The 55,946-nt window shown below is 63.6% G+C and carries 54 protein-coding genes and 2 pseudogenes (2 of these 56 cut by a window edge); 24 read left to right on the forward strand and 32 right to left on the reverse strand.

The window, feature by feature from the left end; genetic code table 11:
- On the forward strand, positions 1-849 hold the 3' portion of the coding sequence (locus HB778_RS03595; protein WP_183461533.1) for an adenylate/guanylate cyclase domain-containing protein. The gene continues 597 nt to the left of window position 1, outside the view; the window shows 849 of its 1,446 coding nt (coding positions 598-1,446); the start codon falls outside the window, past its left edge; its stop codon occupies positions 847-849.
- A 1,478-nt stretch (positions 850-2,327) separates the two neighbouring features.
- Here HB778_RS03595 and HB778_RS03600 read toward each other — a convergent pair.
- The gene (locus HB778_RS03600) at positions 2,328-2,609 is read right to left on the reverse strand and encodes a hypothetical protein (protein WP_244661796.1); all 282 of its coding nucleotides are present in this window, start codon (positions 2,607-2,609) and stop codon (positions 2,328-2,330) included.
- A gap of 361 nt (positions 2,610-2,970) precedes the next feature.
- Between HB778_RS03600 and HB778_RS03605 the strand changes: the two genes are divergently transcribed.
- Positions 2,971-3,834, forward strand: coding sequence for a hypothetical protein (locus HB778_RS03605; protein ID WP_244661797.1), 864 nt, complete (start codon positions 2,971-2,973; stop codon positions 3,832-3,834).
- Positions 3,835-3,996: 162 nt separating this feature from the next.
- The gene (gene htpG / locus HB778_RS03610; protein WP_183461539.1) at positions 3,997-5,883 is read left to right on the forward strand and encodes a molecular chaperone HtpG; all 1,887 of its coding nucleotides are present in this window, start codon (positions 3,997-3,999) and stop codon (positions 5,881-5,883) included.
- 21 nt (positions 5,884-5,904) lie between these two features.
- Here htpG and HB778_RS03615 read toward each other — a convergent pair whose 3' ends face one another.
- Together HB778_RS03615 and HB778_RS03620 are read right to left on the reverse strand one after the other, a co-directional pair.
- Positions 5,905-6,882 (reverse strand): GlxA family transcriptional regulator, encoded by a 978-nt coding sequence (locus tag HB778_RS03615; protein WP_183461541.1) that lies wholly within the window; start codon positions 6,880-6,882, stop codon positions 5,905-5,907.
- A 1,099-nt stretch (positions 6,883-7,981) separates the two neighbouring features.
- Positions 7,982-8,683: an alpha/beta hydrolase gene (locus tag HB778_RS03620; RefSeq protein ID WP_183461543.1), complete on the reverse strand. Its 702-nt coding sequence runs from the start codon at positions 8,681-8,683 to the stop codon at positions 7,982-7,984.
- A gap of 186 nt (positions 8,684-8,869) precedes the next feature.
- On the opposite strand from HB778_RS03620, the gene HB778_RS03625 reads away from it, so the two are divergent.
- The 4 genes from HB778_RS03625 to HB778_RS03640 all read left to right on the forward strand — a co-directional run bounded on the left by HB778_RS03625 (position 8,870) and on the right by HB778_RS03640 (position 16,306).
- The gene (locus tag HB778_RS03625; RefSeq protein ID WP_183461544.1) at positions 8,870-10,420 is read left to right on the forward strand and encodes a winged helix-turn-helix domain-containing tetratricopeptide repeat protein; all 1,551 of its coding nucleotides are present in this window, start codon (positions 8,870-8,872) and stop codon (positions 10,418-10,420) included.
- 275 nt (positions 10,421-10,695) lie between these two features.
- On the forward strand, positions 10,696-13,329 hold the full coding sequence (locus HB778_RS03630; protein ID WP_183461547.1) for an EAL domain-containing protein: 2,634 nt from the start codon (positions 10,696-10,698) through the stop codon (positions 13,327-13,329).
- Between the two features lie 263 nt (positions 13,330-13,592).
- Entirely contained in the window at positions 13,593-15,128 is a 1,536-nt protein-coding gene (locus HB778_RS03635) for an FAD-dependent monooxygenase (RefSeq protein ID WP_183461549.1), read from the forward strand.
- A gap of 536 nt (positions 15,129-15,664) precedes the next feature.
- Positions 15,665-16,306: a glutathione S-transferase family protein gene (locus HB778_RS03640; RefSeq protein ID WP_183464984.1), complete on the forward strand. Its 642-nt coding sequence runs from the start codon at positions 15,665-15,667 to the stop codon at positions 16,304-16,306.
- Positions 16,307-16,364: 58 nt separating this feature from the next.
- Here HB778_RS03640 and fusA read toward each other — a convergent pair.
- Both fusA and HB778_RS03650 read right to left on the reverse strand, forming a co-directional pair.
- Positions 16,365-17,263: pseudogene (fusA, locus tag HB778_RS03645) on the reverse strand (elongation factor G); the annotation flags it as partial.
- 79 nt (positions 17,264-17,342) lie between these two features.
- Complete coding sequence (locus HB778_RS03650) at positions 17,343-17,693, reverse strand: hypothetical protein (RefSeq protein WP_183461551.1); 351 nt, start codon at positions 17,691-17,693, stop codon at positions 17,343-17,345.
- A gap of 251 nt (positions 17,694-17,944) precedes the next feature.
- Between HB778_RS03650 and HB778_RS03655 the strand changes: the two genes are divergently transcribed.
- Positions 17,945-18,385 (forward strand): hypothetical protein, encoded by a 441-nt coding sequence (locus tag HB778_RS03655; RefSeq protein WP_096448255.1) that lies wholly within the window; start codon positions 17,945-17,947, stop codon positions 18,383-18,385.
- A 71-nt stretch (positions 18,386-18,456) separates the two neighbouring features.
- Here the strand turns inward: HB778_RS03655 and HB778_RS03660 are convergent, their stop codons facing one another.
- The gene (locus HB778_RS03660; protein WP_027052319.1) at positions 18,457-20,079 is read right to left on the reverse strand and encodes an ABC-F family ATP-binding cassette domain-containing protein; all 1,623 of its coding nucleotides are present in this window, start codon (positions 20,077-20,079) and stop codon (positions 18,457-18,459) included.
- Positions 20,080-20,444: 365 nt separating this feature from the next.
- Here HB778_RS03660 and HB778_RS03665 point away from each other — a divergent pair, with 365 nt between their 5' ends.
- Together HB778_RS03665 and HB778_RS03670 are read left to right on the forward strand one after the other, a co-directional pair.
- Entirely contained in the window at positions 20,445-20,732 is a 288-nt protein-coding gene (locus HB778_RS03665; RefSeq protein WP_244661799.1) for a hypothetical protein, read from the forward strand.
- 26 nt (positions 20,733-20,758) lie between these two features.
- Positions 20,759-21,109 carry a hypothetical protein gene (locus tag HB778_RS03670; protein ID WP_183461554.1) on the forward strand — a complete coding sequence of 117 codons (351 nt, stop codon included), beginning with the start codon at positions 20,759-20,761 and terminating at the stop codon, positions 21,107-21,109.
- Between the two features lie 155 nt (positions 21,110-21,264).
- On the opposite strand, the gene HB778_RS03675 is transcribed toward HB778_RS03670, so the two are convergent.
- Together HB778_RS03675 and HB778_RS03680 are read right to left on the reverse strand one after the other, a co-directional pair.
- Positions 21,265-21,897, reverse strand: coding sequence for an NADPH-dependent F420 reductase (locus tag HB778_RS03675; protein ID WP_183461556.1), 633 nt, complete (start codon positions 21,895-21,897; stop codon positions 21,265-21,267).
- A 26-nt stretch (positions 21,898-21,923) separates the two neighbouring features.
- Complete coding sequence (locus tag HB778_RS03680) at positions 21,924-22,622, reverse strand: SDR family NAD(P)-dependent oxidoreductase (protein ID WP_183461558.1); 699 nt, start codon at positions 22,620-22,622, stop codon at positions 21,924-21,926.
- A 172-nt stretch (positions 22,623-22,794) separates the two neighbouring features.
- On the opposite strand from HB778_RS03680, the gene HB778_RS03685 reads away from it, so the two are divergent.
- A complete protein-coding gene (locus tag HB778_RS03685; protein ID WP_183461561.1) occupies positions 22,795-23,424 on the forward strand; it encodes a glutathione S-transferase family protein in 630 nt (209 codons plus the stop codon).
- A 100-nt stretch (positions 23,425-23,524) separates the two neighbouring features.
- Positions 23,525-24,013 (forward strand): RrF2 family transcriptional regulator, encoded by a 489-nt coding sequence (locus HB778_RS03690; protein WP_095200625.1) that lies wholly within the window; start codon positions 23,525-23,527, stop codon positions 24,011-24,013.
- A gap of 107 nt (positions 24,014-24,120) precedes the next feature.
- Here HB778_RS03690 and HB778_RS03695 read toward each other — a convergent pair whose 3' ends face one another.
- The 3 genes from HB778_RS03695 to HB778_RS03705 are packed head-to-tail and all read right to left on the reverse strand — an operon-like array spanning position 24,121 to position 25,876.
- A complete protein-coding gene (locus HB778_RS03695; protein ID WP_183461563.1) occupies positions 24,121-24,549 on the reverse strand; it encodes a cupin domain-containing protein in 429 nt (142 codons plus the stop codon).
- 41 nt (positions 24,550-24,590) lie between these two features.
- Positions 24,591-25,343, reverse strand: coding sequence for an SDR family oxidoreductase (locus tag HB778_RS03700; protein WP_183461565.1), 753 nt, complete (start codon positions 25,341-25,343; stop codon positions 24,591-24,593).
- A 53-nt stretch (positions 25,344-25,396) separates the two neighbouring features.
- Positions 25,397-25,876: a carboxymuconolactone decarboxylase family protein gene (locus tag HB778_RS03705; RefSeq protein ID WP_183461567.1), complete on the reverse strand. Its 480-nt coding sequence runs from the start codon at positions 25,874-25,876 to the stop codon at positions 25,397-25,399.
- A gap of 127 nt (positions 25,877-26,003) precedes the next feature.
- Here HB778_RS03705 and HB778_RS03710 point away from each other — a divergent pair, with 127 nt between their 5' ends.
- The gene (locus tag HB778_RS03710) at positions 26,004-26,975 is read left to right on the forward strand and encodes a LysR family transcriptional regulator (RefSeq protein WP_183461569.1); all 972 of its coding nucleotides are present in this window, start codon (positions 26,004-26,006) and stop codon (positions 26,973-26,975) included.
- Here the strand turns inward: HB778_RS03710 and HB778_RS03715 are convergent.
- On the reverse strand, positions 26,954-27,553 hold the full coding sequence (locus HB778_RS03715; protein WP_183461570.1) for a YdeI/OmpD-associated family protein: 600 nt from the start codon (positions 27,551-27,553) through the stop codon (positions 26,954-26,956). The two genes, HB778_RS03710 and HB778_RS03715, sit on opposite strands and share 22 nt — an antisense overlap.
- 195 nt (positions 27,554-27,748) lie before the next feature.
- Between HB778_RS03715 and HB778_RS03720 the strand changes: the two genes are divergently transcribed.
- Both HB778_RS03720 and HB778_RS03725 read left to right on the forward strand, forming a co-directional pair.
- A complete protein-coding gene (locus HB778_RS03720; protein ID WP_183461572.1) occupies positions 27,749-28,093 on the forward strand; it encodes a VOC family protein in 345 nt (114 codons plus the stop codon).
- Positions 28,094-28,187: 94 nt separating this feature from the next.
- On the forward strand, positions 28,188-28,799 hold the full coding sequence (locus HB778_RS03725) for a hypothetical protein (RefSeq protein WP_183461574.1): 612 nt from the start codon (positions 28,188-28,190) through the stop codon (positions 28,797-28,799).
- 26 nt (positions 28,800-28,825) lie between these two features.
- Here the strand turns inward: HB778_RS03725 and HB778_RS03730 are convergent, their stop codons facing one another.
- Positions 28,826-29,299, reverse strand: a complete 474-nt coding sequence (locus HB778_RS03730) for a cupin domain-containing protein (protein ID WP_183461576.1) — start codon at positions 29,297-29,299, stop codon at positions 28,826-28,828.
- A 65-nt stretch (positions 29,300-29,364) separates the two neighbouring features.
- Here HB778_RS03730 and HB778_RS03735 point away from each other — a divergent pair, with 65 nt between their 5' ends.
- Positions 29,365-29,820 carry a MarR family winged helix-turn-helix transcriptional regulator gene (locus HB778_RS03735; protein ID WP_183461577.1) on the forward strand — a complete coding sequence of 152 codons (456 nt, stop codon included), beginning with the start codon at positions 29,365-29,367 and terminating at the stop codon, positions 29,818-29,820.
- A 126-nt stretch (positions 29,821-29,946) separates the two neighbouring features.
- Positions 29,947-30,675 (forward strand): SDR family oxidoreductase, encoded by a 729-nt coding sequence (locus HB778_RS03740; RefSeq protein WP_183461579.1) that lies wholly within the window; start codon positions 29,947-29,949, stop codon positions 30,673-30,675.
- Here the strand turns inward: HB778_RS03740 and HB778_RS03745 are convergent.
- The gene (locus HB778_RS03745; RefSeq protein ID WP_183461581.1) at positions 30,672-31,658 is read right to left on the reverse strand and encodes a LysR family transcriptional regulator; all 987 of its coding nucleotides are present in this window, start codon (positions 31,656-31,658) and stop codon (positions 30,672-30,674) included. The two genes, HB778_RS03740 and HB778_RS03745, sit on opposite strands and share 4 nt — an antisense overlap.
- Positions 31,659-31,676: 18 nt before the next feature.
- A complete protein-coding gene (locus HB778_RS03750) occupies positions 31,677-32,582 on the reverse strand; it encodes a S1C family serine protease (RefSeq protein WP_095200613.1) in 906 nt (301 codons plus the stop codon).
- A gap of 422 nt (positions 32,583-33,004) precedes the next feature.
- Between HB778_RS03750 and yghU the strand changes: the two genes are divergently transcribed.
- The gene (yghU, locus tag HB778_RS03755) at positions 33,005-33,871 is read left to right on the forward strand and encodes a glutathione-dependent disulfide-bond oxidoreductase (protein ID WP_183461583.1); all 867 of its coding nucleotides are present in this window, start codon (positions 33,005-33,007) and stop codon (positions 33,869-33,871) included.
- 97 nt (positions 33,872-33,968) lie between these two features.
- Here yghU and HB778_RS03760 read toward each other — a convergent pair whose 3' ends face one another.
- Positions 33,969-34,268, reverse strand: a complete 300-nt coding sequence (locus HB778_RS03760; protein WP_095200610.1) for a DUF1236 domain-containing protein — start codon at positions 34,266-34,268, stop codon at positions 33,969-33,971.
- A gap of 961 nt (positions 34,269-35,229) precedes the next feature.
- Between HB778_RS03760 and HB778_RS03765 the strand changes: the two genes are divergently transcribed.
- The 4 genes from HB778_RS03765 to HB778_RS03780 all read left to right on the forward strand — a co-directional run bounded on the left by HB778_RS03765 (position 35,230) and on the right by HB778_RS03780 (position 37,489).
- On the forward strand, positions 35,230-36,201 hold the full coding sequence (locus HB778_RS03765) for a DUF535 family protein (RefSeq protein WP_183461585.1): 972 nt from the start codon (positions 35,230-35,232) through the stop codon (positions 36,199-36,201).
- Positions 36,202-36,502: 301 nt separating this feature from the next.
- Entirely contained in the window at positions 36,503-36,709 is a 207-nt protein-coding gene (locus tag HB778_RS03770) for a hypothetical protein (protein WP_183461587.1), read from the forward strand.
- A 222-nt stretch (positions 36,710-36,931) separates the two neighbouring features.
- Positions 36,932-37,159 (forward strand): hypothetical protein, encoded by a 228-nt coding sequence (locus HB778_RS03775; RefSeq protein WP_183461588.1) that lies wholly within the window; start codon positions 36,932-36,934, stop codon positions 37,157-37,159.
- 117 nt (positions 37,160-37,276) lie between these two features.
- A complete protein-coding gene (locus HB778_RS03780) occupies positions 37,277-37,489 on the forward strand; it encodes a hypothetical protein (RefSeq protein ID WP_183461590.1) in 213 nt (70 codons plus the stop codon).
- Between the two features lie 52 nt (positions 37,490-37,541).
- On the opposite strand, the gene HB778_RS03785 is transcribed toward HB778_RS03780, so the two are convergent.
- From HB778_RS03785 to HB778_RS03805, 5 genes are all read right to left on the reverse strand, one after another.
- On the reverse strand, positions 37,542-38,786 hold the full coding sequence (locus HB778_RS03785) for an amidohydrolase family protein (RefSeq protein ID WP_183461592.1): 1,245 nt from the start codon (positions 38,784-38,786) through the stop codon (positions 37,542-37,544).
- 326 nt (positions 38,787-39,112) lie between these two features.
- On the reverse strand, positions 39,113-39,664 hold the full coding sequence (locus HB778_RS03790; RefSeq protein ID WP_183461594.1) for an isochorismatase family protein: 552 nt from the start codon (positions 39,662-39,664) through the stop codon (positions 39,113-39,115).
- A 62-nt stretch (positions 39,665-39,726) separates the two neighbouring features.
- Positions 39,727-40,338, reverse strand: coding sequence for a mobile mystery protein B (locus HB778_RS03795; RefSeq protein ID WP_183461596.1), 612 nt, complete (start codon positions 40,336-40,338; stop codon positions 39,727-39,729).
- Positions 40,335-40,793 carry a mobile mystery protein A gene (locus HB778_RS03800; protein ID WP_183461598.1) on the reverse strand — a complete coding sequence of 153 codons (459 nt, stop codon included), beginning with the start codon at positions 40,791-40,793 and terminating at the stop codon, positions 40,335-40,337. Before HB778_RS03800 ends, HB778_RS03795 begins: the two co-directional genes overlap by 4 nt.
- A 101-nt stretch (positions 40,794-40,894) precedes the next feature.
- A complete protein-coding gene (locus HB778_RS03805; RefSeq protein WP_183461600.1) occupies positions 40,895-42,523 on the reverse strand; it encodes a WD40 repeat domain-containing protein in 1,629 nt (542 codons plus the stop codon).
- 322 nt (positions 42,524-42,845) lie between these two features.
- Here HB778_RS03805 and HB778_RS41030 point away from each other — a divergent pair, with 322 nt between their 5' ends.
- On the forward strand, positions 42,846-42,956 hold the full coding sequence (locus tag HB778_RS41030) for a putative RiPP precursor (RefSeq protein ID WP_192021935.1): 111 nt from the start codon (positions 42,846-42,848) through the stop codon (positions 42,954-42,956).
- Between the two features lies 1 nt (position 42,957).
- On the opposite strand, the gene HB778_RS03810 is transcribed toward HB778_RS41030, so the two are convergent.
- The 8 genes and pseudogenes from HB778_RS03810 to HB778_RS03845 form a co-directional block, all read right to left on the reverse strand.
- The gene (locus tag HB778_RS03810) at positions 42,958-44,151 is read right to left on the reverse strand and encodes a hypothetical protein (protein ID WP_183461602.1); all 1,194 of its coding nucleotides are present in this window, start codon (positions 44,149-44,151) and stop codon (positions 42,958-42,960) included.
- Between the two features lie 237 nt (positions 44,152-44,388).
- Positions 44,389-46,083 carry a peroxidase family protein gene (locus HB778_RS03815; protein WP_183461604.1) on the reverse strand — a complete coding sequence of 565 codons (1,695 nt, stop codon included), beginning with the start codon at positions 46,081-46,083 and terminating at the stop codon, positions 44,389-44,391.
- A 517-nt stretch (positions 46,084-46,600) separates the two neighbouring features.
- Entirely contained in the window at positions 46,601-47,371 is a 771-nt protein-coding gene (locus HB778_RS03820) for an exodeoxyribonuclease III (protein WP_183461606.1), read from the reverse strand.
- Positions 47,372-47,411: 40 nt separating this feature from the next.
- Entirely contained in the window at positions 47,412-48,050 is a 639-nt protein-coding gene (locus HB778_RS03825; protein ID WP_183461607.1) for an alpha/beta hydrolase family protein, read from the reverse strand.
- A gap of 216 nt (positions 48,051-48,266) precedes the next feature.
- Positions 48,267-49,391: a tetratricopeptide repeat protein gene (locus HB778_RS03830; protein WP_183461609.1), complete on the reverse strand. Its 1,125-nt coding sequence runs from the start codon at positions 49,389-49,391 to the stop codon at positions 48,267-48,269.
- A complete protein-coding gene (locus HB778_RS03835) occupies positions 49,388-50,296 on the reverse strand; it encodes a Ku protein (protein WP_183461611.1) in 909 nt (302 codons plus the stop codon). The genes HB778_RS03830 and HB778_RS03835 overlap by 4 nt, the downstream gene beginning before the upstream one ends.
- A gap of 406 nt (positions 50,297-50,702) precedes the next feature.
- Positions 50,703-53,212 (reverse strand): annotated as a pseudogene (gene ligD / locus HB778_RS03840) (DNA ligase D).
- A 58-nt stretch (positions 53,213-53,270) separates the two neighbouring features.
- Positions 53,271-53,597 (reverse strand): hypothetical protein, encoded by a 327-nt coding sequence (locus tag HB778_RS03845; RefSeq protein ID WP_244661800.1) that lies wholly within the window; start codon positions 53,595-53,597, stop codon positions 53,271-53,273.
- Between the two features lie 99 nt (positions 53,598-53,696).
- Between HB778_RS03845 and HB778_RS03850 the strand changes: the two genes are divergently transcribed.
- Positions 53,697-54,008, forward strand: coding sequence for an EthD family reductase (locus HB778_RS03850; protein ID WP_183461613.1), 312 nt, complete (start codon positions 53,697-53,699; stop codon positions 54,006-54,008).
- A gap of 299 nt (positions 54,009-54,307) precedes the next feature.
- On the opposite strand, the gene HB778_RS03855 is transcribed toward HB778_RS03850, so the two are convergent.
- From HB778_RS03855 to HB778_RS03865, 3 genes are all read right to left on the reverse strand, one after another.
- Positions 54,308-54,616 carry an EthD family reductase gene (locus HB778_RS03855; RefSeq protein WP_183461615.1) on the reverse strand — a complete coding sequence of 103 codons (309 nt, stop codon included), beginning with the start codon at positions 54,614-54,616 and terminating at the stop codon, positions 54,308-54,310.
- Between the two features lie 77 nt (positions 54,617-54,693).
- A complete protein-coding gene (locus HB778_RS03860; protein WP_244661801.1) occupies positions 54,694-55,917 on the reverse strand; it encodes a GNAT family N-acetyltransferase in 1,224 nt (407 codons plus the stop codon).
- 27 nt (positions 55,918-55,944) lie between these two features.
- Positions 55,945-55,946, reverse strand: partial view of a GNAT family N-acetyltransferase gene (locus HB778_RS03865; protein WP_183461617.1) — a 2-nt sliver only. 1,231 nt of this gene lie beyond the right edge of the window; a 2-nt sliver of its 1,233-nt coding sequence is all that appears in the window; its start codon lies off the right edge, out of view — the gene reads right to left on this strand; its stop codon straddles the right edge of the window (only 2 of its three bases are visible, at positions 55,945-55,946).

The raw sequence follows: 55,946 nt of genomic DNA on the forward strand, positions 1-55,946 counted from the left end.
GTGCAGACGCAGGCCGCATTCGCTGTGCCGATATCAGGCGATCCGGTGTCGGCTCCGACACGTCTGAAGATCGACTATGACGGCAAACGCTTCTTGCCGGCGTTGCCCGCCGTGCCACCTGGTCCGATTGTCATCGAGGTCGCGAATAGGGGGACAGTGCGAGGTTCGTTGCTTGTCATCAACTGGCCGCCCGAGCTTGTCGCTCTGACCACCAAGCCGGCGCTCGATTTCGACCCTTATGTCTCCGGTGGAGCGCTGCTTGCGCGGCAGACCTTCCGCCAGCTGTTCCGGTCCGAACGTGTCGACGAGAAGGAGGGGCTCGGCATCCGGCAGATCACCTTCCTGTTCACGGACCTCAAAGGTTCGACCGCCCTGTATGAGCGCCTGGGTGACCTCAACGCCTATGCTTTGGTCCGCGAGCATTTCGCTTTGGTCAACGTGGCGGTTCAGCAGCATTCCGGAGCGGTGGTCAAGACGATTGGGGACGCGGTGATGGCGGTATTCTCGCAGCCGTCGGATGCGATTTCGGCCGCACTCCACATCTTTGAAGAAATCGATCGCTTCAACGGCGACCATGACGGGCCGGGGATCATCCTCAAGATCGGCGCCCACTGTGGACCGTCGATTGCCGTGACGCTCAACGACAACCTCGATTATTTCGGCCAGACCGTGAATGTCGCCGCGCGCGTGCAGTCCTTGGCGGAAGCCGGACAGGTCTGCATTTCCGAGGCGCTCTATTCCGCGCCCGGGGTTCGCGAAATGCTCGCCGGCCATCGTGTCGTGGCTTTTGACGCGCCTCTTCGAGGTGTGCAGGGTGACGCTACTGTCTATCGAATTGTGCGGGGATAGACACGATTGCGTGCCCATTCCCTTTCGCACGGCGCTGTGAACGACCGCTTTGCGGCGCACTGCAGCCATTGGCAAATCGGTTAATTAGAACTCGATCAGCTCAGTTGGCCGAGATCAGTGCGCCACGCCATCCGAAGCGTGCAGCAGCCTCCACGTTCGCACACTACAGGGCCGTTGCGCCTGTCACAGCACATTCATTGTTGACGGTTATTTTTGTTGGGACGTCGTTTTCGGCTGCGATGCAGGAAGCACCATGCTTGTTCATCCTCAGTATGATGGCGATTGCCCCAAAACCTCCGTGGAGCTGTCGGAGGGTTTTGGTGGTTGGTTTGTCCGCATATGCGAGAACGACCAGGGAACTTTCCACCAATTTAGGCGTGAGCGCGATGCGATTGCCTTCGCGGACAGACAACGCATACGCCTTGGGCTGCCCTGTCCGCCGTTGGAGCGGACAGCATCTGACGGCCATAAGGCGATCAGAAAGATCAGCCAAATAGCAGATGCATTAAGAGCCAGGGGGCTCGGTCGGTTCCTCCAGCAGGCGGGCACTCAAATAAGCAGATGGAAATAGCGTCTGCCATCGGAATGTACTTCGTCTTCGACGCTTCTCGACGCCCGCCCGCCTGACGCGGAACAGGGTTCAGTGATTGATCAACTCATCATCGGCGCCGGAATCTAAGTATGGAACGGAGCATAGACATCGGCGATGAGGTGGCACTGACGGCGACTATCTTGATGGTTCGTCGGAGTGGCCGAGCGTGCGTGAGCATTCCGAGCCACAGCCTCCCATTTGCCATTGAGCCTCCGCGGAAAGCGAAGCCCGGCGACAAGGTGCCAATAACGGGGCACGTAACGCGCGTCGATGATGAGGCCGGTAAGATAACTGTCAAGATCAGCGCTCGAGTGATCGTCGAGATCGACACCGTAACGGCCCACCGAAACTTGTACCCATCCGAACGACAGAAGCCGTTTCGCGAGAGATGGTGATGAACCCCTCAAAAGCCGGAGGCCGCGCGGATCGTGCCCTATTCTTGGCATCGGATGTCACAAGACATCATTTTTCCGACGATCCTATAATCGCCGACGATATCGCTGACAGGGTTTCAAAGGCGGCCGAGAGCAATACGATTCAGCGATTTCATGGGTGGGACAGATCGCCACGGATTGCTGAAAGCAGATGTCAAATCGGAACGGTTCCCATCTCAACCTATCGAAACCGTGACCGACCTGGACGGCGACGCATTTTCCGCCCTTCTGCTCCTTGGATTTTATGCGCTCGCTATGAAACGTTGAGCAGGCCTCCACACGGGGTCCTCACGACGCTGATAGGGCGCGCCAGGCGTCCGCAACTTGCCTTGGGATTTTCATATTTCCTGAAACGGCTTCTCTCACGCAGCCGGCGGGAGCCGACTTGATTAATCAGTCCGCCATTGGCAACACGGACAATCAGCGCTCGATCGAGGCCCGTCTGGCCGAGGTCAGTGCGCCACGCCATCTGAGGCGTGCAGCAGTCTCCAAGTCAAACCAACCCGCCCATCGAACTGTGCCGCAAAATGCTCGGCGGCGACATCCTCCAGGCCGTCATCGACCAGCGCCTCGATGCTTCGCCGCATCAGGGCAAACTGCATTCGCCGGGCGTGTTCCCGGTCTGCCTCCCGCATGATTGCCGTCACGTGGTAGGCGATGACGGGATGGCCGAGGCACGACAGCAGTGCGCTGGCCTCGGCTGTTACAGCAGTAACCGCGTCTTCGATCTTCATTCTGGCGATCCTCATCAAGAATGATGCTGACGCCTCCCCGCAAGGCGACGGTGGTCCGTCGCTCTTTTTAAAGTTCAAGCTGCCGCGCGCTCCCGAAAGCCGCGCGCTAGTCTAGAAATTACTGTCTTCTCCGGGTCCCTCGATCAGCCTCGTTTGGCCAAAAACAGTATCCGTCAAATTTGAGTCAAAGGCGACCGGATAGTTAATCGATGGTTAATGGCGGCGCTTGCTATCCCTCGCCGATCAGGATGTTTCGCCTCGACGTTTCCTGCCGCGCAATAGCCGCAAAGCTGCCCGATGGCTGCCTTGCCTGTTGATCGCCACGAAGAAAGGTTCTGTCATGCGGTTGGTCTGGACGGTCATGTTTGCACTTGCGGGCAGTGCGGCTTTCGCCGCCGCACCCGAGGATGATTACATCGCCGCACGCGACAAGGCGATTGCCGAGATCGCGGCGATGGACAGCGCGAACACCCCCATCGAAACGCTTGACGCGGCCAATGAAAAGGCCCGCGCCGATCTCGAAAAGCGTCTCAGCGCCCTGCTTGGCCCCTTCACGGTCAAGGATTTTCCGGCGGCCGGCACGATCAATATCGAAAGCCTCAGTTCCTCCGATGTCGGCTTCGGCATGCTGGACGGGCTGCGCCACGGCACCGAGGATGGTCCGAGCATCGTGGCCTCGACACGCGGGCTGGTCGAGCGCTGGCTCAAGTCGCGCGCCGCCGAGACGGATGCCGATCTCAAACTGCCCACCAGCTTCGACGCGGCGCTGAAGCTCGATGCCTTCTACACCCAGGCCATCGGCAGCGACGCCGCCTTCACCAGCACGCTCGACTTTGCGTTGAAGAAGCCTGACGGCGCCGACATGGCGATCGCCCGCCTCGGCGGCTGGGCGCAGGATGTCGGGCCGAACTACGACCAGGAAGTCGTCGTCACGCTCGTCAAGGGCAACAGCGTCCTCATCGCCGAAGCGCCCGCGACACCGCCCATCCCGAAGATCGCAGCCTGCGACGCCGTGTGGACCGCCGCCGACGCCGCCGCCCAGAAACTCGCCAAGCAGGCCACCGACGACAGCGACGAAAACACATCCGACGCCGCCAACGCCGCCTGGACGAAAGGCGACAGCGACTTCCGCGCCTGCCTGGGCAAGAGTTTGCCGACGGATGCGGCTTTCCCCGCGCTACAGGCGCAGGCGCAGGCGCTGGCGGATCGGATGGCGGGGAAGTAGGCGCGGCGCCCATTCCTCACCCCTTGTCGCCTTCGCATCGCGCTACGATATTGTCGGTCGCGCTGGGACCTGCCGAGTTGCCGGCGCAATTGAAAATGGTTGAAGGATGAGCCCGGAACGTGCATGGCGCGGCGGGCGGATGAACAGCGTGGGAAAATCTGAATGACGACGGATACGAAAGCGACGGAAACCAGGGCGTTCGAGGCGGATGTCTCGCGGTTGCTGCACATGATGGTGCATTCGGTCTATTCCGATAAGGACGTCTTCCTGCGCGAGCTGATTTCCAATGCCGCCGACGCTTGCGAGAAGCTGCGCTTCGAGGCCGTCAGCCGTCCGGAATTGCTGGGCGAGGATCCCAAGCCGCGCATCTCGATTTCGGCCGATCCGGACAACAAGCAGATCACCGTCGAGGACAACGGCATCGGCATGAGCCGCGACGACATGGCCGAGGCGCTGGGCACGATCGCCCGCTCCGGCACGCGCGCCTTCATCGAGCGTGTCGGCTCAGGCAGCGAGGACACGCAACTCATCGGCCAGTTCGGCGTCGGCTTCTATTCCGCCTTCATGGTCGCCGACCGGGTCGACGTCATCAGCCGCCTGGCGGGAAGTGAAGAGGCCTGGCGCTGGTCCTCCGACGGCAAGGGTTCCTACGACATCGCCCCCGCCCCGATCGAAGCAGCCCCCAAACGCGGCACCCGCGTCGTGCTGCATCTGATGGACGACGCCGTCTCCTACACCGGCTCCTACCGGCTCGAGCAGCTGGCCAAGTCGCAGTCGGGCCATGTGCCGGTGCCGATCACGCTCGTCGAAAAACCCGGCGCCGAGGCGCGCGACATAGCCGACGGCACCGCCCTCTGGGTCCGCCCCAAGAGTGAGATCAAGCCCGAGGAATACACCGACTTCTACCGCAGCGTCGCCGGCCAGTATGACGAGCCGGCCGCCACCATCCATTTCCGCGCCGAGGGAAGGCAGGAATACTCCGTGCTCGCCTTCGTGCCGGGATCGCGTCCGTTCGATCTGTTCGACCAGGACCGCAAGGGCCGCATGAAGCTCTATGTGCGCCGCGTCTTCATCACCGACGACGCCGACCTTCTGCCGCGCTATCTGCGCTTCGTGCGCGGGCTGGTCGATTCCGCCGACCTGCCGCTCAACGTCTCGCGCGAGATGATCCAGGAAAGCCCGCTGTTGGCCTCGATCCGCAAGGGCCTGACCAACCGCGTGCTCGGCGACCTCGTCAAGCTGGCCGAGAACGAGGCCGAGGCCTATGCGAAGATCTGGGACAATTTCGGCGTCGTCCTGAAGGAAGGGCTCTACGAGGATTACGAACGGCGCGAGCAATTGCTGAAGCTCGCCCGCTTCCATTCGAGTGCCTCGGGCGAAGGCTGGCGTGGCCTTGCCGACTATGTCGGCGCGATGAAGGAAGGCCAGAAGGCGATCTTCTTCATGGCCGGCGACGACCGCGCCCGGCTCGAAGCCTCGCCGCAGCTCGAAGGATTCAAGGCGCGCGGCATCGAGGTGCTGCTGCTCACCGACCCCGTCGACAGTTTCTGGGTGACGATGGCGCCGGACTTCGATGGCAAGCCGTTCAAGTCGGTCACGCAGGGCGTGGCCGAACTGTCCGACATCCCGCTGCTCGACGAGGCCAAGAAGCCGGATGCGGCCGCAACACCCGAGGTCGACGGCTTCCTGGCTTTCGTTAAGTCCGCGCTCGGCGATGCCGTCTCGGACGTCAAGGCTTCCGACCGTCTGACCGAAAGCGCCGTTTGCCTGGTCGCGCCCGAACATGGCCCCGACCGGCAGTTCGAGCGGCTGATGAACGCCGCCGGCCGCCTCGACAAGACGGCCAAGCCCATCCTCGAAATCAACCCAAGGCATGAGCGCGTGCTGGCGCTGGCCAGCCTCGGCGAAGAGGACCAGGCCTTCAAGGACGACGCCGCCCACCTTCTCTACGACGAGGCGCGCGTGCTCGATGGCGACAAGCCGGCGGACGCCAGGGCATTTTCGGCGCGTCTGGCCCGGTTGATAGAGCGTGGCATTTCGAAGGGCTGAGACAGCGCTTCGCGGCCGGCTTCAGTGCGCCGCGGCGGCGGGCATGCGGTTGGGATGCCTGAGATGGGTTGGCGTGATGCCGGTCTGCTGGCGGAACACGCGGCTGAAATGGCCGGCATTGGTGAAGCCGCAGCGATAGGCGATATCGCCGATCTGCAGGTCGCTGCCTTCGAGCAGTGACTTGGCATGATGGACTCTCAGCGCCAGATAGGCCGCCATCGGGCCGATGCCGAGCTCGGTGCCGAAAAGCCGCTCGAGCTGGCGCCGTGAACAATTCAGCCGGCCCGCGATCTCGCCGACCGTCAGCGTCTCCTGCAGGTTGCTCTCCATCAAGAGAAGCGCGCGCTTCACCGCACGGCTCGATGCCGCCGGAAACAGGTCGCCGACGGGCTGCACGTCGCGGCTGCTCCTGATCCGGTCGAGCACCAGGATCTTGGCGGCCTTTTCCGCCGCCTTCTGGCCGATGAACTGGGACACGAAATAGCCGGCGAGGTCGGCGGCACCCGTGCCGCCGGCGCAGGTCGAGCGGCCACGGTCGACGGAAAACAGGCTGTCGGCATGGGCGTTGACATCGGGGAACTGGCTGCGGAAATCCTTGATGTGGAACCAGCTGACGGCGGCGCTATAGCCGTCGAGCAGGCCATAGCGCGCCAGCACGAAGCTTCCCGTGCACAGCGCCGTCAGCGGCACACCCTTCTCGGCGGCCCGCAACAGGAACGCCTCCTTGTCGGAACTCAGGCTGCGGTTGGTGTCGAGCAGGCCGCCGACCACCACGACATTGTCGAAATCCTCCGGATTGCCGATCCCTTTGGTCGGCAGCAATTCGACGCCGCAGCTTGCCCGGATCGGCAGGCCGCGTTCGCCGACGATCTCCCAGTCGAACTCGATCCTGCGGCTGCGGTCGCCCTCATCGCCCGCCAGCCGCAGCGTGTCGATGAACAGCGACAGCGGCGACAGCGTGAAGTCGCGAACCAGGAGAAACGCAAACCGCCTTGCCATTTGTTTCCGGAACCGCCTGTCTTAAGCTTATTCAGCCAGCACATTATCCTGGAACACCGGACGATGTGTTTGCCAAAAGCGGCATCGGACTTCTTGCTTGTTGCCGGCCACGCAGTCCATAGCGCCTTCCCTCGACACGTGCCGTCACGGCTTTTAGGGTCATAGGATCGCCCTCCGGCTCGGACCACGTGCAATTCCAGCGGTCGAGGCGCCGATGGGACAAAGAGAGGTTTGGTCAGCGCCTCGGGAATTTCAATTTCGCAACGATCTGACCCGTCGTTGTAGACCAGCGCTCCTTGCGAAATCCGTAGCGCAATATTCGAACCACGCTGGGGTTCATTGGACCACCTATCCAGGGCCGCTATGCTGTCCGGCACGGCAAACCTTTGAAACAGTTGGATCTCGGGAATGAGGAATTTTGGTCGCAGCATTGCTGACCAAATTCTATAAGGGAGGAACGTGATCGAAAAATCACTCTTGCTTTCCAGGTCATCGATATCGGCCATCACTCGCTGAAGTCCGCCCATGCAACTCAGGAGCATGCGATGGAAATTTGGTGGCCAAGGTGAGAACAGAAGATGGCCGGGCAGTTTGCAGCTCATATTGCCACTTTTTGTTCGCCTCCACGGCCAAGGGCAATCTTGGTCCGAGTCAGTCGGTCGAACGAGAAGCACACCCTTGGTCTCGCGGATTACCGGCCAGAAATTTCTCGCGGGTGAACGGCGAATTGCTTCGTGAAGCTGTGCAATAGCCTGAGCGACGGGGACAGCTTTGGCCAACGCATCGATGGCTGTGGATACATTCGGCCTTTGCTGGCGTATGTATTCCTCCGCCAAGGGCCGATTTAGACTCCTCAAATATCCGCGATAAGTCCGCATATGCTCATTGTGGCCATCATCCTCGCGCTTAGTCACTGATCAAATCCATTTGCCCAACCCGCAACCTATTATTCTATCTATTATCCACTCAACTTCGCAGCCAAATATGGATACCAGTTTCATTTCCTAAAGCTAAACTGAAGAGTGTCTCCGGGTCAAAACAGCAAATGCCCGGACGCACCAACGTCCGGGCTGTCCTTCAAAGCAGAGGCAGGCTCGCTTCACTTCTTGCCGACGCTCGTCGCCGCCTGTTCGATGATCTTGGCGACAGCCGAGGGATCGGAGACATAGACCGCGTGGCTGCCGGGCACTTCGACCGTTGTCGCGCCGGCCCGGGTCGCCATCTGGCGCTGTGCCGGCGGCGGGATCATATGATCGTCGGTGGCGACGAGATACCAGCTCGGCTTCACCCTCCAGGCCGGCTTGGTGACCTTACCTTCGAGCGCCGGAATGCCCCACGGAACCTGCGAGTCCGCCATGAAGGCAGCGAGCGAGGGACGCACATCGGCGGCGAAGGCAGCGGCGAACTTGGCCTTGTCGAGCATCAGGAAGCCGTCGACGGGCGGCAGGATCGGCGGCACGGAAGCGCCGGGAGGCGGGTTGGCGATCAGGGTCGAGACCGACTCGCCGGCATCCGCCGCGAAAGCCGCGATATAGACGACAGCAGCCACTTTGGGGTCGGTGCCGGCTTCCGACACCACGACGCCGCCATAGGAGTGGCCGACCAGGATGACATCGCCCTTCGCCTCTGCGATGGCGCGCTTGGTCACCGCGACATCGTCGGCGAGCGAGGTGGTCGGGTTCTGAACGATGGTGACGTCGTAGCCGTCCTTCTTGAGCTGGTGGTAGACGCCTTCCCAGCCGGAGCCATCGACGAAGCCGCCATGCACGAGGACGACGGAATTTGCTGCATTGTTCGACATTTGAGTTCTCCGTTTCAAAGTGTTGTTTGCGTTGGTTGCAGGAGGACTATGCGACGCGGCCGCCGCGCCCGCTTTGAGGCGACCTTCAGGACCGCTTGATTTTCCCTTGAGATGGCTTTGATTTTGCGGCCACGACACGGCTACAGTGTCCAGTGCCGTTATAAGCCGCGTTCCGGAGCCAGCAATTTGCCGTATCTTTTCGAGGATTTCGCCCTGGACGGCGACCGGCGCGAACTGCGTCGCGGCAATGACCTGATTTCCGTCGAGCCGCAGGTGTTCGACCTCCTGCAATATCTGATCCGCAATCGCGAGCGTGTGGTCAGCAAGGACGATCTGGTCGATGCGGTCTGGCAGGGACGCATCGTCTCGGATGCGACGCTGGCCAGCCGCGTCAACGCCGCGCGCGGCGCCCTGCGGGACAATGGCGAGCAGCAGCGCCTCGTCCGCACCTTCCCGCGCCGGGGCTTTCGCTTCGTCGGCACCGTGCGCGAGGAGGCCGGCGCCGAGGCCATCGCACCGGTCGAGCAGGCGAAGCCGGGGCTGGGCATTCCCGCCCGCCCTTCCATCGCCGTGCTGCCCTTCGTCAACCTGAGCGGTGATGCCGATCAGGACTATTTCGCCGACGGCATGGTCGAGGACATCATCACCGGCCTGTCGCGCATCCGCTGGCTGTTCGTGATCGCGCGGAATTCAAGCTTCACCTACAAAGGCCGCGCGGTCGACGTGAAGCAGGTCGGGCGCGAACTCGGCGTGCGCTACGTGCTGGAAGGCTCAGTGCGCAAGGTGGGCAGCCGGGTGCGCATCACCGGCCAGCTCGTCGACGCCGAAGACGGCAGCCATCTCTGGGCCGAGCGCTACGACCGCGAGCTGACCGATGTGTTCGCGCTGCAGGACGAGATCACCATCAGCGTGGTCGCGGCCATCGAGCCCAATCTGCGCCGGGCCGAGATCGAACGCGTCAAGCGCCAGCGCCCGAACAGTCTCGACGCCTACGATCTTTTTCTGCGCGCGCTGCCCGACGTGTACACCTTCATGCCGCAAGGCGCCGCCAAAGGCCTGCCGCTGCTCGACCAGGCGCTGGCCATCGAGCCGAGTTATGCGCTCGTCCACGGCTTTGCCGCCTGGGCGCATCAAACCCTTTTCATCCGCGGGGGCATGCTGGCGGACCACCGCGAGAAGGCGTCCCGCCATGCCCATGCCGCCATCGAGCACGGCTCGGGCGACGCCATGGCGCTGGCGCTGGCCGGCTTCACCATCGGCCTGGTCGAGCATGACCGCAGGCTGGCCGACGAGGCGTTTTCGCAGGCGCTGGCGCTCAGCGCCTCCTGCGCCTTCGTCTACACGTTCGGCTGCGTGCCAGTGGCCTATGGCGGCGACGCGGCCCGCGCCATCGACTGGTGCGAGCAGGCGTTGCGGCTGAGCCCGTTGGACGCCATGAACTGCGTGCCGCAAGGCATGATCGGCTTCGGCAATTTCCTCGCCGGCCGGCATGAGCAGGCTGTCGCCGCAGGCCGGCGGGCGGTGGAGATGAACCCCGGCTTCAGCATCCTGCACGGATGGCTGGCCGCACCGCTTGCCAGGCTCGGCCGGCTCGACGAGGCCAAGGCGGCGGGAGCGCGGATGTTGGCGCTCGATCCGCATTTTACGATTGGCCGCTGGTCAGCGGCGGTGGGGCTGGCGCCCGAGATTGTCGGCGAGGTGACCGACGCGATGCGGATGGCGGGATTGCCGGCATGATCGCTTCGAGCGTCATCGATATCGGAAGAATGCGAAGCGGTTTATCCCGACTCGGCAAAGCCAGCCCCCACATTGGCGCTTCGTCGAGTATCTGGCCCCGACGCGTCCGGAAGCACCGGCGACGCCGGTCGTTTAGGCACTGCTCCGCCCGGCAAGTTGAAATGCCCCGCGTAGGCTAATGCTGAAACTTCCTGCCAGCCTGGAAGGGCAAATTTAAGCGTTTGCTACTAAGCTGGACCGATGAGCTATTGTTCAGGACAGCTACCCGGGTCGAATTGACCACAACAAGATTCAGTCTTGGCCGCACGAGCCGGGCCATTTTTTCTACCGCCAACTTGCCGGCGGCGATCGCTTTTGTCGTGCTTCTGGTCTGCGCCGTCGTTGCCGACCAGCAGAACAGCAGGGTCTCCGATCAACTGGCCCGTGCCGACGTGCTGGCCAAGGTCAACATCATTCGCGCCAAGCTCGAAGGCAATATAAACGGCAATCTTCAGCTTGTGCAGGGGTTGGTTTCGGCCATCGATACCGAACCCTATATGGGCCAGCAAAGATTTGCCTCGCTTGCCCGCAATCTGTTCGAACAGAAATCGCAATTGCGCAACATTGCCGGCGCGCCCGACCTCGTCATCTCGTTGATGTATCCGATACAGGGCAACGAGAAGGCGATCGGGCTCGATTACCGCAAGAACGAAGCGCAGCGCACGGCAGCGCTCCGGGCGCGCGACCAGCGGGTGCTGGTGTTTGCCGGCCCGGTCGACCTTGCCCAAGGCGGGCGCGGCTTCATCGGCCGCATTCCGGTCTTTGTGCCGACCGCCGGCGGCGGCGATCGCTTCTGGGGCATCGTCTCGGCGGTGGTCGATGTCGATCGGCTCTACGCGGCGAGCGGGCTGACCGATCAGGATCTCGATATCGATGTCGCGCTCACAGGCAAGGATGCGCTGGGCGGCGGCGGCGACCGCTTTTTCGGCGGCGACCAGGTCGTCGCCGGAAATCCGGTATCGGCCGACGTGCAGTTGCCATCAGGCTCCTGGCAGATTTCGGCCATTCCCAAGGGCGGCTGGTCGGCGGCTCCGAAGAACGAGTGGACCTTGCGGTCGCTGATGTTGCTCGCCGGAGCGCTGGTGGTGCTGCCGATCATGGTGGCCGGCCGGCTATTCGGCGAAAGGCAGAAAAACTACGCCGAGCTGAGGCGCCTGTCCGGGCGCCTGGAGCTGGCGCTTGAAGCCTCCGGCATCGGCGTTTGGGAACACGACCTCACCAGCAACGAAATGGTGTGGGATGACCGCGTCAACGAGATCTACGGCAAGTCAGCCGACGGCAAGCCGCGCGGCTATGATGACTGGGCGCAGACGATCCATCCTGAAGATCTCGGGCGGGCAAGACAGGACTTTGATTCGGCCTCGGCCAGTAAAGGCCCCTATTCCTCACAATACCGGCTCCTGCGCCCCGACGGCACCGTCCGCCATGTGCGCACGCGCGCAACCTACTTCCAGGACATAGGCGGCACACCCAAGTTGATCGGCGCCGAGTGGGACGTGACCAGCGACGTGCTGCTCAACGAAAACCTCATTCGCGAGCGCCAGTTGACAGAATCGAAGAACGCCGAGCTCAATCTCGCCAAGGCGCATATCGAGTATGCGGCGCTGCACGATTCGCTGACCGGCCTGCCCAACCGCCGCTATCTCGATGAACTGCTGGCCGAAAACGGCGAACCGGACCGGCGCACGGCACTGCTGCACCTGGACCTCGATCGCTTCAAGCAGATCAACGACACGCTCGGCCACGCCGCGGGCGATGCCATGCTGATGCATGCCTCCAGGGTCATCAAGGCCAATGCCAGCCGTGACGATTTCGTTGCGCGCATCGGCGGCGACGAGTTCGTTTTGGTCAGCCATGGGCTTGATGACGACGAGCTCTCGGCACTTGCCGACCGCATCATCGAGGAGATGCGCCAGCCTGTCGATTATCGCGGCCATCCGTGCCGCTTCGGGGTCAGCATCGGCATTGCCGCCAACAGCGGCGTCGACGTGAAGCAGTTGCTGGTCAACGCCGATCTCGCGCTTTATCGGGCGAAAAGTCGTGGCCGCAACCGCTTCGAATTCTTCAACGAGGAATTGCAGAGCGAGATCGTGCGGACCAAGCAGATCGCCGACGAGATTCTCGGCGGGCTGGAGCGGCACGAATTCATCGCCTACTATCAGCCGCAGTTCGACGCGAGCACGCTTGAGATCGTCGGCGTCGAGGCGTTGTCGCGCTGGAAGCATCCGCGAAGGGGTATCCTGGCCCCCGACGCCTACCTCAAGGTGGCCGACGAACTCAACGTCGTGGCGCTGATCGACCGCATCGTCCTCAAACACGCGCTGGAGAATTTCGAGCGCTGGTCGCGCAGTCATCTCAACATCCCGCGCGTGTCGGTCAACGTCTCTGCCAGGCGGCTGGAGGATAAGGACCTGATCGAGGGCCTGCGCAAGCTCGCCATCAAGGCGGGAACCGTGTCGTTCGAGCTGGTGGAGTCCATCTTCCTCGATGAAAACGACGATCTGGTCACCTGGAATATCGACCACATCAAGGAGCTCGGCATAGACATCGAGATCGACGATTTCGGCACCGGCCACGCCTCGATCGTCTCGCTGCTCAAGCTGCGGCCGCGTCGCCTCAAGATCGACCGTCAACTGATCACACCCATTGCCGGTTCAATGGCGCAACGGCACCTTGTGGCGTCGATCATCGAGATCGGCAAATCGCTCGGCATCGAAGTGGTTGCCGAGGGCGTCGAGACGATGGAGCACGCGCGTATCCTCAAGGAACTTGGCTGCGATATCTTGCAAGGCTACCTTTTTGGCCGGCCCATGGAGGCCAAGGCCTTCAAGGCCTTCGCCCAGTCGCGCAAATGGCTGGCCGCGGGGTAGTTGGCCCTGCCCCTGGCGTTGCCCTTGGTCGCCACCTCACCCTGTTGCAGACCAATCGCCACATCGCTATATAGCCGCTGTCGGAAAAGGCAGAGTTGGTTTGGTAAGCCCAACTCCTCTCGGTAACGAGAGCTCTGGTCTTTGGCTTCGTGCACGAGATCCCCACGACGAACATCGGACGCTGTTGAGCGCCCAATCGTTCGTCCGTGTGGCTCTCAACTCGAGGAACGCTCCGGTCGAACACATCGACCAAGGAGTAGTTCATGCCCAACCCGATCCCCTATGATGTCGTAATTGCCGGTGCCGGTCCGGTCGGCCTGTTTCTCGCCTGCGAGCTGCGCCTGGCAGGCCTCTCTGTGTTGGTGCTGGAGCAGGCCGAGAGCCCCAACTCGCCATTGAAGCGGCTTCCCTTCGGCATGCGCGGCCTTAACGTGCCCACCATCGAGGCCTTCCACCGCCGCGGCCTGCTGGACGACATTGCGCCGCCTGCCAACGATGGCTCGGGCGGCAAATTGGCCGCCGCGCACTGGATGCAGCAGCCGCGCCGCCCCGGCGGCCATTTCGCCGGCATCCAGTTCCACCTCGACGCCGTCGACAGCTCGAAATGGCCCTATCGCCTGCCAGACCCGGCGGGTAACAGCATGGCGGTCGAGATGGAGCAGTTGGAAACCATGCTCGCCACCCGCGCGACCGCGATGGGCGTCGAGATCAGGCGCAGCCTCGGCGTCGACGGCTTCACCCAGTCGGACGAAGGCGTGACCATCCGCGCCGGTGGCGAGACCTTTCACGCAAGCTGGCTCATCGGTTGCGATGGCGGCCGCAGCACGGTTCGCAAGCTTGGCGGCTTTGCCTTCACCGGCACCGATGCCGAATTCACCGGCTATTCCGTCGAAGTCGAAATCGCCGATCCGGACACACTCAGCCTCGGCCGCCACTACACGCCGACGGGCATGTACACCTACTCCCGGCCAGGCACGATCGCGATGGTCGAGTTCGACGGGGCCGCTTTCCACCGGACAGAGCCGATCACGCTGGAGCATGTGCAGGCGGTGTTGCGCCGCGTGTCGGGCGCGGACGTCACCTTGGCGGCGCTGCGCCTCGCCACGACCTGGACCGATCGCGCCTACCAGGCGACCACCTACCGCAACAAGCGGGTGCTGCTTGCCGGCGACGCCGCCCACATCCATTCACCGCTCGGCGGCCAGGGGCTCAATCTCGGGCTCGGCGACGCGATGAACCTCGGCTGGAAGCTTGCCGCCACCATTCGCGGCGACGCGCCGGCCGGCCTGCTCGACAGCTATTTCGCTGAGCGGCATCCGGTGGGGGCGCAGGTTCTCGACTGGTCGCGCGCCCAGGTCGCGCTGATGCGGCCAAGCCGCAGTTCGCGCGCGCTCGAAGCCATCATCCGCGATCTCATCGCCACAGGCGACGGCGCGACCTATTTCGCCGAGCGCGTCTGGGGCGTGTCGCTGCGCTACGATCTTGGCGGCAGCCACCCACTGGTCGGCCGCAGCGCGCCCGATTTCGAGCTGGCCGACGGGACGAGGCTCGGCGAACGCTTGAGGACCGGGCAAGGCCTGCTGTTGGACTTCGATGCCCACCCTCCCCTGCAAGCGCTGGCCAGCCGCTGGCGCGGCCGGATCAGCTATGTCGCCGAGAATGCCAGGGAGCGGCTCGGCCTGGGCGCCCTGCTCGTGCGCCCGGATGGCTTCGTCGCCTGGGCTGCCGATGCTGAGCCTGATCTTGAGGAGGCTGCTCAGGCCGCGTCGAAGTGGTTAGGCGAGGCGGCGACGCTGTGATCTCCCCCTTGTGGGTCCCTCTGGAGGGAAAGGAAAGACGCCAAGGGCGGCGAACTCGCGCCCTTCCTCTCCCCCGTCGATCGGGGGAGAGGTGTCGAGCGAAGCTCGACGGAGTGTGGGGTCGACCTGGCTCGGCCATCGTTACTTCAAGCCGGGGCGATGCCTCGCCAGATTGAGGCTCCGTGGCGAGTTGTTAGCGGCAGTGACTTTGAGAACCGCCTTCCCCCACTCCGTCGCTGCTTCGCAGCGCCACCTCTCCCCTCCGGAGGGAGAGGAAGGGCGCCTGTCCGAACCGGATAGATGGGTAACAGTTTGAACCGGATACATGGGGAGAGGTGGCCTCGAAGCGGCCGGAGTGGGGGCTGGCGCCGCGATATGCGATCGCCCTGCCCACGAGGGGGGAGATCGGGCAGCTTCGGCGCCGCCCCTACCCTCCCGTGACTGAAAAACAAGGTAGGGTGTCGGGTATGACGCCCGCCGTTCGTCCTCTGGATGCAAAACACAGACACACCCCACCAACCACCCGGAGCCTGCCAATGCCCCCCACCATCACAGCCTTTGAACGATCCCCCGATGGCGGCAAGGGACTGGCGCGCGATACGCGCGTTCGCTGGGCGCTCGAAGAGGTGGGGCAGCCTTATGAGGTTCGGCTTGTTTCCTTTGCCGGGATGAAGGCGCCTGGCCATCTGGCCATCCATCCCTTCGGCCAGATCCCCACCTATGAGGAAGGCTCTCTGTGCCTGTTCGAGACCGGCTCGATCGTCTTTCATCTTGCCGAGCAGCATGCCGGCCTGCTGCCCAGGGATCGCGATGCCCGCGCCCGCGCGATCACCTGGATGTTTGCCGCGCTCAACACCGTGGAGCCGCCGATCCTCGAGTTGACGACGGCAAGAATATTCGAAGCCGGCAGGTCCTGGGCCGAGGAGCGCCTGCCGCTGGTGAAAGACCGTGTTCGGGCAGTGCTGGGCAAGCTCTCGGCCTATCTGGGCGCCGCAGAATGGCTTGATGGTGCGTTCAGCGCGGGCGATCTGTTGATGGTATCGGTGCTGCTGCGCCTGAGAATGTCGGGCATTCTGGACGAATATAAAAACCTGGCTGCCTATGTGGCGCGCGGGGAAGCGCGGCCCGCTTATGCCAGGGCCTTCGCCGCGCAATTCGTCTTCAACGCCCCATCATAAGGCTGAGCTGACAGCAACTTGAGCGCTTCGGCGCGACCACAGCGGCGGTGAGCGGGCGTCAGGCGAACGCGGCCGCTGCGGGCGGCGGATCGCGGCCGTCAGGCCCTGGAACGGGAACGTATCGGGCATAGGAGGCGCTCAAGCGCGCCTGCCCGTTCGAACGCGACCGGAGTATGTCCTCCAGTTTGAACATGTTTACGAGCGGCACCATCGCGTTGATGACGACTGCACTGTAGCGAGCTTCCTGGTCCCCGATCCGGCCACGACGGCTCTTCAGTTCGCCGGTGATGCTGCCGGCATAGTCTGCCGGCGTCACCACCTCGACCTTCATGATCGGCTCGAGCAGTTGTATGCCGAGGCGCGGCGCGGCTTCGCGAAAGCAGGCGCGGCCGGCAACCTCGAAAGCCAGGGCCGAGGAGTCGGTCTCGTGCCAGGCGCAGTCCACCAGCATCGCCTTGACGCCGATCATCGGAAAGCCCGCGAACGGCCCCGCCGACAGGGCGCTGCGCAGCCCCTTTTCGACCCCCGCCACATACTCGTCCGGGATCGCACCGCCGACGATCCTGGACGCGAACACCAAGTCCGGATTGTACGCGTTCGGCTCGAACATGATCTTGACGCGGGCGAACTGACCCGTGCCGGCGAACAGCTTCTTGTGGGTGTAGTCCTGCTGATGGCTGCGGGTGATCGTCTCGCGATAGGCCACCTGCGGGGCGCCGACATTCACCGCAAGATTGAACTCGCGGCGCACGCGGTCGATGATGCCCTCGAGTTCAACTTCGCCCATGGCGGCGACGATCGTCTGACCGGATCCTCGTCCCACTTGACGTGGAGCCAGGGATCCTCGTCCGCCAGCCTCGACAGGGCGATACGCAGCTTCCCCTCGTCGGCTCTCGATTTCGCCTCGATCGCGATTTGCAGCAAAGGCCATGGCGCGGCAGGTTTTTCCATGACGATATGGTTGCAGGTTGACCAGAAGTCCGCAACGGTGAGGACGAGCGCCGTCAACAGCCGCTTCCTTGCCCCGGCGAGACGGCTATGGATATTTCGCCTTTGCGCCCGCCGGGCTCAAATCGCCCTGCAATTCCTTGGGCAGCGGCAGGCTCGAGCATTGCAGGTGCACGTTGCGGGCGTAAAACTTCCGATGCTTCTGCTCGGCCTCCTTGGTGGCCGCTATGATGCCCAGCCCATACGGGCCAAGTGCCGCGAATTCCCAGCCCGGATGCTGTTTCTCGCGAACCGCATAGTCGGCAGCCGCCGCCCGGGCCTGCTGGCATTGCGGCGACGCCCACTTCGGGTCCTGTGGCGAAAGCGACGCGCCGTAGTCGACCGGAGAGGTCGCGCATCCCGCCACCGTCGCGGCCAATGCGGACATTGCAATGCGCATCGCAATTCTCATCTCTGAAGCCCTTCCCGGTCTCCGCAGACCTGGCCGGCGTCCCCGCCATGCCAATCACGTATCCGCGATGTCCCGCCCCTGCGCTTGCCATAGGCCTCGCTTCATGTCGATCTTCCCGAAGCCAGATTCGGGCTGTGTGCCGGGAACCAAATGACAGGCGAGACTGTTCAGTTGTAACTTTGACACAGCGCTGACACGCCCAGCCGGTTGGGCACGCGGCGACCTTGAGGAGTTCTCATATGAAGATTTCGTCCAGTTTTCGTTCCATCGCGGTTGCCGCCATCGCCACTGCCGGCATTGGCTTTGCCAGCGCAGCACACGCCGACAGCGGCACGATCCGTTTCGCCGTTTACAAGGCGGCCTTCTTCGTCGGCGGCTCCGGCGGCGAAGGCACGTTCACCTTCCACGGTAAGTCTTATCCGATCTCCATCGGCGCCGTTTCGGGCGGCCTCGCCTTCGGCGTTTCCAAGACCTATTTCCACGGCACGGTGCGCCATATCAGGCGCGCCCGCGATGTGACGGGGGTCTATGGCGCGGCGGGTGGCGGCGGCACGATCGGCAAGGGCGCCCAGGTAATCGTCATGACAAACGACAAGGGTGCCCAGCTCGAACTCACCGGCAAGCAGGTTGGCCTGCAGGTCAACGCCGATCTCAGCGGCTTTGCCATCTCGCTGAAGTAATGGCCTCCGCCCTTTCGGGGGCACGCTGGACACCAAAGAGGGCGGCGTCAGCTCGACGACCGCCCTTGTTGTCAGCTCCTCAGCCCCGGCGCTTCCTGCCCCGTGCGCTCGACATATTCCGTATAGCCGCCGCCATAGGTGTGGATGCCTTCGGGCGTCAGTTCCAGCACGCGGTTCGACAGTGCCGCCAGGAAATGCCGGTCGTGCGAGACGAACAGCATGGTGCCTTCATATTGCGACAGCGCCTCGATCAGCATCTGCTTGGTGGCGATGTCGAGGTGGTTGGTCGGCTCGTCCAGCACCAGGAGGTTGGGCGGGTCGAACAGCATCAGCGCCATCACCAGCCGCGCCTTCTCGCCGCCTGACAGCACCCGGCATTTCTTCTCGATCTCGTCGCCGGAAAAGCCGAAGCAGCCGGCAAGTGCCCGAAGCGGCGCCTGGCCGGCCTGCGGGAAATTGTCTTCCAGCGTCTGGAACACGGTGCGCTCGCCTTCGAGCAGCTCCATGGCGTGCTGGGCGAAATAGCCCATTTTCACGCTCGGTCCCCGCGCCACCGTGCCGGTATCGGGATCGGACGCGCCCGCCACCAGCTTGAGCAGTGTCGACTTGCCGGCGCCGTTGACGCCCATGATGCACCAGCGCTCGCGGCGGCGGACCTGGAAGTCGAGCCCCTCATAGATGCTGCGACTGCCATAGGCCTTGTGCACGTTCTTCAAGGTCACGACATCCTCGCCGCAGCGCGGCGCCGGCTGGAACTCGAAATTCACGATCTGGCGGCGCTTGGGCGGCTCGACGCGGTCGATCTTGTCGAGCTTCTTCACCCGGCTCTGCACCTGGGCCGCATGCGACGCGCGCGCCTTGAAGCGCTCGATGAAGGCGATCTCCTTGGCCAGCATCGCCTGCTGGCGCTCGAACTGCGCCTGCTGCTGCTTGTCGGCGATCGCCCGCTGCTGCTGGTAGAATTCGTAATTGCCGGAATAGGCGGTGAGCGAACCGGCATCGATCTCGACGATCTTGTTGACGATGCGGTTCATGAACTCGCGGTCGTGCGACGTCATCAGCAGCGCGCCGTCATAGCCCTTCAAAAACTGCTCCAGCCAGATCAGGCTTTCCAAATCGAGATGGTTGGACGGTTCGTCGAGCAGCATGACATCGGGCCGCATCAGAAGGATGCGGGCCAGCGCCACGCGCATCTTCCAGCCGCCCGACAGCTTGCCGACATCGCCGTCCATCATCTCCTGGCTGAAGCCGAGACCATCGAGCACCTCACGCGCCCGGCCGTCCAGCGCATAGCCGTCGAGTTCCTCGAAGCGATGCTGCGCCTCGCCATATTTCTCGATGATCTCGTCCATCCGGTCGGCCTGGTCGGGATCGGCCATCGCCGCCTCCAGTTCCGCCATCTCGGCCGCCACATCGCTCACCGGCCCAGCGCCGTTCATCACTTCGGCGACAGCGCTATGGCCCGCCATGTCGCCGACATCCTGGCTGAAATAGCCGATGGTGACGCCACGATCGACCTGGACCTGGCCTTCGTCGGGCTGCTCCTGGCTGGTGATCATGCGAAACAAAGTCGTCTTGCCGGCGCCGTTCGGCCCGACAAGGCCGACCTTCTCGCCCTTCTGCAGGGAAGCCGACGCCTCGATGAAGACAAGCTGACGGCCGTTCTGCTTGCTGATGCTTTCAAGTCTGATCATGCGGTTTCCGGACTGGGCCTGCGCTGAAAGGATTTGCCCGGCGCCTTACGCGAATGCGTCTGTCGGGGGAAGAGGCCCAAGCGCCGCAGCAGGCGGCGAGGTCGGATGAGGGGTGCTCCAGCTTGGCGCCGACAGCACTCCGTCACCCACCCCTCAACCGTCTCGGCGCTAGCGCGCCGATCCACCTTCTCCCACAGGGGGAGAAGGAAAAACCCGCCCAGAAACACTCCAGAAACAAGATTCAACATCCCGGAAAAACTGGCGAAAAGATCGTCTGCGATAACCATTCCTGTAGCAACCGAACGGCGGTCGCCACACAACGCAGAGGGATGGTCCCGACAATGCAACGACGTTCGACCGGATGGATGGCTGCCGTAACCGGCATTTCGCTTGCCATGCTTGCGATCGCACAGTCGGGTGCACAGGCGGCGGTTACCCGGAGCGAATATTGCAGCCGGCTCGGTCTTCAACTCGACGGAGCCATCCAGACCAAAGCCGAACCCGGTGCCAGTGCAAGCCAGATCGCGCAGGCAACGGCACTGCAGGACAAGGCAAACCGGTTCTGTGCCGAGCGCAAGCAGGCGCAAGGCATCCGGACTTACGCCAACGCCCTGAAACTTCTCGGCGTGACACCGGTCGACCTCGACCAGTGACAGCAGCCATCAAAGGAAAGCCCATCATGAACAAGCCCTTCCTCTCCGCCCTCGGCCTGGCCATCGCTCTCGGTCTGGCAATGCCGGTTATCGGCACCGCCAATGCGGCGGCCACGACCACCACCACGACCGCTCCGGCGACGACGACCGCCCCCGCGACCGCTCCGGCGGCTCCCGCTGCCGTGGACGCGGCGAAGACGCCGGTCAAGGCGGCCGCGCACAAGCGTCACCGGTACCACAAGAAGCACCACGGGCATGTGCGCAAGCACGCTCACCGGCACGCGGGCAAGAGGCACGGCCACAAGCACGTCGCCAAGAAGCACCACCACAAGCGCACCCACAAGAAGCACGGTCACAAGCACGCCAAGGCGGCTTGATCGCTAACTTTCTTTCTGACTTCCTCCCGGGAAAAGGCCGCCACTCGCTAGAAAGCGAGGGCGGCTTTTTCTGTGTGCAAATGGCGAGACTACCTAGCTGAAAGTGCGCGAAAACAGGCGCATACAGCAATTCCACGATTCAGATCGTGAACGCCTCAAGCCTCGCCGAGCGCCGCCCGAACCTCCCGCCCGCTCATGCCGCTGTCGAAGACTGAGGTGCCAGGATCGAAGCGCCTGGCCTGCGACAGCGGCCCGACCACGACCGGATCGAAGCCGGCGTCGCTCACCAGCCGCACCGCCAAGGCAACAGCCTCTTCGTCATCTCCGGCAAGCGGGATGCCGATCCTGTCGCCAACGCGGTGCGCCTGCGATTGCAGCGTCGTCCACATCACCGTGCTGAAGGCGCGAACCAGTTTCGCGCGCGGCAGCAGGCGCGCGACGGCAAAAGCCACGCCGTCCTTACGGGCCAGCCCTGCGTCGCCGGAGGCCGCGCCGTCGCGCGGCGGGTCGGGCACGGTGGCGTCGAGCAGCACCTTGTCGCCGAGCGCTGCCGCGATCTCGGCCGCGACACCAGGCCAGGCCCGAAACGGGATGGCGGCCAGCACGACATCCTCGCCCGCGACGGCATCGATGGCCGAGCCCGCCACGGCCTTGCCGCCAAGGCCGGAAAGCATCGAGCGCAGCCGCTCGGGATGCCGTACGCCAAAGGTCACCTCATGTCCGGCCTCAGCCCACAGCCGTCCGACCGTGCCGCCGATCATGCCGGCGCCCAGAATTCCTATTTTCATCCTCGCCTCCTGCTGAACTGCCACACTCACCACGGCAGTCTTTTGCCGTCGCGGAAAAAGCCGCCGGTCGGGCCATCATCCGGCAAGGTCGCGGCCCACACGATCCCGGCCGCCCCTTGCGCCACCGGGCGTCCGCCCGGCCCGCCCATATCGGTGGCGACCCATCCCGGGCAGATGGCGTTGACCAGCACGCCGGAGCCGCGCAGTTCCGCCGCCAGCACGCAGGTCAGCGCATTGAGCGTCGCCTTCGAGGTCGAATAGGCCGGGGCGCCTGCCCCCATCGAGGCCAGCGAACCGCCTTCGGAGGAGACATTGACCAGCCGGCCGTGACCGCCCGCCCTGAGCAGCGGCGCGAAAGCCGCCGCCACCCGCCAGGCGCCGAAGACATTGGTCTCGAACGCCTCGCGGATGACTGTCCAGTCGGGCCGCGAGGCGCGCGAACCGGTGTCGTAGTGGATGGCGGCATTGTTGATCAGCACGTCGAGCCGGCCGAACCGGCGCTCGACCTCAGCGGCGGCTTGCGCTGCTGCGTCAGGCGCTGCGACATCGAGCGCAATCGCCTCGAGATGGCCCTCGAGCCCTTTCGCCGCCGCCGCGCCCTTGGCGACATCGCGCACGCCAAGCAGCACCGTGAAGCCGAGTTTCGCCAACTGGCGGCCGGTCTCCAGCCCGATGCCGCGATTGGCGCCGGTGACGAGGGCGACTTTGTTGGGATGTGTGGTCATGTGGGAATGCCTCTGTATGTCGTCTCAGGGAAAGATGGCACGGACGGAATTGATTTATTAGGCGGTGGAGATCGCAATCATTGCGCGATGGAATGCATGAATTGATTGCGCAGGAATCGGGTGTCTTCCGGCATCGCGTCATGCGATCGTCCAGCCATCACGAGGACGGTCCATGCTCACGCTTCACGATTATCTGCCATCGCAAAATGGCTGGAAAGTCCGGGTCCTGCTCGGCCTGCTGGAGATCCCTTACGAGACCCGCATCGTCTCGATTTTCGAGGGCGAGAGCCACACCGATGCGTTCCAAAAACTCAACCCGGCAGGCGCCGTTCCCGTGCTCCAGCTCGAGGACGGCAGTGCCATCGCCGAATCCAATGCGATCCTCGCCTACCTCGCCGAAGGCACGCCGCTCCTGCCGGCGGATCGCTACCGCCGCGCCAAAATCATGCAATGGCTGTTCTTCGAACAGTACAATGTCGAGCCCGTCATCGGCTCGCTGCGCTTCTGGACCTTGACCGGACGGCTCGAGCGCAACCAGGCCATGGTTGCCGGCAAGCGCGAGGCCGGCGCACGCACGCTCGCCGCTCTGAACCGCAGCCTTGGCGAGACGCCGTTCCTCACCGGAAACGACCTCACGATCGCCGACATCGCCGTCTATGCCTACAGCCACCGCGCCGGGGATTGCGGCTTTTCTCCAACGGACTACCCGGCATTCCTCGCCTGGGCCGGCCGCGTGCGCGGCGCCATCGGCGAGGGCTATCCTGTCCACCCCTACAGCATCGACCCGCATTCGGGTGGCTGAGAGCTGGCTCATCCCACCCGCCAGAACCTGTCTGTTTACACCATGGCAGAATAGGGATATTTAATATCCTTAATAGAGTTCGGTCGGCCGGAATCCGTGGATGATCCTGAAAAGCCAAGTCGAATGGGCGCTGCACTGCTGCGCCATTCTCGCCGGCCTGCCCGAGGGGCGCTATCTCTCCACAAAAGCGCTTGCCGAGTTCCACGGCCTTCCCAAGGAGTATCTCTCCAAGGCACTGCAAAGCCTGTCGCAGGCGGGACTGGTCGACACGACGCTGGGTCCGTCAGGTGGATACCGGTTGGCGCGGCCACCGGCCGAACTGACCTTCCTCGACATCGTGGAGGCGGTGGAGGGCAAGGCACGGACGTTTGTGTGCAACAATATCCGCGAGAACAATCCGTGTCGCCCGCAGGGCTATTGCGAAAGCGGCCCTTGCCCGGTGGCACGCATCATGTGGGAAGCCGATGAGGCCTGGCGTGAAAAATTGCGCGCCGTCAGGCTTTCCGACCTCACTGAAGCGCTGGCCCTCGACATTCCGGCGGACCTTTGGAAAAGCAGCTTCGAATGGGTGCTGGAGCGCGCCGGATGACCATGACGGGTCGCAACGGGCGACGGGCCTCTCGTCGCGGATAGAACCCCCGTGATCCGGGTTCACGGGGACTGCCGGACGCCAGGAAGGCGTCCGGCCTGCTCGGTTTACTTCTTGGCCGGATAGGTCAGTTCTTTCTGAGCGGTATCGACCACGAACACCGCCAGCAGCTTTGCGGGCTTCGTCTTGCTGCCGTTCTCGCTCACGCTGTGGCGATCGCCCGGCATCTCCGAGAAGCTCTCGCCGGCCTTGTAGACCTTGACCGGCCCGTCATTGACCTGGCTGCGGATGGAGCCTTCCAGGACCGTCGCGTAGATGAAGGCGGAGCTTGGATGCGTATGCGCCGGCGAGGTGCCGCCGGGGCCATACTCGACCAGAATACCCCTAATGCTTTTGCCCGGAACATTCGGCAGTTCATGCTCATAGACGAGGGTGACCTTGGCCGCCTTCTCGCCCGCGTGATGGGCCCCTGTGGCTCCGGCCGGGCCGGCCAGTGCTGCCGTCACGACGAGAGCAGCAGTGATTGACTTGATCATTTGAAAACTCCTGTGGGTTGAGCGATGGCCGCGCCTGCCGGTCATTTCCGCGCCGAGGCGGCGAACCACTGTTCGAAGGTGATGCGGCCAAGGCGGGGATCGTTGTCGGAGACGAGCGACGTGTCGTTGAGCCGCGCGCCGAAGTAGAGCGCCTCCGGATCGGCCACCACCTCGCGGGGATCGCCGACAGCCTTGAGGTAGCGGGCAACGAGCTCGCTCATGCGCACGCGCTCCGGACCCGAAATCTCGATCATGCCGTTGATCGGCGCGGCGAGCGCGACCCCGGCCATGACATCGGCGACATCGTCGGATGCGATGGGCTGCACATAGGCCGGCGACAGATGCACGGCCTCGCCAACTGTCCCCGACTTGGCGATGCCGGCCAGGAATTCCATGAACTGCGTGGAATGCACGATGGTGTAGGGAATGCCGGAAGCCTTGATCAGATTCTCCTGGGCGAGCTTGGCGCGGAAATAGCCGCAATCCTGCAGGCGTTCGGTTCCGACAACCGAGAGCGCGATATGGTGCTTGACGCCGGCGACCTTGTCCGCGGCGAGCAGGTTGCGGCCCGACGTCTCGAAGAAGTCCATCGCCGCCTTGTCCTCGAAGGAGGGTGAGTTGGCGAGGTCGATCACGACGTCGGCGCCTTCGAGCGCTTCCCGCAGGCCTTCGCCGGTGATGGTGTTGACGCCGGTATTCGGCGCGGCTGCGATCACCTCGTGGCCCTGCTTGCGCAGGCGTTCGGTGGTCTTGGAACCGATGAGACCGGTGCCTCCGATGATAACGATTTTCATAAGATGTCTCCGTTTGGGGTCGCGCCGCTTCGATTGATGGGCCGAGGAAAGGTTTAGTTCAGGCCGGCCTTGTCGAGGCCATAAGCCTTGTCCGCGGAGCCCGGCACGGTCCTGAAGGCGACGTTGACACGGTTCCAGGCGTTGATGGCCATGACCGAGAAGGTGAGGTCGGAGATTTCCTTTTCCGAAAGCTGCCCGCGCACGCGCTCGTAGAGCTCGTCCGGGATGCCACTCTCGGGCAGTTTGGTGACGGCTTCGGTCCAGGCAAGGGCGGCACGTTCACGGGGAATGAAAAGGGTCGATTCCCGCCAGACGGCGACATGATGGAGCCGCAGCTCGCTCTCACCGTGGATTTTGGCTTCCTTGACATGCATGTCGAGGCAGAAGGCGCAGCCATTGATCTGCGAGGCCCGGATGTGGACCAGATCGCGGATCTTCTCTTCGATGGCGCCGCGTGTCTCGGCCATGCTGAGATCGATGAGCTTCTTGAACAATTCAGGCGATTGCTGCGCGGCGTTGAGGCGCTGTGTCATGGCTTTCCCTTTTTTGAGGATATTTGATGTCCTTAAGGATATTTAATATCCATAATCTCTGGACAGTAAAGCGCCACCGGCCTAGGATGCGGACATAAGGCTTATGTCGAAAAGTATGAGGGCGAGGATGGATGTCGTATCGGCATTGCGAACGTTCCTGCGCGTGGCGCAGACAAAGTCCTTCTCAGCGGCTGCCATCGACCTTGATCTGACACAGCCGGCGGTATCCCGGCAGGTCTCCGCGCTGGAGGCGCATCTGAAGACCCGCCTTCTGCATCGCACCACGAGCGCGCTCGCCCTGACGGCGGAGGGCGAACAGATGCTGCCGATGGCGCTGCGTGTCATCGAAGCCGTCGAAGCGCTCGGCCAGGCCGGCTGCACCGAAGCGGCAGCCGTATCGGGGAAGGTGAGGCTCAGCCTGCCGACGCCGCTCGGCTTCTTCATCAGCGACCGCCTGGCAACGTTGTTGGAGCGCCATCCCGACCTGCAAGTCGAGCTCGTCCTTCGCGACGGGCCGTCGGACCTGGTCGCCAACGCAATCGATCTCGAGGTGCGCCTCGGGCCGGTCGGCGACAGCAGCCTGATGTGCCGCCGGATCGGCTGGACAACCGCCTTTCTCGTGGCCTCGCCAGCCTATCTCGAGGGACGCGGCACGCCGCGAGTGCCGCAAGACATCAGGGATCACGCCTGCATCTGTTACAGTCGTGGCGGCGACGGCCGGTCATGGTCGTTCTCCGGTGGAGCGGATGAAGTTGTGCTGCGCATCGAGCCCCGCCTTGTCGCCAACAATTCGATGGCCGTCCATCGCGCGGCATTGGCAGGAGCCGGGCTTGCGGTGCTCTCCCACATTCTGGCCGGGCCGGACATCGAAGCAGGCAGGCTGGTCAGGCTGATGCCGGACTTTCCGCCGACGCGCCTGCCGATCAACGTCGTCTACCCCTCGCGCAAGAACGTGCCGCTGCGTGTGACGACGGTCCTCGACTTTCTTGTCCAGGCCGTCCGCGGCGATATTTTGATGGCATCATCAGCCCCCTCGCAGGCCGAACCATCGCCCCTCATTCCCGCGTCCGAAGGCTCCTACTTCTTGCCCTGCGGATAGATCGTCTCGCCGCGTTTCAGCATCGCCACGAAGGTCTCGATCTTCTTCCGGCGGCCAGCCTCGGTCTTCATGTTGTGGGTGCGGAAGGCGAGCGAGAAGCGGTTTTGCGCGCTGAGCTTTTCCAGCATGGCCTTGGCCGCCGGCTCGGCGTTGATCGCCGCCAGCAAATCGTCAGGGATTTTCATCTCCTTGCCGCTGCCATAGGCGCGCGCCCAGCGCCCGTCGGCCTTGGCGGCCTCGACCTGGCTCAGCCCATGCCCGGTCATGCGGCCCTCCTCGATGAGCCGCGCGACATTGTCGATGTTGATCTTGCTCCAGATGCTTTTCTTGCCGCGCGGCGTGTAGCGCTGCAGAAAACTGGTCTCGTCCAGCCCCTTGCGCACCGCATCGATCCAGCCAAAGCACAGCACGACGTCGATGGCCTCTTTCGGCGTGATCGACTTCAGTCCCGACCCGACCTTGTGCACCTTGATCCACACCTCGCTTTCCGTGGCGTGGTGCTGGCCGAGCCAGGCATAAAAACTCGCCGCGTCGGGGAATTCCCGGACCTTGTCGGGATCGACCTTGACCGGCGCCATCAGCGGGCCCGCCGGTTCTGTATTGTTGTCGCTGGCGTCAGTGTCATCTCGCCTCCGTCATCCCGCGATTCCCGGCATCATGGCTTGGTCCACTGCCAGTTTTCGTCAGCAATGGGACACGCTGCCGCAAAGTAGGGAACACACTATCCATCGCCGCGTTGCCGCAAGAGTGCAACCGCCCGATGGAGGGTCCCGATGGCAATAGAGACCATTTTCGCCCATGTCAGCTGCTCCAACCTCGAGGCCAGCATCGGCTGGTACGAAAAGCTCTTCGGTAAGCCGCCGCTGCGCCGGCCCATGCCGGGGCTGGCCGAGTGGCAGTTCACCGACAGCGCCGAGGTGCAGCTCTTCGAGGACAAGGACAAGGCCGGCACCTCGACCCTGACGCTCGGCGTGCTGCCGCTGGCGCCCGAAAGGCAGAGGTTGGTGAATGCCGGCCTTCAACCCGGCCCGATCGAGGAAGCCGACCATTTCTGGATCATGCGCATGCGCGATCCCGACGGGAACCTGGTGGTGTTTGCGAGTACTGAGCGCGACTAACGCTCCCTTCTCTCCCTGCGGCGGGAAGGAGAAGCGCTGGCGCCTCCGCGCGCTCTGCTGTACCACAGCGGGTGCCGCACTCGGGGAACACGCTATGAAATCTCTGCTCCTCGCCTTTGCCCTCGCGCTCCCCACAACCGCCCTCGCCGAACCGGTCGAAACCCGCAAGATCATCACCGCGGTGACCGGCGACTTCAACGGCGACGGCGCTCCCGACCTTGCCATGGTGGTCGAGACCGGGCCGAGCGACCCGATGGACATCCATTTCTTCCTCAGGGATATCGAGCACAATTACCTCAAGCCCGTCGAAATCGTGCGCGAGCAGATCGGTGGCGATTGGAACGGCTACGACCGGCCGGGCTACGAGAACTCCGACGCCGAGCCGGAGCTGACGATGCTGCCCAACGGCTCGATCAAATTCTATCTGCCGGCGCCGGAGATCGGCAGCGAGCGCACCAACCAGACGCTGACCATCGCCTACCGCAACGGCGCCTTCATCGTTGCCGGCTTCGCCTATGAGTCCGTGGATTACCTGCAGGAGAATGTCGCCAGCGCCTGTGACTACAATGTGCTGACCGGCAAGGGCACCAGCTCGAAGCAGCAGCCGGACGGCAGCACCAAGCACAAGACCGTGTCGGCTGAAGGCCAGATCGTTGCCTTCAAGGACTGGAATTCAGGCGACGCCTTCGCCGCTTGCCAGGAATAACTGGCGCCCTGCCCCTGCGGCCGGCATCAGGCCGGTGGCGGCATTGCCGGCGTCAGGCCGTGGCGGCGCATGATCTCCATCATCGCAGCCTTGTCCGGCGGCCCGCCGGCAGCGGCGTTGAGCAAGCCGAATGCCTCACGAAAATAGTCCGGACCGATCGCCGCCGGCGTGATGACGCACAACGCCTTGGCATCCCGGGTGCCATTGTTGTCGAAGCGGTGGACGGCGCCGCGTGGAATGCATAGCGCCTCCCCCGGCCCAACCTCGATCGGCTTGCCGTCGACGGTCCAGGTCAAAACCCCATCGATGCCGTAGATCGTTTCCTCGTAATGGTCGTGGCTGTGCGCCGGCGCGGGCAGGCGCTGGGCGCCCGGCACCATCAGCTCGAAAGCGGCGACACTGCCGTTCGAATTTTCGCCCGACACCAGGAAGCGGACCGACAGCCCCTTGGTGCCGATGATCTCATTGGCAGGGTTGATCTGAAGATCCATGGCAGACATTGCGCAAACCCCTCCGGTAAATTACATTTACTAGTCATCAGTAAACTTAATTTACCGGATCGTCAATGGCCACCTCCACCGAAGTTCTCCAGACCAAGACCACAGACCTTTTGATCGGCGCCCTGCTGCGCGTGCCGGCACAGGCGATCCAGCGCCGGCTGATCAAGGAACTCAACGCCGCCGGTTTCGACGAATTGCGCCTGCCGCATATGGCGGTGCTGCAGTTTCCCGGCCCGGACGGCGCGCGCCCCGGCACCATCGCCGAACGTGCCGGCATGAGCAAACAGGCCATCAACCAGTTGCTCAGCAGCCTCGAAAATTACGGCTATATCGTCCGCTCCGACGGCGAAGGCAGCGCGCGCGTGGTGCATGCCACCGAACGCGGCCACGCCGCCTTCTGGAAAATGGTCGACATATTGCGCGACATCGAGGAGGAGTGGCGCAGCGAGCTCGGGCCGGAGCGCTTCGACCAGCTGAAAGGACTGCTGTTCACCGTCTGGGATAGTCCGCTGGTGCGCTGACCGAAACCGCGTTCGTTCACGGCACCATCGGCATTTCCGATGGTGCCATCGGTTTCTTCCGTTTCCTCCGGGCACGCCGACCTGCCAATCCCCTGCCCTTGTCCAATCCAGCAAAGGCAGAGCGATATGAACCTTTCAAACCAGAAAATCCTGATCGTCGGCGGCGGCTCCGGCATGGGTCTGGCGCTGGCCAGGCGCTGCGTCGAGGCCGGTGCCACAGTCATCATCGCCGGGCGTAGTGAGCAGAGGCTGCGACAGGCGCGTGAGGGGCTTGGCAATCCCGCCGGCGTGGAGGTCGCCGTCGTCGACATCGCCCGGGAAGACCAGGTCGCCGCGCTGTTCGCCGAGATCGGCGGCCTCGACCACATCGTCAGCACGGCGGCCGACATAGAAGGCGCCTACAGGCTGCTGCCGGAGCTCGACCTCAAGGCGGCGCAACGCGCGGTCGACAGCAAACTCTTCGGCCCATTGCTGCTTGCCAAGCACGGTGCGCCACGGCTGGCCGCGAACGGCTCGATGACATTCGTCTCCGGCATCGCCGCCTACCGGCCGGCCGCGCGCGGCTCGGTCGTCGCCGCCGTCAACGCCGCGCTCGAAGGGCTGGTGCGGGCGCTGGCCGTCGAACTCGCGCCGATCCGCGTCAACGCCGTCTCGCCCGGCTGGGTCGACACCGAGATCTGGGCGCAGGTTGCGGGTGACCGCAAGGCCGAAATGCTTGCCGCGATGGCCGAGCGGTTGCCGGTCGGCAGGGTCGGCCAACCCGAAGACATCGCCGACGCTCTCTTCTTCCTCATCGGCAACGGATTTACCACCGGCACGACGCTGCATGTCGAAGGCGGGCACCGGCTGGTCTAGCCGGTGGCGGCTTTCGACAGGGAGTTGTTTGAAAACAATGCTTTGGAGCTATCCCCCGATTCAAGTTCTGAACCCGTCTCGACGCGTTCCGGCACCAGCGTGTCGCGCGCGGCGGCGAGCAATCGCCGGAGCGCCGGCGGCTGGATGCGCCGGCGTCGCCAGACCATCGTCAGCGGTGCCGCCTGGGCCCGGCCGGGCCAAGGCAGTTCGACGAGGTCACCGCGCGCCAGCGCATCGCTGACGGCAAGGCGCGGAACGAGGCCCAACCCAGCCCCCGCCGCCACCAGCCGGGCAATGGCGCCGATGCTGCCGACTTCGGAGGCAAGCCTTGGCGCCACGACACCCGCCTCGGCAAAAGCAGTGTCGAACATGTGCCGGTAGATGCATCCGGGCTCCGTCACCACGAAGCGCAGCGCTGCAAGGTCTGCCAAGTCGCGCGGCGCGGTGCCTTGTCCCGGGGCCGCGACCAGAACCAGCGGTTCGGCCCCTATCGCACGTCTGGCCAGGCGCGCATCGGCGTCCTTCGCACCGTCGCGACGCTCGAAGCAGAAGGCGACGTCGATGTCGCCGTCCTCCAGCAGGCGCCGCAGTGTGCCGCTGTCGGTCACCTTCATCCGCACGGTGATATCGGGATGCCGGGCTTGGAATCCCGGCAGCCAGGGCGCCAGCCGGGCCGAGGCGATCGTCTCCAGCGCGCCTATGGTCAATGCCCCGCTGGTGCGCCCGGCGGCCGCCAGCACCGCGGCACGCGCCTCGCCGTCGAGCCGCAGCAGCTCTTCGGCGATCGGCTGCAGCGCGAGTCCCGCCGGCGTCAGCTCCAGGCCGGACTTCGAGCGTGTGAACAGGGCAGCACCAAGCTCAGCCTCCAGCGCCTGGATCTGATCGCTGACACTCGATTGCGCGAGGTGAACCGCCTCGGCGGCGCGCGTCATGTTGCGGCTGCGCGCCACCGCGAGGAAGGTTTTGAGCAGTCTTGGATGCATCGCCTGGCCGACACCGGCCTATTGCAACTGCGGCTTCTTCAAGAAACTGCCGCGGTCGGCGGATTTGACGCGCAGCCAGGTCTCACGGCCGTCGCGCACCACCCGCATCGGGATCTCGGCGCCGGCCGAACCGCTGTCCCACAGCTTGCGATAGAAATCGGCGAGCCCGTCGACCGCGCCGTCGCGGACCTCGGAGATGACATCGCCCTGGCGCAGGCCGGCCTTAGCGGCCGGACCGCCTTCGGTCACGCTCATCACCACCACCTTGCCGTCGCTTTCGGCCGACAGCGCGCCGAGCCACGGACGCGGCGGCTTGGCCACCTGGCCACGCGTCAAGAGATCGTCGAGAATCGGCGGCAACAGATCGATCGGCACCACCATGTTGATATCGGCGACCTCGCCGGCGCGGCTCATCTGCAGGCGCAGCGAACCGATGCCGAGCAACGCGCCATCGGCACTGAACAGCGGCGCGCCGCCCCAGGACGGGTGCGCCGGCGCGATGAAGATCGCCTCGTCGAGCAGATACTCCCAATAGCCGGCGAATTCCTGCTTGGTGACGATCTTGGCCTCGACCGCCCGACCGACGCCGTCGGCAAGCACCACCGCGTCGCCGATCCGGGCCTTGCCGGCGTCGCCCAGCGCCACGGCCGGCAGCCCCGTCGGCGCCAGCGCCTGGACCAGGCCGAAGCCGGACTCCTGATCATAGGCCAGTGCGTGCGCCGGGATGACGCGGCCGTCATGCGCGGTCAGCCAGACCTCCTCGGCCTCGGTGATGAGATAGCCGATGGTCAGCACCAACCCGTCATTGCGGATGACGACACCACTGCCTTCCCTGAGCGTGCCCAGCGCGCCGGCGGTAAAAGCATCCTCGGGAACGGTGGCGCGCACGGCAACGACGGAGCGCGGATTGGGATTGATGGCCATGATTTTGTCCTGCGATGCGAATGTCCGGCGGCTTCTTCTATACGTATGCCTTGGAGGGGATGGTGCAAGGTGCGTATCGCTAGTTCTTCCTTCTCCCCCTGTGGGGTCGAAGGACGGGGCGAGACAAGTGGCTCGCCCCCGGCGGTGGATCGGCGCGTTAGCGCCGAGACAGTTGAGGGGTGTTCCAGCGGAGTGAGGCGTTGGCGTTCCCTAGAACACCCCCGACCTCGCTTCGCGAGGCCACCCCCGGGGCGAGCCAACGGTCTCGCCCGCCCTTCGGGCCCCACAAGGGGAGAAGGAAGGGCCAACGTCATCGCCAACATTGACAATAGTTCAACGCAAGTTGAACTTCCGCCTCCGCAGCCCTAGCTGTAGATGGATCCGCTCAATCCCGTTCTCTCCTCCCCAACCCGAGGCCCGACATGACAGACTACACCCCGCCGAAAGTATGGACCTGGAACAAGGCAAATGGCGGCGCCTTTGCCAGCATCAACCGGCCGATCGCCGGACCGACGCATGACAAGGAATTGCCCGTCGGCAAGCACCCGCTGCAGCTTTATTCACTGGCGACGCCGAACGGCGTTAAGGTGACGGTCATGCTGGAAGAGCTTTTGGCGCGCGGCCACAAGGGCGCCGAATACGACGCCTGGCTCATCAGGATCAACGATGGCGACCAGTTCGGCAGCGGCTTCGTCGAGGTCAACCCCAACTCCAAGATCCCGGCTCTGATGGACCGCAGCGGTGCGACGCCGGTGCGCATCTTCGAATCCGGCTCGATCCTGGTCTATCTCGCCGAAAAATTCGGCGAATTCCTGCCCACCGAACAACCGGCGCGTGCGGAAGTCCTGTCCTGGTTGTTCTGGCAGATGGGCTCGGCGCCGTATCTGGGCGGCGGCTTCGGCCATTTCTATGCCTATGCGCCACAGAAATTCGAATACGCCATCGACCGCTTCGCCATGGAAACCAAGCGGCAACTCGACGTGCTCGACCGCCGGCTGGCCGAGACCGAATATCTCGGCGGCAAGGATTACACGATCGCCGATATGGCGGTGTGGCCCTGGTATGGCGGGCTGGCGCTCGGCCGCATGTACAATGATTCCGCCGACTTCCTGTCCGTCCAGGAGTACAAGCACGTTCAGCGCTGGGCCAAGGCGATCGACGCCCGCCCCGCGGTCAAGCGCGGCCGCATGGTCAACCGCGCCTTCGGCGAGCCGGCCATGCAACTGCATGAGCGCCACGACGCCAGCGATTTCGACACGAACACGCAGGACAAGCTGGCCGCCGAATAAGAGGCGGCAACGCCAACCTCACAAGAAAGCCCGCCACGACCCGTGGCGGGCTTTTCTCGACGCTACACTGACGTCACACTCACTGCCACACCATGGATCAGTGCAGCACTTCGACGATCTGACGGGTCTCGGGGTCGACCAGGACGGTCTGGTCGTTGATCACGGCGACGCGGTACTTGACGTTGGGCACTTCGCGCAGTTCGACCTTGTCAGGAACGGGCGAGCCGAGCTTGAGCTCGAGGCCGAGCAGATTGACCGAAGCCAGCGGCTGCTTCTTGACGTATTCGCGAACCACCGTCTCCTGCTCGGGCTGAACGACGATTGTGTCCGCCATGGCCGCACCAATGCCGCCCATCAGAACGATCGCAGCTGCCGCACTCGAAAGATAATGTTTCATAGTAACCTCCATTATTGGGTATCAAACTGCCACCCAGGAGGAAAACTCAGCCAGCGCCGTGAAGTTCCATCGCGATTTTCGGAATAAATTCGGCACGCCCGACAAATTCCGATTCTGTATATTCGCGCAAGAAAGGCATCACCCAAGCTATGCTTAAAAATACGTGATGAATTTCAACACTTAGAGCGAATATTCAATACATCCGCACCTCAAGATGCGTCTGGGCGCTTCTTCAGGAAAACACGATCCGTCGATTGCCTTAGCGATACCTAACGTAGAGCGCGCGGTGTCGTTCCCGAATGCGTCGTCCGGCGCCACGAAAAAGGCCCGCTCTGCCGGGAGCAAAGCGAGCCTTTAAACGGTGCCGGCGGAGGTGGCAGCCTCACCGGTCACATCGGGAAAACGCCGGCGTCGGCATCCGGTTCCAGCCATGAGCGGCGTGCCTGTATGGTTGCAACCATGCCGCCGTGGCGACGTTGTTCCCCGCATTTCCCCGATGAACCTGCCAGCAAGGATGATCGCGACATGGCACCCAGACCCTCCGCCACCAAGCACCCGTTCATGCTGATGTTTGTCGTTATCGCGTTGATCGCGCCCTTTGCCGGCCTTGCCTGGCGCACGCGCGAATGGATGGGCTGGTAGACCTTCCCAGGAAGCCGCGTCAGAGGCATGCTTGGGCACCTTCCCCACGGCACTATGGCTGCCTAATTATATCTCATCCGGCTAAAATAGCGGAACATCCAATGGACATTGCCGGAACCGAACAGGGCCTATCGGACCTTTTACGGACGCCACTTAAGACCTTGGTCCCACAAGGAAAACCGAGCGGTTCGATGTCGCTGGAGCGAGCCCGCCAAGGGAGACATTGGGCATGAGCGCCTCTCTGGCCTCGTGGGTCCAGCGCAATGTCCGCGCAATGCCCCGGGGATAGCCACCCGCGACACGAGCCGCGGGACACATCTTGACCATCCAAACGAACAAGCAGCGGGACACCTGGCTGAGGGAAACCGCTGGCGTCCTCAGCCAAGTCATGGCCCTTTGCGGGCGGCTGGGGCTGCGGCAGTCCGGGATCTTTCTCACCCGCTTCGCCTGCAAGCCGGTGAGCTTCTTCAAATGGTTCCGCTTCCTCATGGACTTCCGGCGAGAGCACGCTCTGGGCTGCCCGCATGACGACCTGCTGCGCAAAAAACCCTACAAATTCTTCGCCCTTGGGCTGCCCGGTCATCGCGGCTTCGACCTTCTGGTCGACCATTTCAATCTCGCGGCGGCGGGCTTGCCGCGGCATCGGCTGGACGAAGCCTGGCGCGGGCGGGCCATCGACATCGGCCAGGTGACCGGGCGACGCGATGCCTATGTGCTGACCATGCGGCTGTCCGTTCATTCCGGCACCGGCCACGAAGGCGCCTTCTCGATCAGGCTGACGCGGCAGAGCGACCGGCTCGACCTGGTCAGGCTGAGCTTCATCCTCTATCCCTTGGGCGCCAGCCCCCTGGGCAAGGGCCGCTACACCGTCGCCATTGGCGGGCTCCAGGGCAGCCGGCAGCCGGAGGCCAAGCGTGCCGTCATCGACGCCACGCGCGACCTGTGCGGGCTCAGGCCCAAGGATGCCGCACTGCTGGTCGTGGAAGGCATCGCGATCGGCGGCGGCGCCAACCATTTTCTCGGCGTCTGCGACGCCAGGCACACCATCAACTTCCGCTCGCCCGAAAAAAGGGCCGGCAAGCGTGCCGACATGGACCAGTACTGGATCGACCGCGGCGGATGGCAGGGCGGCGAATTCGGCTTTGCCATGCCCGTGCGCCGGCGCGACATGGCAGAGCCGCTCAGCCGGCGAGAGGGCTACAAGTTCGCATTCCTGGCGTTTGGCATGAGCCTCTTTGCTCCGCCGCCCGGACTGAACGAAGTTCCTCACGAAGGGCCTTTGGCCCGATGAAATGTGGAGAATGACACATCACTGCGGGCATGTCGGACGGGCGCCATTTTGCTCTTTCGACGCCCGCATTTGCCCCTCAAGAGGGTAAAGGCATTACATCTCAATTGGCTAAAATATTGGAACATCCAATGGACATTGCCGGAACCGAACAGGACTCACCGGACCTTTGCTTCAGTCACCTAAGACCTTGGTCCCAAAAGGAAACGCAAAGGGCCGATGCAGCTCTTCATCGGGAACATCCCGCCTCTGCCGTCGTTTGCCGCAAGGTCTCCGGACCGGACTCGATTTCGGAGGAAGAGCGATGCACCATCGGTCCATCATCACCAGAACAGGCCACGGCCCGGCTACGGCGATCGCCGTGTTGATGGTCGGACTTGTGGCGGTGGGGATTGTATTCCTCGTGCTCGGCGGCGCGCTGTATTTCGGCGAGCAGCCGTCGAACCAAGACGCGCTCTCCTCCGTACCAGCCCGATCGGCCCAGGCAGTCGATAGCAGGGCGGCGAATTGATGGGCCAGCCATCACACATCAGACATCAGAGATTGCGGCGACGGCTGCCCCTCGTTGAAGACGGAGCGGTAGCAGTCATATTGACTCGCGAAGCACCGGCGATGCCGCCCTCCATGTCGACCGCACGCAACATTACCAAACCGTAATGTAGCGGCAAGACGTCAGACAGATCGCTTCGTCACAGTGTCCACCGGCGATAGGGGCCAAGTGGAGGAAAATGAAATGTACAGGAAGCTTCTTTCCGCGGCAATTCTGGTCACGCTCGCGACCGCTCCAGCGCTTGCGGCGACAGAATATTTCGTCGCCCAGAAGGCGAGTGATAAGACGTGTTCCGTCGCCACGACAAAGCCTGACGGCAAGACCGTCATGATGATCGGCAAGACGTCCTACAAAACCGAGGCCGAAGCGACGGCAGCAATGAAGGCATCCGCCGACTGCAAGAAAAAGTAGGGTTCCCGAGAAATGCCCGATGGCGCCGCGTGCGCCATCGAAGCCTCTTGCTCGAACATGATTTTTTCCGAAAACGGTTTCCGTTTCGGTTCGGCGTGATCCAAAAGGAATAAATCCATGAACAAATCCATCCTCGCGGCTCTCGGCCTCGCGTTCGCGCTGGTCGTCTCCATGCCGGTTGTCGAAGCCAACGCGGCTGCCACCACTGCCGCCGTGACCGCTGGGGTCACGACGGCTGCCCCGGCCGCCGTTCAAAAGGTCGCCGCCAAGAAGCACAAGAAACACAGGAAACATTCCAAGAAGCACAAGACGGCAGCCAAGGCCTACTGATACCCGGGCGGTCATCGCCTGCTAAGACCCATCCCGGGTTCATCGGGACGGGTCAGGCTTGAATGATGCCCATCATCCTGCCATCCTTGGCCACCGCCCGGCCCCGGCGATAGACCGTGCGGTCCTTCGGCACGGCCACCACCGCCTCGGGCACGTGCTGCGCCCGCATGGCGACGAAGTCGGCGCTGGCACCGACGGCGATGCCATAGTCCTCCAGCCCCAGCGCCTTGGCGCCGGCATGGGTCACCACATCGAAGGCGGCGGCCAGCTCGTGGTCTTCATAGAAGCCGGAGCGGTAGCCGATCATATTGGCCCGGTTCAGCATGTCGCCATCGCCATAGGGCCACCAGGAATCGCGGATGTTGTCGGAGCCGCTGAACACGGTGACGCCGGCCTGCCGCAGAGCCGCCACCGGCGGGAAGGCATGGTTGCCGGGCGCGTTGGTCATGATCGCCACGCCAGCCGCCGCCAGCCTCGCGCCGGCCTTCTTGAGCGCATCGGCCGGGATGTCGCCCAGCCCATAGGCGTGGCTGACGGCGACATGGCCTGCCATGCCGAGCGCCTTTGCCCGCCCCGCGATCTCCTCGACCTGGAACAGGCCGAGCGTGCCGCCATCATGCAGGTGGATGTCGACGCCGGCGCCATGTTTCCGCGCCAGGGCGAACACCACGTCGAGATGGCCCTTAACATCGCGGTCGAAGCTGGCGGGGTCGAGCCCGCCGACGAGGTCGCAGCCAAGTTTCAACGCCTCATCCAGAAGCTCCGCCGTACCGGGCGAGGACAGAATGCCGCTTTGCGGGAAGGCGACGAGCTGGATGTCGATGAGGTCGCGGTATTTTTCGCGCACGGCTAGGATGGTTTCGACATGTTTCAGCCCGACCGAGCTGTCGACCATGACATGGCTGCGCATGGCCAGGCTGCCGTGGCCGATACAGAGTTCGAGCTGGTTCTTCGCCCGATCCGCCATCGGCGCCGCGGCGGCAAGGTTCTGCGCCTGGAAGGCGACACGCTCGCGCACGTCGAACCCATTGGTGCAGGGAATATGCGGGCGCCAGGCATCGCCATAAAACGAGGTGTCGAGATGGATATGCCCCTCGACGAAGGCCGGCACGACAAGCTGGCCGCCAAGGTCGATAATGATGGGATCGATGGTGGCATGATCAGATGGGAGCGCCTTGCCGGCCGGCGCGATGGCGCTGAAGCGGCCGCCGGTGACGAAAAAATCCGCCAGCGAGCCATCGGCCAGTTTCGCGTTGCGGAAAATCGTCTGTTCGCTCAAAATTGTCTGCTCGCCCATGGGCGCCATCCCTGTTGCAAGCGCCAGTCCTCGCCGCCCGCCCGCCGCGGGTCAATGCGGCTGGGACGAAAAACTGTTTCACACAATTGCCCGGGCGGACCGGCATCTCGAATCCGCACCGCGGGTCCTGCCTATTCCGCTTTCACGGAAGTTTCGGCGGCCCGGCAATATGCAATGGTGTTGTTGCGGCGGTACGAGCCGCCCTGGTTGACGCGGGCGCCGAGCACACCCCAACAATGCGCCCCCCGCCCGCGTCGACCATGGCACGTGCCTGGACTTGTGATCCGGTCCGGGCAGGCCGGGCTGCTATGATGGGCGTTGCCGCTTCAGCCGCCGACCAGCACCTTCGTTGTCATCAGATTGACACCGGCTTCGGCGAATTCGCCATTGTGCCGGGCAATGATCTGCTCAGCGCTCTCGCTGGCGCTGTCCAGCGTGCTGTGGGCATCGGAAACCACGGTGACGCCGAGCCCTCTGGCGATCGCGCCCGTGACGGTTGCTGCGACGCAAAAATCGGTCTGCGCGCCAAGGAGCACCACAGCGCCGGCCCCCTGCCCGGCGACCCAGTCGCCGAAGGCAGGATTGCTGAAGGCATCGCGCACGGATTTGGCAAAGGTCGGTTCATCATCGGCCTGGCCAAGGGCGGGCCAGACCGGCCAGCCCGATTCACCCGGCGCCAACGGATCGCCTTCGGGTCCATCATGCCTGACAAAGGCAACCTTGCGCCCACCCCGCCTTGCCCAGTCGATCACCGCCCGGGTCCGCTTTGCAATGGCGGGCGCATCATGGATCGGCGGCTCGTGTACCCCGTCGAACATGCCGGTCTGGAGGTCGATGACGATGAGAGGCGCGTTGGCCACGAGGCTGGGTGCTGACATGATTTTTACATAGCACGGCGGGCCAACCGATCAAGGTTGGGGTGGCGTGATAGCGGTGCCGGTCACGACTGTAGCCGACCTGCCAGTCCGACAAAAGTCAGCAGCGGACCAATGTCGTGCCGGTCGGCTGCCTTCAATGCCAAGATATAGGCCGCCCGCCTTTCATTCATTTTCAGCAGATCCGCCCCGGCGGTCCAATCGATCGGATCGACGCCGTAGAGCTTCTCAAGCATGGCGTCCGCCAGGATACGGGCATGGCGCCCATTGCCATTCGCAAACGGATGGATGAACACGACCCGGCGGTGAAGCCGCACGGCTGCTTCGATAGGCGCATATGTGCCCCGGTTCATCCAGTAGAGCGCATCATCCAGCGCTGCGCGCAATTGCACCCCGATTTGCATGGGATCGACGCCGATGTTCTTGCCGGTGGTCCTGAAGGTTCCAGCCCAGTTCCACACCTCGCCGAACAGCCGCCGATGAAGTTCGATGGCGAAACCGTCGGTGAGGATGTCCTTTCTTCGTGTCCGGGAAAGCCACAGCAGGCCGGACGTGATGTTGGCCTGCTCCAGTTCATTGAGCTCGGCCTGGGTGGTGATGTGCCTGTGCTTCAGTCCGCCGAGTTCGTTGGGATCAAGTGGCGTCGCACCCTCGGGATAATCAGGCGCAATCGTCATTTGTCCTGCCAGAAATCGGATGGCATTTCATACATCAGTTCGTTCGTCAGCCGGGTCACCTCTTGCCGAGTCCGGTTGCCGACCACAGCCTGGTCTTCGAGTGCCATGTGTTTGCCGGCCGTGGCGACAATCGCCTCCGCCTTTTTCCGCGCCTGGGCGACGATGATGGCCTCGATGGTGTCTGGCGGGACGAACGCGTAGACGAACCGGCACCCCATCGCTTCGGCGGTGGCCTGCATCGACTTCAAGGTGACGCCACCTTCGAGCTCGGCCTGCTCCACCTGGGCAATGCGGGCGCGAGTCACGCCCATCCGCCCTGCAAGCTGGGCGCCCGACATGCCGAGCGCCTTGCGCACAGTCCTTATCCAACCTTCCGCAGGAATCTGGATGTTCCCGGCTTGGGCGAGATCCACCAAAGCCTGGTACTGTTGGCGAACGGCCTGTTTAACACCCATTGTAAACTCATAAGTTGACAGATAGGAACATATTGTAAATATTTATATATACAATATACCCTTAAATGTCAACTTCAATATTGACATATCTCTCCAACTACTCACCCCGGCGCTCCCGCAAACAGCACCACGCCATCCCCGCCCGCCGCCGGCCAATCCCTGATGGTGCGGTCGTAGCCGCCGGTCAGCACCGTGCCGTCGGGGGCGAAGGCCACGGCGTAGATCGGCCCGGTCTGGCTGTCGAACATGGCGATCTGGTTGCCGGTTTCCATGTCCCACAGCCGTGCCGTGCCATCGAGCGAACCCGACAGCAGCCGCTTGCCGTCGGCGGACAGCGCCAGCGTATAGACCGTGCCTTCATGGCCTTCGAAACGCTTCACCTCGCGGCCGCTGTCGAGATCCCAGACCTTGATCGTCAGGTCGCCGCTGCCGGTGATCACATGGTGCCCGTCGGCGGTGAACACGGCGCCATAGGTGCCCTGCTCGTGGCCGTGCCAGCTACGCAACTGCTTGCCGCTTTCGATGTCCCAGAGCTTCAGCGTGCCGTCGATGCTGCCGCTGAGCGCCTGCTTGCCATCGGGCGAGACGGCGACGGCGCTGACCGACCAGTCGTGTCCGGTCAGCACATGCAGCACGGAATTGTTGACGAGGTCCCAGACGATGACGTTGCCGGTGTCGTGTCCGCTGACGGCGCGCTTGCCGTCCGGGCTGATCGCCAGCTGCCTGACGCCGCCATTCTGGCCGGACTGGAAGACATGCAGCACAGCGCCATCGGCAAGTTTGCGCAGCACGATCTCGCCGTCGTCGCCGGCCGTCAGCGCGCTGACGCCGTCGGGCATATAGAGCGCGGTGCGCGCCATGTCCTTGTGGACGCCGAGGTTGCGGATCAGGTGCTTGCCGCCAATGTCCCACAGCTTGATCACACGATCGGTGCTGGCGCTCATGATCGATCGGCCGTCCGGCGCCACCGCCAGCCAGACGACCGCTTCGCGATGGCCGTCGGGCTGCGTCGGCGCCGCCGGCGGCGGTGGCGGCAATGGCGCCACCGTGGGCGGCGGAATGACCGCGACCTCCGGCGGGGCAACGGGCGTCGGCACAGGCACGGCGACGGGCGGCACAGGCGGCACCGGTGCGGCCGGCGGGTTGGCGGCTACCGGTGGCGGGGCGGGTGGCGCCGGCGGAGCTGGTGGCGTTACCGGCTCCGGAGCCGGCGGCGCGCTGGCGACATCCTGGCCCTTCGGTTCAGCGGGTTTGGGTTCGGCAAGTTTCGGTTCATCGGCCTTGGGTTCACTGGGCTTGGGTTCACTGGACTTGGGTTCGGCCGGCTTGGGTTCGCTGGGTTGGCTGGCAATCACCCTGCCGCCATCATGCCACGGGCCGAACCGGTCGACGGCCAGCACTGCCAGCACAAGCAACGGCAAAGCGAGAAAGACCTTGCGCAGGCCGGGCCTGCCGGTCTCCTGCACTTCGGCCGCGCGGCCGAACAGCGGTGCTCCGGCCAGGTGCGCAGGGCGCCCCGGCAACAGGCCAGCCCAGAACAGCAAGGCGCCGGCCAGGCAGGCAAGTGCCGCCACGGCGAAAGCCAGAAGCCGCAAGGAGGCTGCACTCGACAGCAGCCCGGAAACGCCATGCCAGGCAAAGGCACCGGCGAGCGGATAGATCCGCACCAGACAGGCTAAGGCAACCGCGACCAGCACAAACGCCAGCACCTTGTCAGCCAATCTGTTCATCGCGCTCTCCGCCCGCGGATTTGGATGAGGTTAGCAGCGCCGGCTGTATACCGCAAAGCGCCAGCCTCGCCTCCTGCCCTCATGTATATCGCCTGATATATCCTGGTTTGGGCTGGGGATACGCATAGAAACAACGGCTTAAGCGTGACGACGCGCGCTCTACATTGCCGATTTATGCCCGATCGGACCGAAGCAATCGGCAATCCTGAAGCCAAGATCTTCGATGTTCTGGTTGGGATAATCTGGACTATCCCCAGCCCAACATTGACAGAAGACCATGATGTGTCACACTCGCGGCGGGATATAGTGGAGAGCTTGCATCATGAAGAAGATCTACGAGCGGCCGGCTCTGATCAAGAAGGGCAATCTGAAATCGATCACGGCTGCGACCAACGGCCCGGTCGTGACCTCGAATCCTCCGATACCGCAATAAGTCAGCCCGTCAGCATCAGGTCGTCCAGCACCATTTGCCAAGAGTGTTTCGTCGAGAGACGGACACGGGTTACTGCCTTGAGCATCGGCGCGTAGTGCAGCGGCGTCAGTGCCGATAGCGCCAACTGGTCGCTGGCGACCAGTTGCTCGCCCAGCCAACACTCGATCAGCGCGATCTCCCCTTCAGACTTCAGCCACGCTGCGCTCAGCAGCACCGAGTGGAACCCGAACGGGGTCTCGCGGCTGAATTCGGCCGGGTAGCCGCTGCTGGTATAGGCGACGTGATCGCCCGAGACATTGCCGTTGACATAGCCTTCGCTGCCCTTGGTGTGATCCTGCGCCATGGCATTGAGGTTGCGCCATTGCAGCCCGGCATGGCCGCACGGGATCTTGCGGAAGCCGCGTCCGGTGACGTCGTCGAAGCCTATCGTCCGCAGCGAGGCCCCGCTCAACAGTGTTTGCGATGACAACAGCCCGAGATCGGTCGGATAGGGCGAAAGCGCAAGCTGCCGGTCCAGCCCGCTACCGGCGATCGCCACCATGTCGGCCTCGGCGGCAAGGTCGAGTTGGAAGGGTGAACCCGGCGCCAGCGCCCGGCTCTCCAGCTCTTGCCCGTCCGCCATCACCGACAGTGTCGCGGTGCTCTCCGCCGCCATCCGGCCGGCCAGGCTGCGCGTAGGCGCCAGGCCGACCGGATGGGGCAGATCCTGCGACACCAGCCCGGCGGGCGAGCCGGAGGCCAGCCGGAACTCCTGCGATTGCGTCTCATTGGCGCTGGGCGAGCGCCAGCCCGGCGGCATCGAAACCGCGAACCGGTAGGCGCCGGGCGCGCGGATCACGGCATTGGTCGAAGACGTCGACATGGCGAAGTTGGCAAAGCCGCCATTGTTTGTCCTGGTTGAAGCGACGTAGCCGGCTTGTTCGTCGAACAGCCGCACCATGATGCCGGCCATCGGCCGGTCGCCCACGCCATACGTCCCGTCGCGGTCGACATCGAAATAGACGAAGGACGAGTAGTTGACCGTACCGGTGCTGCGTTCCCAGTCGCTGCGTGGGGCATAGTCGCTGGTCGGATCCGCCCGACGTTGGGTGCGGCGCCGGGCTCGCGCCTTGCGCAACAGCCAGACGACGCATGCCGCGACCACAAGAATGGCAGCGGCCGCGAGCAGGATTTCGACCAGGCCGAAATCATGCATGGCGGGAGAGTCTCGATAGTGATCGACGGTCGCTGTTGGGAACGGCGTTCATGGATAATCTGGCTGCGCGATTGCTTTGTCGCAGCCTAGCTTGCGATACAGCCGCTGCACAGATGGGCGCTGGCGATCGGCCGCGTAGCCGTCAAGGCATCGCCAGCGCCATCACGTGCCCGGCCTCGGCGGTGCAGTGACCTGGTCCGTGACCAGGAGCTTTCTCACAAGTCCGACCGGACCGGGTCAGCCACCAAGCGCATATTTCACCAGATGGCCCATGGTCAGGGACCTGCCTCCGATAGGCGGTTCCCAGTTCGGATCCTGGATCAGATACGAATGACCGTCTCCATAGGCCAGGCCGACCAGCGTTTCCGCAACGATACGACCTCCCACCGGGCCCAGATGGACCGGCTCCTCGTCGCCCTTGCTGCCCTTTTTCGAAGCGCGCTTGAACCAGTCGTGCTGCGCCTCCGCCAGCACATAGTACCAAAGCGGCGCATTGCCAGCGAATTCCCCATCGATGTCGACTACGCTCTTTGCACCTTTCATCTCGTCGAGGACGGCTTTTCCTATCTTCAGATCGGCATCGGGAATAACAGGCACCCCCATCGCCTGCGCCACGCTCTGTCCGCTTGGCATGCGCAAGGCGAGGCCGCGGAGCAGATTCCGCGCCGCGAGGTTGGCCGGGTCGTTTTTCGGATCGATCGGCTTGGCTTGCAGTTGTTCGAGCGTGAGCGGTGGTGAAGCCGGCACCGTCTTTGAAAACTCGGGAAGGAACCCAAGCGGATTCACCAGCGACGTGTCGATCTTGTACGCCGGCTGAGCCCGATGCTTGCCGCCCTTTTTACCTGACCCGTCAATGTCGAAGAACAAGCTCCAGTCGATGGCCCATTGGGTTGGAAATTCGTCGAAGCCGTTCAGGCCTCTGTTGGCGACGCCCGCGAATATGAAGAAGCGGCCGGCAAGTCCGCGAGCCTTCTCGTCAGGCGTTGCCGACAACGGATCGTCGCCCCCATTCAGCTCGGTATTCAGCCGATAGATCGGCCTCACCATCGAATGGCCAAACCGGTAGCCGGCGACCGAAAATTCCAGGGGCATGTAGGGCGCGTTGCGCCAGTGGAAGAACTGAAGCTTGGGCTTCTTTTCGGCGGCACTGGCAACTGACCGGCGGTGGGGGAGGATTTCGTCGATCAACTCAGCACCGCAGATACGCGGCAGGAAGTCGTTGAGAACCACATACTGATAGTGCCAACGCACCATGCGCTGGACTTCATCGAAGGTGGCTCCTTTCAGTTTTGGCTCGTCCATCAGCCGGTTGTGCAAGCGCATGAATATGCCGTGTAACTGGGAGACGATGACGTTCTCGTCGTTGCGCTTGTCCCCGATGAGTGCGCGGGCCGCGGTAGCGGGATTTTCCGGATCGCGGTAGCGCGGGAGATCCCGCGACGGTGAAGGCTTGTTCAGCTCGAGCAGCTGTTTCCCCAGCCGAAACTTGCCGTCGATATACAAATAGGGCTGGTCTGCCGGCCCACGGCCGTAGACGCTGTCCAGGTCAAGGCGGGGCGTCCTGAAATCCACCAGGCTGTCCGGATCATTCATCTGCATCAGCAAGGACGAAGGGTCGAAAGTGATGTCGTGGTCGATGAACTGACCGAGATAGGTATATCCAGCCGCGATGCCGGTGTTTTCTTCGTCATCCTGAATATGCTTGTCTGTCTCCGCCGCGGCCGTAGGCCTGTTGTCCGCGGTTTTCTCGGGATCGGCCGTCATCGCGTTCCCCAACGCCAGAAGCGCGCTCTGGGAATGAACCGCTGGAGCGAGCTCCCTGAACATCCGGCCGAAGCGGCCTTCGAACAAGGATGACCGGCGCGAGACATCGGCGCCTCTGATGCCGCCACCATGTGGGCTGAACGAACTTTTGGCTGCACTGGATTCCATGGCTGCCTCCGCAAATCATTTCGCTGATAGGAAATACGCGCGCATAAGTGCTGAGCCACGCGCATGCAGCGGCCCTCGGCACCATTTCATGATCAAGATCAACGGAATGGCCAATCGTTCCGCATTTTAACTCTGGGATTGGCCTATGCTTTTCAGTCCATGCTAATATCACAATAAAATATGACGACAGTCAAGATACCGATCAGTAAACTTGATAATTGATGCCAACAAATCTATCGTATTATACAACTCTAGGGAATCATTGCATTTTCACAGAGTTGCTGCTGGGCATTGGACTAGGCGCCCTCTCCAGTGAGGTTCTCAAAACCTGCTTCGGCCGATCAAAAAACCGACAAACAGGCTTTTATTCAAACCCGTTGTACCGGTTGCAATGCTGTGGCATTCCGGCGATCACTGGTGACCTCACCGACGCCCTCAGGACGGACAAGGAAGAACCACCAATCCGGTTTTCTTCGATCTGGATGCCGAGCTTGAGACAGACCGGTGTTCCATCCCCCTATTTCAGCTCTACCCAGACCGGCGCGTGGTCGCTGGCGCCATCCTGCCCGCGCACGTCGCGGTCGATACCCGCCCCCTTCAGCCGGCGGGCGAGCGTCTTCGACAGCAATATGTGGTCGAGCCGCAAGCCCGCATCGCGCGGCCAGCGGTTCCGACGGTAGTCCCAGAAGGTGTAGAGCGTCTCCTTCGGATAGACCTTGCGCAGCGCATCAAGCCAGCCCTGATCGAGGAGGGCCGCGAAGGCAGCACGACTTTCCGGCTGCACCAGCGCATTGTCGTCATAGGAGCGGGTGGCGTAGATGTCGCGCGGCTCGGGCACGATGTTGTAGTCGCCGGCCAGCACCACCGGCAGGCCCGTGTCGAGAAGCTGTTCGGCATGCGCCTCCAGCCGCTTGTGCCAGGCGAGCTTGTACTGAAATTTCGGCCCCGGCTGCGGGTTGCCGTTCGGCGCATAGAGGCAGGCGATGACGATGCCGTCGACCGCCGCCTCGATGTAGCGGCTCTGCCGGTCGGCATCGTCGCCAGGCAGCGCATCACGGGTCAGCACCGGCTCCGCGCCGCGCGCGAGTATGGCAACGCCGTTCCAGGTTGGCTCGCCCTTCCACACCGCGCCGTAGCCGGCACCGGCCAGCGCAGTGCGCGGAAACTGCATATCGCGCGCCTTGAGTTCCTGCAGGCAGACGACATCGGGCTTTGTGGCCGCCAGCCATGCCAGCAGGTTGTCCAGCCGGCTGTTGATGTTGTTGATGTTGAAGGTGGCGAGTTTCATGAGGGTCTGCAACGTTGGCGATTGGCGAGGCGTACGCGCCCTAAATCCTCTCCGCCCAACCCCTCACCGTCTCCGCCAGCGTCTTCAGATGATCAGCCGTCGAGAACCCCGACACACTCTTGCGCGGCTTGAGATCATGGTCGCCATCCTCGAGCCAGATCACCTCGATGCTGTCGGAGAGCCCATACCCCGCCACCTCATCCCGCGTGCCGAACTCGTCGCGCGTACCCTGAAAAATCAGCGTCGGCGTCTTCAGCCCGGTCAGATGTTTGGTACGCAACTGGTCAGGTTTGCCGGGCGGATGGAAGGGATAGCCGAGGCACAGCAGACCCGAAATCTCGCCTTTGGCGAACATCTCGTCCGCGACCATGGAGGCGACCCGCCCCCCCATCGACTTGCCGCCGATGATGAGCTTGCCGGTCACGCCCTTGGCCCTGAGGTCCGCGATCGCCTTGATATATTCCGGATTGACCGTCTCGGCGCGCGGCGGCGGCTTGCGGTGGCCGTAGCGGCGGGCGGCCATATAGTGGAATTCGAAGCGCGCCACCTGGAAGCCGCCGGTGGCCAGAGCCTTGGCGGTGGCGGTCATCGAAGGGGAATCCATCGACGCGCCGGCGCCATGCGCGAGCAGGATGGTGACGGGGGCGGTGTCGAAGCCGTCGAAGAGGAAGTGGGTCATGGAAACTCCAGCGTTGGCGACCCCTTCTCCCCTTGTGGGAGAAGGTGGCCGAGCGAAGCTCGGTCGGATGAGGGGTGTTCCAGCTTGGCGCACACGCTCATCGACGCCTCGGCAAGCAACAAGCTCGTCAATCTCTCATTCCTTCACGCACCCCTCGTCCGTCTCGGCGCTGACGCGCCGATCCACCTTCTCCCACAAGGGGAGAAGGAAAGACGTTTACCCCGCCGTCCGCGCCAGCTGCATATCGACGAACTGCACGCCCTTGGCCGCCACCCCGCCCCATTCCGACTCCGGATCGAGCTCCAGATACCGCACCCAAAGCCGCCGCGCCTCGGCGAGATTGCCGGCGTCGAATTCCAGCCTGGCCAGGTTGAACACCGGATCGGCATAGCTCTTGTCGAGCGCGATCGCCTTCTGCAAATGCCGCCGCGCTGAGGCGTCGCGGCCTTGCTCGCTCATCAGCCCGGCAAGGTTGAACCAGGCTTCGACGAAGGCCGGGTCGAGCTTTATCGCTCGGGCATAGTCGTGCGCGGCCTCCGCCGCGTGGCCGCCGGCGCGCAGGCAGTTGGCGCGATTGAAGGCGGCGATGGCGTCGCTCGGGTCGATGGCGAGACAGCGCTGGTAAAGTGCCGCGGCGCCATCATGGTAGCCGCCCTCCTCCGCCGCTTCCGCCTCGGCGAACAACTCTTCCAGCGTGTCGTCGCCCTGTGCCGCGCTACCCAGATCAAACAGCAGTTGGCCGTCGAGCTCGCTCTGCCCGCCTTCGAGATAGATCGCGTCGGGCCGGCCATGCTGCGAGCCGACATTGAGCGACTTGGCGGTGAGCGAGGCGACCGGGCCGGAGCGGTGCACGGAGCGCGCGATCGCGCCCCAGGTCGCATCGCCGGCCACCAGCCCGGCATATTTGCGCGCCAGGATCAGGTCGCGGAAGGAATAGGGTTCCCCGTCATGTTCAAAGGCATCGAACAGCGACAGCAGATCAAGGTCGGCGCCTGATAGCCGCGATTGCTCGATCAGCGATTGCCTGGACAGTGACGACGCCTCCGGCCCCTTCATCAGGCCGAGCAGGCGCAGAAAACCGTTCTCGCTGATCAGAGCGCGCCCCGCCGCACGCTCGGCGGCGATGCGGCGCTCGATCTCGGCATCGCCGTTTTTCGTCAATCCAGCCTTGGCAAGAAGTGTGCGGCCGAACACGACATGCGTGGTGCGCCGCGTGATGCCCCGCCTGAGCTGGCCGTGCTGGCGCTCAACCTCGCGAGCCGCCAGCCTCAGCGGAAACGCCGCCAGCGCGCCGATCGTGCCGAAGACGGCCCCCGGAACCGAAACGGCCGGTGCCGTCATTTCTTGCTCTTGCCGACCGCCTTGAGCAGACTGGCCTTCAGCGGATTCTCAGGCGCACCGCCCGCTGCCGCTTTCTTGGCGGCGGGGTTTGCCGCCACTTCGTCGGCCTTGCTCTTCGACTTGGCCGGCGGCTTCGACTGCGACAGGCTCGCCTTCAGGGCATCCATCAGATTGATGACATTGCCGCGCTCGGGTGCGGCCGCGATGATCGGCTTGTGACCCTTGAGCTTCTCGCGGATCATCGCCATCAGCGCGATCTCGTAGCGGTCTTCGTAGTTCTTCGGATCGAAGGTGGTTTCCTTTTGCTTGATCAGCGCTTCGGCCAGTTCGAGCATTTCCTGGTCCGGCTTGCCGGCGGGGATGTTGCCGAAATATTCAACCGTGCCGCGCACTTCGTTCGGGTTCCTCAAGGTGCACACAAACATGCCGTTCTCGCGCGCGCCGATCGTCACCACGCGTTCGCGGCTCGACAGCACCAGCCGCGCGATCGCCAGCTTGCCGGATTTGCGCATGGCTTCGCGCAGCACGGCAAAGGTCTCTTCCGCCATCGCCCCATCCGGCGCCAGGTAATAGGGCGCATCCTGGTAGATGACATCGACTTCGCCCTCGTCGACGAAGGCCTCGATGTTCATCGTGTGGTTGGATTCGATGCGCACCGCGTCGAGGTCGGCATCATCGATGATGATGTACTGCTTGTCCTCATACTCATAACCCTTGACCAGGTCCGAGCGCTCGACCAGCCCGAGTTCCGGATCGACCGGCTTCATGTTGATGCGATTGTGCGTCTTCTTGTGAAGCTGATTGAACGAGATGCGCTCGCTGGTGGTCGTTGCGGGGTATAGCCGCACCGGACAGCTGACGAGGCTGAGCTTGAGATAACCCTTCCAACTTGCCCTGGGCGCCATGATACACTCCTACGCGGCCATGCACTGACATTTTTGACTGAGCATGATCTTACCCAAAAACCGGTTCCCACTTTTTGGGATCATGCTCTCTGCAGCGCTTTTCGTCCGAAGGACGATTGGCGCCATGGAAATCCTACACCGACCGCGCACAATACCGGCAAATCCCTGACGAAATGTTCCGCTGCGTCTTTGAGGTCGTTGGGAGAGAATAATTCAAATTGTCGGAAGCGTCGATGGCGGAGCGCCAGTTCCTCGCCCCCCACGGGAGTGGGGGAGAGGTGGCTCGGCAAAGCCGAGACGGAGAGGGGGAATGGCGCGAACCTGTCCTTGGGCGGGCTCGGGGAGCCATATTCCAACCGTCGGCGCAGCCCCCTCTCCGACCGCTTCGCGGCCACCTCTCCCCGTTTCACGGGGGCGAGGAACCCAAAGTCTGAAAGGGCAAATCCCGCGCAAATTCCTCGATCTCCGCCCACGGATCGCCCGACGTCTCCAGCAGCCCCGGCAGCGAGGAATAATTCAAATCCTGCGGCGCATCGATCGCCTCCAGATCGCTCCAGCTCACCGGCGTCGAGGCCGGCAGATTGGTGCGCGCGCGCAGCGAATAAGGCGCCGCGGAGGTGTGGCCGCGGGCGTTGCGGTGATAGTCGATGAAGATGCGCTTCTTGCGGTTGTCCTTGCCCATGGTGGTGGTGAATGTGTCGGGCGCGGTGGCGGCCAGATGGGTTGATATGGCGCTGGTCGCCTGGTGCAGCTTCTTCCAGTTGTGCTTCTTCGTCACCGGCACGGTGATGTGGATGCCGCTGCCGCCGGAGGTTTTGGCGAAAGGCACCAGCCCCAGCGCTTCCAGCTCGCCCTTGATGTGGACGGCGGCCTCGACCACCTCGCGCCAGGAAATCCCCTCGCCCGGGTCGAGGTCGAAGACGATCTGGTCAGGCTTGTCGAGGCTCAAACGGTGCGTGCCCCAGGTGTGGAACTCGACGACGCCGAACTGCGCCAGCGCCAGATAGCCCTTTGCCCCCTCGACCGAGAGATAGGATTTGGTCTCGCCCTCGGAGTTGGTCGCCTGGAACGTCACCACCGAAGGCGGCATGCCGGTGAAGGCGTGGCGCTGGAAGAAACAGTCCTTTGGCAGGCCGGTCGGGCAGCGCACCAGCGACACCGGGCGGCCAAGATGTGCGGCAGCATGAAGTCGCCGACCAGCGCGTAGTAGACGGCGATATCGAGCTTGGTCGGCCCGGTCTTGCCGAACAGCCGCCGCTCCGGATTGGTCACCCAGATGGTGGCAAGGTCTGCCTCCGAGATCAGCCGCTTGCGTTTGGCCGAGACCGGCGTCGACAGGCCGACATCCCTCAGACCGCGAAACACGCCATGGCGCAGCGCATTGTCCGCCGTGCGGTTGGCATAATGGATGCGCGCCGAAAACAGCGGTTTCACCCAGTGCATCTCGCGCATGATTTCGCGCGGCACCCCTTCGGGCGGCGTCGCACCCGATGTCAGCGGCTCCAGCCGGGCGAGCAGGTCGGCCGCCGTCTCGGCATCGAAGCCGGTGCCAACCTTGCCGCGATAGTGCAGTTCGCCATCCTCCCACTCGGCCATGCCGAGTGCGGCCAGCCCTTCGGCCGCTTGCGAAATCGTGTAACCCGCGATGACGAAATCGTCCTTCTGCAGCGCCTTGCACTTGGTCCAGCTCTTGGTGCGGCCGCTCTGGTAGATCGCGCTGGCGCGCTTGGAGATGACGCCTTCAAGCCCGAGCTCCGTCGCCTGGTCGTAAAGTCCCTGCCCCGAGCCCTCGACATGGTCGGAGAACTGGATGGCGGAACTGGCGCCAAGGCCGCCAAGCAGTTCGGCCAGCAGCGCCTTGCGCCGGATGAGCGGCACCTTCATCAGGTCCCAGCCGTCGAGGTGCAGCAGGTCGAAGGCGTAGAAATGCAGCTTGCTGCCGGCGCCCTCGGCCAGCGCATCCTGCAGCAGCGCGAAGCGGCTGATGCCCTTGGCATCCAGCACCATGATCTCGCCGTCGACAATCGCCTCGCGGCACGGCAGTTTGGCGAAGGCATGCGGCAGGTCGCCATAGCGCTTCGTCCAGTCGATGCCGCCTCGGGTAATCAGCCGCACCTGCCCGTCGCCGAGATGCGCCATGGTGCGGTAGCCGTCGAATTTGATCTCGTGCAGCCAGAGCTCGTTCGTGTTCTCGGCAGGGCTTTCACCGCCCGGCGGCTTCGGCACCTGCGTCGCCAGCTGCGGCTCGATGCGGCTCAGCGCCGGCGCCTTCACCGCGCCTGGCAGCATACCGGGTTTCAAGGAACCCGGCTTGGGCGCGGGCTTCGCGATCGGCTTCGCGGCTGCCGCCAGTTCCTCGATGCGCAACCCGGATTTCACGCTTTCCGGCCGCGCTTCCAGAATGTTCAGGGCCGTATCTGCGGCGAGATCGCGCTCCTTGAACAGCAGCCAGTTCTTCTTGTTCTCATCCTCGCCGGGCTTGGGCTTCAGCCGGGTCAGCATCCAGCCGCCATTGAGCTTTTCGCCGGCGAGGCGAAACTTGAAGGCGCCCGTGCGAAGGCTTTTGCCGACATCGTCCATCGGTGCCCAGGTGCCGGTGTCCCAGACGATCATCGGCCCGCCGCCATATTCGCCCTCGGGAATGACGCCCTCGAAGTCGATATATTCGAGCGGATGGTCCTCGGTCTCGACCGCCAGCCTCTTGTCGGCCGGGTTGAGCGAAGGCCCGCGCGGCACCGCCCAGCTCTTCAGCACGTCGCCGACCTGAAGTCTGAGGTCATAGTGATCCGCAGTGGCATGGTGCTTGTGCACGACGAAGCGGTTGCCGTCGCCAGTGATCAGCCCGCCCGCCGGCTCCGGCGTCTTCGAGAATTCACGCTTGGCGCGATAGGTCTTGAGTTTGGCGGGAGCGGGCATGGGTCAGGCGGCGGTGGCAGGTGCGCCAGCATGGTGCGCGGAAACGGCGGTCACGCTCTCAATCGTCGGCGGCCGGCGTCAGCTCGAGCTCGGCCGGCGTAAGCCCCTGCCGCAGCTGGGCGAGGCGGAATTCGTCGACCCAGTAGGCCTCGCCGTCGACCAGCACGCGTGCCCGGTAGGCGCCGTCCGAGAAGCTTTGCGCGGTGATGTAGACCTTGTGGGCGTCGAGCGCCTTGCGCACCGCGGCGCGCTTGGCATTCTGGCCGATGACGGGACTGAACATGACGCTGCCCTCGGTCGCCCTGGCACGCCGGCGACTGCCCTCAAGGATGACGGAGACGCGCCGTCCTGTCAATTTGGCGGTGCCGGGCCAACCCTTGGTCATGCCAAAAACCCCGCATCCCTGTCGAAATCCGCTCCCTGCGAACGACATTGGTGCGGCGCCGACGAGGCGCGATCACGTCAAACGACAGGGAGCACCATCATGGCCAAGATGCTTGTCATCTACAAAACCCCCGCCGATCCGGCGGCCTTCGACCGGCACTATTTCGACATCCATCTGCCGCTCGCAAAACAGCTTCCGGGGCTGCGGCGCTACGATGTCAGCAAACAGCCGATCGTGAACATGCTACCAGGCGAGACACCCTACATCGTGGCGACCCTCTATTTCGACAGCCTGGACGCCATGCGTGCGGCCTTTGCCACCGAGATCGGCAAGGCCTGCGCCGTCGACCGTCGCAAATACGCGCCTGACGACCGTGTGACGATGCTGCTTTTCGATTCCGAGGCGATGTGAATCGTTAATTCGCGGGCAGGCCTCAGGGGCAGAAAAACCCGCCGTCTTGCGGCGGCGGGTTTGATGGTCACGTCGAACGACTGTTTGATGTCAGAACGTGGACGGGAGCGCTAGCGCAATTTCAGGAAAAGTGTGAAACGGTTTTCCAAGGCAAAGCGCAAGCGCTTTGCCTTGGGAATTGCGTCAAAACAAAGAGTTAGAGCGGTTCGCCGTTTCCATGAAACGGTGAAACGCTCTAGCGCCGTCAAGCTGTGGCTGAAATACCTCGGCGGGAACGCCATCGCCGAGCGGCCCTTGTCTCAGACATCCTCACTGTCGAAGATCAGCATATCGGCGCCACCCGTCGCGAAGATCTGGAGATCGGCCGCGGCCGCCTGCCCTTCGGCGCTGGCAAACGCATTCTGGATGGCGGCCAGGTCGTCGAACTGCAAGGTGGCGATCAGATGGACCTTCGCTGGTCCCGCCGGCGTCATCACCGGGCCGCGGCTGATTTCATAGCGCCGCAACCCCGGGATGGTCTTGGCCAGCGGGATATGCTTTTCGCGATAGTAGGCATCGAACGCCGCCGGATCGCTGGGTGTGCCGTACATCACCACCAGGCTTGCCATCATTGCCTCCTGCAATCATTGCGCTGCGGGAGCGTGATGACTTTGCCGGGAGCTTGTCAATCGGCTGGATGACAGCCTCAGTTCTTCAATCGCCGGAATCGCCGCATCACGCCCTGCACGGCCTTGTACAGCCCCGGCTTGGAGCGCACGAAGAGCTCGGTCTTGCCGCGCAGCTTGATATAGGCGGTCGAGCCCCTGCCCTTCAGCGTCACCGCCTCGCACAACTCGGCCAGCACCGCGCTCGAAGCGCCGATATGCTGCTTATATCCCTGGCTGCCGACCGAGAGGTCGAAATAGCCGAGCCCCTGCTCGCGTGCCCACACCATCAGCTTGCCGATCGTCGTCAGGCCTGGCGAGACGTTGGGAACCGCGTCCTGGTCAATCCCGAGCAGAAGCGCGTGCAAGGTGCCCTTCATGACCAGCACGTAGATGACGGCGAGATAGGCTTCACCGACACGCAGCCCGAACAGCCGCACCGAGCCGTCGGACAGGCCCTGCAGGGCGGCGTTGCGGTAGAACTCGACGACTGGCGCCTGCGTCAGGAGGTCGAAACGCCCGAGCTCGCGGAAGCGGTTGAGCCTGAGCTCCAGAAGCGTGGCGAACTGCTCCTCCACCATGTCAGGCGTCTCGGCTTCGACCAGATCGAGCTTGCCCATCTGTTGGAAGCGGCGGCAGTGCTTGTGGAAATTCTTGGCAAAGGACGATTTGCAGATGCGCTTGATCAGCGTCTCCGGATTGCCATCCAGGGCCAGGCCCGAGGCGATCTGGATGGAGTCGCGCACCGCCGAAAGCAGCGCCAGCGGATTGTCGATGCCGTGAATCTGTCGCGGGATTCCCGCGATGTGGAAGCGGTCCGTCGGCGGCAGCACGGCGCACACCGCCGCCCAGGCGGCGTCCGCACTCTGCCTGGTCCATGGTCTCGCATCGGCCAACAGTGGCGCCGAATAGTCGCACACGCCGCCGCTCAGCCATTCGATCACAGTGTGGCCCCGAGCCCGGCGGCGCATCAGTGGCAGCAGCATGACCGGAGCATCCGTGGCGGCGTCATTCACCTCGACGACGAGCAGCTCCGCGTTTTCGGGCATCAGCCGTTTGGCGATCCCCTCCACCCAGGCAAAGCCCTGGTGGCCGGTGCACAGGCCAGTCTCCTCAAGGCGCAACCAGAGGGGCTTTACGGTGTCGAAGCTGGTGTGCAGCCGCGCCGCATAGCCCGCGACGGCGCCCAAACCGCCGACATCAGAGGAAAGTGGTTGGTCCGGTGCATCCCCCACCGCGACTATTCGCATTGCCTGGCCTGCCACGTACTCTCCTGTCGTTCAGGCCTGCCTTC

This window comes from Mesorhizobium huakuii (genome assembly GCF_014189455.1).
Taxonomy (GTDB): Bacteria; Pseudomonadota; Alphaproteobacteria; order Rhizobiales; family Rhizobiaceae; genus Mesorhizobium; species Mesorhizobium huakuii_A.

Coding starts and splice junctions, on each gene's coding strand:
- yghU (WP_183461583.1), top strand. CDS start 33,005: ATGACAGACTACACCCCGCCGAAAGTATGGACCTGGAACAAGGCAAAT.
- HB778_RS03810 (WP_183461602.1), bottom strand. CDS start 44,151: ATGCATGATTTCGGCCTGGTCGAAATCCTGCTCGCGGCCGCTGCCATT.
- HB778_RS03800 (WP_183461598.1), bottom strand. CDS start 40,793: ATGGGTGTTAAACAGGCCGTTCGCCAACAGTACCAGGCTTTGGTGGAT.
- htpG (WP_183461539.1), top strand. CDS start 3,997: ATGACGACGGATACGAAAGCGACGGAAACCAGGGCGTTCGAGGCGGAT.
- HB778_RS41030 (WP_192021935.1), top strand. CDS start 42,846: ATGAAGAAGATCTACGAGCGGCCGGCTCTGATCAAGAAGGGCAATCTG.
- HB778_RS03640 (WP_183464984.1), top strand. CDS start 15,665: ATGCCCCCCACCATCACAGCCTTTGAACGATCCCCCGATGGCGGCAAG.
- HB778_RS03685 (WP_183461561.1), top strand. CDS start 22,795: ATGCTCACGCTTCACGATTATCTGCCATCGCAAAATGGCTGGAAAGTC.
- HB778_RS03820 (WP_183461606.1), bottom strand. CDS start 47,371: ATGAAACTCGCCACCTTCAACATCAACAACATCAACAGCCGGCTGGAC.
- HB778_RS03655 (WP_096448255.1), top strand. CDS start 17,945: ATGAAGATTTCGTCCAGTTTTCGTTCCATCGCGGTTGCCGCCATCGCC.
- HB778_RS03775 (WP_183461588.1), top strand. CDS start 36,932: ATGTACAGGAAGCTTCTTTCCGCGGCAATTCTGGTCACGCTCGCGACC.
- HB778_RS03745 (WP_183461581.1), bottom strand. CDS start 31,658: ATGCATCCAAGACTGCTCAAAACCTTCCTCGCGGTGGCGCGCAGCCGC.
- HB778_RS03715 (WP_183461570.1), bottom strand. CDS start 27,553: ATGGCGCCGGTCAAGGTCGATCCCGACAAGGTCCGGGAATTCCCCGAC.
- HB778_RS03815 (WP_183461604.1), bottom strand. CDS start 46,083: ATGGAATCCAGTGCAGCCAAAAGTTCGTTCAGCCCACATGGTGGCGGC.
- HB778_RS03675 (WP_183461556.1), bottom strand. CDS start 21,897: ATGAAAATAGGAATTCTGGGCGCCGGCATGATCGGCGGCACGGTCGGA.
- HB778_RS03710 (WP_183461569.1), top strand. CDS start 26,004: ATGGATGTCGTATCGGCATTGCGAACGTTCCTGCGCGTGGCGCAGACA.
- HB778_RS03725 (WP_183461574.1), top strand. CDS start 28,188: ATGAAATCTCTGCTCCTCGCCTTTGCCCTCGCGCTCCCCACAACCGCC.
- HB778_RS03615 (WP_183461541.1), bottom strand. CDS start 6,882: ATGGCAAGGCGGTTTGCGTTTCTCCTGGTTCGCGACTTCACGCTGTCG.
- HB778_RS03730 (WP_183461576.1), bottom strand. CDS start 29,299: ATGTCTGCCATGGATCTTCAGATCAACCCTGCCAATGAGATCATCGGC.
- HB778_RS03705 (WP_183461567.1), bottom strand. CDS start 25,876: ATGACACAGCGCCTCAACGCCGCGCAGCAATCGCCTGAATTGTTCAAG.
- HB778_RS03720 (WP_183461572.1), top strand. CDS start 27,749: ATGGCAATAGAGACCATTTTCGCCCATGTCAGCTGCTCCAACCTCGAG.
- HB778_RS03795 (WP_183461596.1), bottom strand. CDS start 40,338: ATGACGATTGCGCCTGATTATCCCGAGGGTGCGACGCCACTTGATCCC.
- HB778_RS03690 (WP_095200625.1), top strand. CDS start 23,525: ATGATCCTGAAAAGCCAAGTCGAATGGGCGCTGCACTGCTGCGCCATT.
- HB778_RS03605 (WP_244661797.1), top strand. CDS start 2,971: ATGTTTGCACTTGCGGGCAGTGCGGCTTTCGCCGCCGCACCCGAGGAT.
- HB778_RS03740 (WP_183461579.1), top strand. CDS start 29,947: ATGAACCTTTCAAACCAGAAAATCCTGATCGTCGGCGGCGGCTCCGGC.
- HB778_RS03830 (WP_183461609.1), bottom strand. CDS start 49,391: ATGACGGCACCGGCCGTTTCGGTTCCGGGGGCCGTCTTCGGCACGATC.
- HB778_RS03700 (WP_183461565.1), bottom strand. CDS start 25,343: ATGAAAATCGTTATCATCGGAGGCACCGGTCTCATCGGTTCCAAGACC.
- HB778_RS03665 (WP_244661799.1), top strand. CDS start 20,445: ATGGCTGCCGTAACCGGCATTTCGCTTGCCATGCTTGCGATCGCACAG.
- HB778_RS03790 (WP_183461594.1), bottom strand. CDS start 39,664: ATGTCAGCACCCAGCCTCGTGGCCAACGCGCCTCTCATCGTCATCGAC.
- HB778_RS03600 (WP_244661796.1), bottom strand. CDS start 2,609: ATGAAGATCGAAGACGCGGTTACTGCTGTAACAGCCGAGGCCAGCGCA.
- HB778_RS03735 (WP_183461577.1), top strand. CDS start 29,365: ATGGCCACCTCCACCGAAGTTCTCCAGACCAAGACCACAGACCTTTTG.
- HB778_RS03770 (WP_183461587.1), top strand. CDS start 36,503: ATGCACCATCGGTCCATCATCACCAGAACAGGCCACGGCCCGGCTACG.
- HB778_RS03805 (WP_183461600.1), bottom strand. CDS start 42,523: ATGAACAGATTGGCTGACAAGGTGCTGGCGTTTGTGCTGGTCGCGGTT.
- HB778_RS03760 (WP_095200610.1), bottom strand. CDS start 34,268: ATGAAACATTATCTTTCGAGTGCGGCAGCTGCGATCGTTCTGATGGGC.
- HB778_RS03620 (WP_183461543.1), bottom strand. CDS start 8,683: ATGTCGAACAATGCAGCAAATTCCGTCGTCCTCGTGCATGGCGGCTTC.
- HB778_RS03835 (WP_183461611.1), bottom strand. CDS start 50,296: ATGGCGCCCAGGGCAAGTTGGAAGGGTTATCTCAAGCTCAGCCTCGTC.
- HB778_RS03855 (WP_183461615.1), bottom strand. CDS start 54,616: ATGGCAAGCCTGGTGGTGATGTACGGCACACCCAGCGATCCGGCGGCG.
- HB778_RS03635 (WP_183461549.1), top strand. CDS start 13,593: ATGCCCAACCCGATCCCCTATGATGTCGTAATTGCCGGTGCCGGTCCG.
- HB778_RS03825 (WP_183461607.1), bottom strand. CDS start 48,050: ATGACCCACTTCCTCTTCGACGGCTTCGACACCGCCCCCGTCACCATC.
- HB778_RS03650 (WP_183461551.1), bottom strand. CDS start 17,693: ATGCGCATTGCAATGTCCGCATTGGCCGCGACGGTGGCGGGATGCGCG.
- HB778_RS03785 (WP_183461592.1), bottom strand. CDS start 38,786: ATGGGCGAGCAGACAATTTTGAGCGAACAGACGATTTTCCGCAACGCG.
- HB778_RS03695 (WP_183461563.1), bottom strand. CDS start 24,549: ATGATCAAGTCAATCACTGCTGCTCTCGTCGTGACGGCAGCACTGGCC.
- HB778_RS03750 (WP_095200613.1), bottom strand. CDS start 32,582: ATGGCCATCAATCCCAATCCGCGCTCCGTCGTTGCCGTGCGCGCCACC.
- HB778_RS03850 (WP_183461613.1), top strand. CDS start 53,697: ATGGCCAAGATGCTTGTCATCTACAAAACCCCCGCCGATCCGGCGGCC.
- HB778_RS03780 (WP_183461590.1), top strand. CDS start 37,277: ATGAACAAATCCATCCTCGCGGCTCTCGGCCTCGCGTTCGCGCTGGTC.
- HB778_RS03680 (WP_183461558.1), bottom strand. CDS start 22,622: ATGACCACACATCCCAACAAAGTCGCCCTCGTCACCGGCGCCAATCGC.
- HB778_RS03845 (WP_244661800.1), bottom strand. CDS start 53,597: ATGACCAAGGGTTGGCCCGGCACCGCCAAATTGACAGGACGGCGCGTC.
- HB778_RS03660 (WP_027052319.1), bottom strand. CDS start 20,079: ATGATCAGACTTGAAAGCATCAGCAAGCAGAACGGCCGTCAGCTTGTC.
- HB778_RS03670 (WP_183461554.1), top strand. CDS start 20,759: ATGAACAAGCCCTTCCTCTCCGCCCTCGGCCTGGCCATCGCTCTCGGT.